General features: G+C 66.1%; 47 protein-coding genes, 2 tRNA genes and 2 pseudogenes (2 of these 51 only partly in view). 27 read left to right on the forward strand and 24 right to left on the reverse strand.

Features of this window, described 5'->3' with window-relative positions:
- Both ACZ6DT_RS21885 and ACZ6DT_RS21890 read left to right on the forward strand, forming a co-directional pair.
- Window positions 1-584, forward strand: the 3' portion of a protein-coding gene (locus ACZ6DT_RS21885) for an MMPL family transporter (RefSeq protein WP_465598133.1). Its footprint begins 1,597 nt before the window's first position; only the last 584 of its 2,181 coding nucleotides appear in the window; its start codon lies beyond the left edge, outside the window; its stop codon occupies window positions 582-584.
- Window positions 577-1,299 carry a class I SAM-dependent methyltransferase gene (locus ACZ6DT_RS21890; protein ID WP_465598136.1) on the forward strand — a complete coding sequence of 241 codons (723 nt, stop codon included), beginning with the start codon at window positions 577-579 and terminating at the stop codon, window positions 1,297-1,299. The genes ACZ6DT_RS21885 and ACZ6DT_RS21890 overlap by 8 nt, the downstream gene beginning before the upstream one ends.
- On the opposite strand, the gene ACZ6DT_RS21895 is transcribed toward ACZ6DT_RS21890, so the two are convergent.
- Entirely contained in the window at window positions 1,296-2,615 is a 1,320-nt protein-coding gene (locus ACZ6DT_RS21895; RefSeq protein ID WP_465598139.1) for a UTP--glucose-1-phosphate uridylyltransferase, read from the reverse strand. The two genes, ACZ6DT_RS21890 and ACZ6DT_RS21895, sit on opposite strands and share 4 nt — an antisense overlap.
- Before the next feature lie 82 nt (window positions 2,616-2,697).
- Window positions 2,698-3,270, reverse strand: a complete 573-nt coding sequence (locus ACZ6DT_RS21900; protein ID WP_465598142.1) for a 5-formyltetrahydrofolate cyclo-ligase — start codon at window positions 3,268-3,270, stop codon at window positions 2,698-2,700.
- A 218-nt stretch (window positions 3,271-3,488) separates the two neighbouring features.
- On the opposite strand from ACZ6DT_RS21900, the gene glp reads away from it, so the two are divergent.
- From glp to ACZ6DT_RS21920, 4 genes are all read left to right on the forward strand, one after another.
- Window positions 3,489-4,760, forward strand: a complete 1,272-nt coding sequence (gene glp, locus ACZ6DT_RS21905; protein ID WP_191255489.1) for a molybdotransferase-like divisome protein Glp — start codon at window positions 3,489-3,491, stop codon at window positions 4,758-4,760.
- Window positions 4,760-5,431: a GNAT family N-acetyltransferase gene (locus tag ACZ6DT_RS21910; protein ID WP_465598145.1), complete on the forward strand. Its 672-nt coding sequence runs from the start codon at window positions 4,760-4,762 to the stop codon at window positions 5,429-5,431. Before glp ends, ACZ6DT_RS21910 begins: the two co-directional genes overlap by 1 nt.
- 161 nt (window positions 5,432-5,592) lie before the next feature.
- Window positions 5,593-6,402, forward strand: coding sequence for a divisome protein SepX/GlpR (gene sepX / locus ACZ6DT_RS21915; protein ID WP_465598148.1), 810 nt, complete (start codon window positions 5,593-5,595; stop codon window positions 6,400-6,402).
- Window positions 6,403-6,472: 70 nt separating this feature from the next.
- Window positions 6,473-6,545: transfer RNA gene (locus ACZ6DT_RS21920), tRNA-Ala, on the forward strand.
- Between the two features lie 87 nt (window positions 6,546-6,632).
- Here the strand turns inward: ACZ6DT_RS21920 and ACZ6DT_RS21925 are convergent.
- Window positions 6,633-6,887: a helix-turn-helix transcriptional regulator gene (locus ACZ6DT_RS21925; protein ID WP_465598151.1), complete on the reverse strand. Its 255-nt coding sequence runs from the start codon at window positions 6,885-6,887 to the stop codon at window positions 6,633-6,635.
- Window positions 6,888-7,228: 341 nt separating this feature from the next.
- Here ACZ6DT_RS21925 and ACZ6DT_RS21930 point away from each other — a divergent pair, with 341 nt between their 5' ends.
- Both ACZ6DT_RS21930 and ACZ6DT_RS21935 read left to right on the forward strand, forming a co-directional pair.
- A complete protein-coding gene (locus tag ACZ6DT_RS21930) occupies window positions 7,229-7,870 on the forward strand; it encodes a hypothetical protein (RefSeq protein WP_465598154.1) in 642 nt (213 codons plus the stop codon).
- 109 nt (window positions 7,871-7,979) lie between these two features.
- The gene (locus tag ACZ6DT_RS21935; RefSeq protein WP_465598157.1) at window positions 7,980-8,531 is read left to right on the forward strand and encodes a hypothetical protein; all 552 of its coding nucleotides are present in this window, start codon (window positions 7,980-7,982) and stop codon (window positions 8,529-8,531) included.
- 33 nt (window positions 8,532-8,564) lie between these two features.
- On the opposite strand, the gene ACZ6DT_RS21940 is transcribed toward ACZ6DT_RS21935, so the two are convergent.
- Window positions 8,565-8,999, reverse strand: coding sequence for a hypothetical protein (locus tag ACZ6DT_RS21940; RefSeq protein WP_465598159.1), 435 nt, complete (start codon window positions 8,997-8,999; stop codon window positions 8,565-8,567).
- A gap of 219 nt (window positions 9,000-9,218) precedes the next feature.
- Window positions 9,219-10,379 carry an MFS transporter gene (locus ACZ6DT_RS21945; RefSeq protein ID WP_465598162.1) on the reverse strand — a complete coding sequence of 387 codons (1,161 nt, stop codon included), beginning with the start codon at window positions 10,377-10,379 and terminating at the stop codon, window positions 9,219-9,221.
- A gap of 77 nt (window positions 10,380-10,456) precedes the next feature.
- Here ACZ6DT_RS21945 and ACZ6DT_RS21950 point away from each other — a divergent pair, with 77 nt between their 5' ends.
- Window positions 10,457-11,014 carry a helix-turn-helix domain-containing protein gene (locus ACZ6DT_RS21950; RefSeq protein WP_465598165.1) on the forward strand — a complete coding sequence of 186 codons (558 nt, stop codon included), beginning with the start codon at window positions 10,457-10,459 and terminating at the stop codon, window positions 11,012-11,014.
- Between the two features lie 2 nt (window positions 11,015-11,016).
- On the opposite strand, the gene ACZ6DT_RS21955 is transcribed toward ACZ6DT_RS21950, so the two are convergent.
- The 5 genes from ACZ6DT_RS21955 to ACZ6DT_RS21975 all read right to left on the reverse strand — a co-directional run bounded on the left by ACZ6DT_RS21955 (window position 11,017) and on the right by ACZ6DT_RS21975 (window position 15,259).
- Window positions 11,017-11,424, reverse strand: coding sequence for a VOC family protein (locus tag ACZ6DT_RS21955; RefSeq protein WP_465598167.1), 408 nt, complete (start codon window positions 11,422-11,424; stop codon window positions 11,017-11,019).
- 10 nt (window positions 11,425-11,434) lie between these two features.
- Window positions 11,435-12,826, reverse strand: a complete 1,392-nt coding sequence (locus tag ACZ6DT_RS21960) for a pyridoxal phosphate-dependent decarboxylase family protein (RefSeq protein ID WP_465598170.1) — start codon at window positions 12,824-12,826, stop codon at window positions 11,435-11,437.
- A 29-nt stretch (window positions 12,827-12,855) separates the two neighbouring features.
- Window positions 12,856-13,296 carry a DUF6463 family protein gene (locus ACZ6DT_RS21965; protein ID WP_465598173.1) on the reverse strand — a complete coding sequence of 147 codons (441 nt, stop codon included), beginning with the start codon at window positions 13,294-13,296 and terminating at the stop codon, window positions 12,856-12,858.
- A gap of 80 nt (window positions 13,297-13,376) precedes the next feature.
- Complete coding sequence (locus ACZ6DT_RS21970; protein ID WP_465598176.1) at window positions 13,377-14,021, reverse strand: response regulator; 645 nt, start codon at window positions 14,019-14,021, stop codon at window positions 13,377-13,379.
- Entirely contained in the window at window positions 14,018-15,259 is a 1,242-nt protein-coding gene (locus ACZ6DT_RS21975) for a sensor histidine kinase (protein WP_465598179.1), read from the reverse strand. The genes ACZ6DT_RS21970 and ACZ6DT_RS21975 overlap by 4 nt, the downstream gene beginning before the upstream one ends.
- 169 nt (window positions 15,260-15,428) lie before the next feature.
- Between ACZ6DT_RS21975 and ACZ6DT_RS21980 the strand changes: the two genes are divergently transcribed.
- From ACZ6DT_RS21980 to mscL, 3 genes are all read left to right on the forward strand, one after another.
- The gene (locus tag ACZ6DT_RS21980) at window positions 15,429-15,740 is read left to right on the forward strand and encodes an FmdB family zinc ribbon protein (protein ID WP_465598182.1); all 312 of its coding nucleotides are present in this window, start codon (window positions 15,429-15,431) and stop codon (window positions 15,738-15,740) included.
- Between the two features lie 116 nt (window positions 15,741-15,856).
- Window positions 15,857-16,498, forward strand: a complete 642-nt coding sequence (locus ACZ6DT_RS21985; RefSeq protein WP_465598185.1) for an SAF domain-containing protein — start codon at window positions 15,857-15,859, stop codon at window positions 16,496-16,498.
- A gap of 93 nt (window positions 16,499-16,591) precedes the next feature.
- Window positions 16,592-16,996, forward strand: coding sequence for a large-conductance mechanosensitive channel protein MscL (mscL, locus tag ACZ6DT_RS21990; RefSeq protein WP_465598189.1), 405 nt, complete (start codon window positions 16,592-16,594; stop codon window positions 16,994-16,996).
- Between the two features lie 6 nt (window positions 16,997-17,002).
- Here the strand turns inward: mscL and ACZ6DT_RS21995 are convergent, their stop codons facing one another.
- Both ACZ6DT_RS21995 and ACZ6DT_RS22000 read right to left on the reverse strand, forming a co-directional pair.
- Window positions 17,003-17,191: a hypothetical protein gene (locus ACZ6DT_RS21995; RefSeq protein WP_465598192.1), complete on the reverse strand. Its 189-nt coding sequence runs from the start codon at window positions 17,189-17,191 to the stop codon at window positions 17,003-17,005.
- A gap of 87 nt (window positions 17,192-17,278) precedes the next feature.
- Window positions 17,279-17,779, reverse strand: coding sequence for a MogA/MoaB family molybdenum cofactor biosynthesis protein (locus ACZ6DT_RS22000; protein WP_005155592.1), 501 nt, complete (start codon window positions 17,777-17,779; stop codon window positions 17,279-17,281).
- A 128-nt stretch (window positions 17,780-17,907) separates the two neighbouring features.
- On the opposite strand from ACZ6DT_RS22000, the pseudogene ACZ6DT_RS22005 reads away from it, so the two are divergent.
- Window positions 17,908-18,857 (forward strand): annotated as a pseudogene (locus ACZ6DT_RS22005) (NAD-dependent epimerase/dehydratase family protein).
- Window positions 18,858-18,929: 72 nt separating this feature from the next.
- The gene (locus ACZ6DT_RS22010; RefSeq protein ID WP_465598195.1) at window positions 18,930-19,733 is read left to right on the forward strand and encodes an MBL fold metallo-hydrolase; all 804 of its coding nucleotides are present in this window, start codon (window positions 18,930-18,932) and stop codon (window positions 19,731-19,733) included.
- A gap of 142 nt (window positions 19,734-19,875) precedes the next feature.
- Here the strand turns inward: ACZ6DT_RS22010 and ACZ6DT_RS22015 are convergent, their stop codons facing one another.
- The 10 genes and pseudogenes from ACZ6DT_RS22015 to ACZ6DT_RS22060 form a co-directional block, all read right to left on the reverse strand.
- Entirely contained in the window at window positions 19,876-20,925 is a 1,050-nt protein-coding gene (locus ACZ6DT_RS22015) for a sensor histidine kinase (protein WP_465598198.1), read from the reverse strand.
- Window positions 20,922-21,620: a response regulator transcription factor gene (locus ACZ6DT_RS22020; RefSeq protein ID WP_465598201.1), complete on the reverse strand. Its 699-nt coding sequence runs from the start codon at window positions 21,618-21,620 to the stop codon at window positions 20,922-20,924. Before ACZ6DT_RS22020 ends, ACZ6DT_RS22015 begins: the two co-directional genes overlap by 4 nt.
- A gap of 186 nt (window positions 21,621-21,806) precedes the next feature.
- Window positions 21,807-22,263, reverse strand: a pseudogene (locus ACZ6DT_RS22025) (hypothetical protein); the annotation flags it as partial.
- Window positions 22,264-22,487: 224 nt separating this feature from the next.
- Window positions 22,488-23,906 carry a S1C family serine protease gene (locus ACZ6DT_RS22030; RefSeq protein ID WP_465598204.1) on the reverse strand — a complete coding sequence of 473 codons (1,419 nt, stop codon included), beginning with the start codon at window positions 23,904-23,906 and terminating at the stop codon, window positions 22,488-22,490.
- Window positions 23,907-24,022: 116 nt separating this feature from the next.
- A complete protein-coding gene (locus ACZ6DT_RS22035) occupies window positions 24,023-24,823 on the reverse strand; it encodes a DeoR/GlpR family DNA-binding transcription regulator (protein WP_465598650.1) in 801 nt (266 codons plus the stop codon).
- A 179-nt stretch (window positions 24,824-25,002) separates the two neighbouring features.
- Complete coding sequence (gene lspA, locus ACZ6DT_RS22040; RefSeq protein WP_465598207.1) at window positions 25,003-25,521, reverse strand: signal peptidase II; 519 nt, start codon at window positions 25,519-25,521, stop codon at window positions 25,003-25,005.
- 22 nt (window positions 25,522-25,543) lie between these two features.
- Window positions 25,544-26,968 carry a HAMP domain-containing sensor histidine kinase gene (locus tag ACZ6DT_RS22045; RefSeq protein ID WP_465598210.1) on the reverse strand — a complete coding sequence of 475 codons (1,425 nt, stop codon included), beginning with the start codon at window positions 26,966-26,968 and terminating at the stop codon, window positions 25,544-25,546.
- Window positions 26,965-27,657, reverse strand: a complete 693-nt coding sequence (locus tag ACZ6DT_RS22050; RefSeq protein WP_020631674.1) for a response regulator transcription factor — start codon at window positions 27,655-27,657, stop codon at window positions 26,965-26,967. Before ACZ6DT_RS22050 ends, ACZ6DT_RS22045 begins: the two co-directional genes overlap by 4 nt.
- An 85-nt stretch (window positions 27,658-27,742) precedes the next feature.
- On the reverse strand, window positions 27,743-28,357 hold the full coding sequence (locus tag ACZ6DT_RS22055) for a trimeric intracellular cation channel family protein (RefSeq protein WP_465598214.1): 615 nt from the start codon (window positions 28,355-28,357) through the stop codon (window positions 27,743-27,745).
- Entirely contained in the window at window positions 28,357-29,010 is a 654-nt protein-coding gene (locus ACZ6DT_RS22060; RefSeq protein ID WP_034305786.1) for a response regulator, read from the reverse strand. Before ACZ6DT_RS22060 ends, ACZ6DT_RS22055 begins: the two co-directional genes overlap by 1 nt.
- A gap of 367 nt (window positions 29,011-29,377) precedes the next feature.
- Between ACZ6DT_RS22060 and ACZ6DT_RS22065 the strand changes: the two genes are divergently transcribed.
- The 9 genes from ACZ6DT_RS22065 to ACZ6DT_RS22105 all read left to right on the forward strand — a co-directional run bounded on the left by ACZ6DT_RS22065 (window position 29,378) and on the right by ACZ6DT_RS22105 (window position 52,091).
- Window positions 29,378-29,450: transfer RNA gene (locus tag ACZ6DT_RS22065), tRNA-Arg, on the forward strand.
- A 321-nt stretch (window positions 29,451-29,771) separates the two neighbouring features.
- Window positions 29,772-34,130 (forward strand): BREX system serine/threonine kinase PglW, encoded by a 4,359-nt coding sequence (gene pglW / locus ACZ6DT_RS22070; RefSeq protein ID WP_465598217.1) that lies wholly within the window; start codon window positions 29,772-29,774, stop codon window positions 34,128-34,130.
- A gap of 113 nt (window positions 34,131-34,243) precedes the next feature.
- Window positions 34,244-35,248 carry an AAA family ATPase gene (locus ACZ6DT_RS22075; RefSeq protein ID WP_465598220.1) on the forward strand — a complete coding sequence of 335 codons (1,005 nt, stop codon included), beginning with the start codon at window positions 34,244-34,246 and terminating at the stop codon, window positions 35,246-35,248.
- Window positions 35,249-35,313: 65 nt separating this feature from the next.
- Window positions 35,314-37,701, forward strand: a complete 2,388-nt coding sequence (locus tag ACZ6DT_RS22080) for a S8 family peptidase (RefSeq protein WP_465598223.1) — start codon at window positions 35,314-35,316, stop codon at window positions 37,699-37,701.
- Between the two features lie 950 nt (window positions 37,702-38,651).
- Window positions 38,652-42,263: a BREX-2 system adenine-specific DNA-methyltransferase PglX gene (pglX, locus tag ACZ6DT_RS22085; RefSeq protein ID WP_465598225.1), complete on the forward strand. Its 3,612-nt coding sequence runs from the start codon at window positions 38,652-38,654 to the stop codon at window positions 42,261-42,263.
- 15 nt (window positions 42,264-42,278) lie between these two features.
- The gene (locus ACZ6DT_RS22090) at window positions 42,279-45,983 is read left to right on the forward strand and encodes a BREX-2 system ATPase PglY family protein (RefSeq protein ID WP_465598228.1); all 3,705 of its coding nucleotides are present in this window, start codon (window positions 42,279-42,281) and stop codon (window positions 45,981-45,983) included.
- Window positions 45,983-48,682: a BREX-2 system phosphatase PglZ gene (gene pglZ / locus ACZ6DT_RS22095; protein WP_465598230.1), complete on the forward strand. Its 2,700-nt coding sequence runs from the start codon at window positions 45,983-45,985 to the stop codon at window positions 48,680-48,682. The genes ACZ6DT_RS22090 and pglZ overlap by 1 nt, the downstream gene beginning before the upstream one ends.
- Complete coding sequence (gene brxD, locus ACZ6DT_RS22100; protein WP_465598233.1) at window positions 48,679-49,998, forward strand: BREX system ATP-binding protein BrxD; 1,320 nt, start codon at window positions 48,679-48,681, stop codon at window positions 49,996-49,998. The genes pglZ and brxD overlap by 4 nt, the downstream gene beginning before the upstream one ends.
- A complete protein-coding gene (locus tag ACZ6DT_RS22105) occupies window positions 49,995-52,091 on the forward strand; it encodes a DEAD/DEAH box helicase (RefSeq protein WP_465598236.1) in 2,097 nt (698 codons plus the stop codon). The genes brxD and ACZ6DT_RS22105 overlap by 4 nt, the downstream gene beginning before the upstream one ends.
- Window positions 52,092-52,272: 181 nt before the next feature.
- Here the strand turns inward: ACZ6DT_RS22105 and ACZ6DT_RS22110 are convergent, their stop codons facing one another.
- On the reverse strand, window positions 52,273-52,485 hold the full coding sequence (locus ACZ6DT_RS22110) for a hypothetical protein (protein ID WP_465598239.1): 213 nt from the start codon (window positions 52,483-52,485) through the stop codon (window positions 52,273-52,275).
- A gap of 129 nt (window positions 52,486-52,614) precedes the next feature.
- On the opposite strand from ACZ6DT_RS22110, the gene ACZ6DT_RS22115 reads away from it, so the two are divergent.
- Window positions 52,615-54,507: a DNA/RNA helicase domain-containing protein gene (locus tag ACZ6DT_RS22115; RefSeq protein ID WP_465598242.1), complete on the forward strand. Its 1,893-nt coding sequence runs from the start codon at window positions 52,615-52,617 to the stop codon at window positions 54,505-54,507.
- A 6-nt stretch (window positions 54,508-54,513) separates the two neighbouring features.
- Here ACZ6DT_RS22115 and ACZ6DT_RS22120 read toward each other — a convergent pair whose 3' ends face one another.
- Window positions 54,514-54,903: a cupin gene (locus tag ACZ6DT_RS22120; protein ID WP_465598244.1), complete on the reverse strand. Its 390-nt coding sequence runs from the start codon at window positions 54,901-54,903 to the stop codon at window positions 54,514-54,516.
- Window positions 54,904-54,981: 78 nt separating this feature from the next.
- Between ACZ6DT_RS22120 and ACZ6DT_RS22125 the strand changes: the two genes are divergently transcribed.
- The 3 genes in view from ACZ6DT_RS22125 to ACZ6DT_RS22135 are tightly spaced (at most 27 nt apart) and all read left to right on the forward strand, a layout consistent with a single transcriptional unit that may run on beyond the window.
- A complete protein-coding gene (locus tag ACZ6DT_RS22125) occupies window positions 54,982-55,569 on the forward strand; it encodes a TetR/AcrR family transcriptional regulator (protein WP_465598247.1) in 588 nt (195 codons plus the stop codon).
- Complete coding sequence (locus ACZ6DT_RS22130; RefSeq protein WP_465598250.1) at window positions 55,566-56,423, forward strand: hypothetical protein; 858 nt, start codon at window positions 55,566-55,568, stop codon at window positions 56,421-56,423. The genes ACZ6DT_RS22125 and ACZ6DT_RS22130 overlap by 4 nt, the downstream gene beginning before the upstream one ends.
- 27 nt (window positions 56,424-56,450) lie before the next feature.
- A protein-coding gene (locus ACZ6DT_RS22135) for a plasmid pRiA4b ORF-3 family protein (RefSeq protein ID WP_465598253.1) crosses the window boundary here: on the forward strand, window positions 56,451-57,671 show its 5' portion. The gene runs 21 nt beyond the window's last position; only the first 1,221 of its 1,242 coding nucleotides appear in the window; it begins with the start codon at window positions 56,451-56,453; its stop codon lies off the right edge, out of view.

The raw sequence follows: 57,671 nt of genomic DNA on the forward strand, positions 1-57,671 counted from the left end.
AGCGGATGCCGCTGGTGTTCGGGTTCGTCCTGCTGGCGGCGTTCGTGTTGCTGCTGCTGGCTTTCCGGTCCGTGGCGGTGGCACTCGGGTCGATCTTGCTGAACCTGCTGTCGATCGGCGCGGCGTACGGCCTGCTCACCTGGATCTTCCAGGACGGCCATTTCGCGTCCCTGCTGGGATTCACCCCGTACGGCGGGGTCGTCGGCTGGCTGCCGATGTTCATGTTCGTCCTGCTGTTCGGGCTGAGCATGGACTACCACATCTTCATCCTCAGCCGGATCCGCGAACGCCGGGCAGAAGGCGCCGTCACCGCGATCGTCCGCGGCACCGGCACCAGCGCGGGAGTGATCAGCGGCGCGGCGATGATCATGGTCGGCGTGTTCAGCGTCTTCATCACGCTGAGCGCGATCGAGTACAAGATGATGGGCGTCGGGATGGCGGTCGCCGTACTGATCGACGCCACCCTGGTCCGCGGCGTGCTGCTGCCCGCTTTCCTGGCGGCGCTGGGAGAACGGGCTTGGCGGCGCGACAGTAAATCCGTGGTTCTCGAACGCGTCCCGGAACTATCGTCACCGAATGCCTGACGCGCTCTTCACCCACGCCCGGCTCGCACCGATCTACGACGCCTTCGACGGCGCTCGCGACGACCTGGACCACTACCTCGCCATCATCGGCGAACTCGGGGCGAAGAGAGTGCTTGACGTCGGTTGTGGCACCGGCTGCCTGGCCGTCCTTTTGGCCGGGCGCGGGATCGAGGTCGTGGGGGTCGACCCGGCCGAGGCGTCGCTGGAGATCGCGAAGGCCAAGGACCCGGCAGGGAAGATCACCTGGGTCCACGGTGACGCGAAGGCCGTGGGCGCGGCGGGCGCCGATCTCGCGGTGATGACCGGGAACGTGGCCCAGGTCTTCCTGACCGACGACGAATGGCGCCGGACACTCGATGGCGTCCGCACCGCGTTGGTGCCCGGTGGTCACCTGGTGTTCGAGATCCGGCGTCCCGGCCGCCGCGTGTGGGAGGACTGGGCCGCGGACACCGCGCACGACATCATCGACGTCCCCGGTGTCGGCGAGGTCGAGCAATGGCGTGAGGTCACCGAGGTGGACCTCCCGTTCGTGTCGTTCCGGTACAGCTACCGGTTCCCCGACGGCGAGGTCGTCACCTCGGACTCGAAGCTGTGGTTCCGCGAACGCGAAGAACTCGAATCCTTGCTGGCCGAACACGGCTTTCGCGTCCTGGACGTCCGGGACGCCCCCGATCGTCCAGGACGCGAGTACGTGTTCATCACCCAGCGCGACTAGAGGATTTCGCCGTCCGGAACGGTTTTCGGCCCGGTGATCTTCACATCGCCCCGCACGACGACGTTCTTCCCGAAAGTGACGTCGCCGTCCACCGCGAGGCTCGTGCACTCCTTGAGCGAAGGCACCGAAGGGATACGCGCGTCGAAGTCCGGCAGGAGCTTGTAGAACTCCTTGCTCAGCGACACGACCGGCGGGGTGGTGAACTCCGGGATCATCTCCCCGCCCTCGTCGAGCACGTACGCGTCGGACCGGACGACAAGCAGGTCGTCGGTGGTTTTCACCGGCGCGAACCGGCTCCGCGGGATTTCGATGGCCCGCGCACCCTCGACCGAGCCGATCGCCGCGCCCATCGCGGTCTCGAGCTGGATCACCGGAGTACTGGCCGAATCGGCCGGATCGACGGTCTTGCGGTTCACGATCAGCGGCAGCCGCGGCGCGGCCGGGTCGGCGTCCTGCAGGGCTTTCAGCCGTTCGAGGTCGACCCAGATGTTGTTGGTGTTGTAGAAACGCCATTTGGCGACATCGCCGAACGAGTCGTCGCCGTCGGGGACCTGCGCGGATTCACGCAGGACGATCCGGCCCGCGCGCCGCGCGAGGTGCCCGCCCTTGCGGTCGGCCGCGGTGCCGAGCACGGTCTCCATCGCGAACGGGACGTTCTCGCTCGCGAGCCACGCGGCGATCCGCGCGTCCGGCAGCGCGCCGAGGTTGTCGGCGTTGGACACGAAACACCAGCGGATGCCCTCCGCCAGAAGCGTTTCGAGCATCCCGCTCACCGCCAACGCGATGTAGATGTCGCCGTGTCCCGGCGGGCACCATTCGAGTTCCGGGTTCGCGGGCCATTCGGCGGGCCGCCCGTCGGCGGTGATCTTCGGCTCGCGGCCCTGCAGGAAGTCGGCCGGGATGACGTCGTCGGCGAGATCGGGATACTTCTTCAGCAACTCCAGCGAGGGCTCGCGGGTGCCCGCGGAATTCATCAGGATCAGCGGAAGCCGCGCGTTGTACTTTTCGCGGGTCGAGAGCACCTGCATGGCGATGACGTCGAGGAACGTCTTCCCCGGCTTAATCTCCAGCAGCGACTTCGGACCGGTGAGCCCCATGCTCGTGCCCAGCCCGCCGTTGAGCTTCAGAACGGCGGTGCGGTCGAGCACCCGGCGCGCTTCTTCGGCGTCCGGCTCGGGCAGGTCGACGAGCCTGCTGATGTCCTCGAGAGGTTCGAGTTCGTTTCCGGGCAGTTGGCCGGCGCCGGGTTCGGACAGCTGCTCGAGACGCCGTCGCAGGGCCGCCAGCTCCATGGCGTGAGCTCCCGCGGAACGCATTTTCGACAGCGTTTCGGCGAATTGATCGGACAGGTGCGCGTCAGAGCTCATTGTGCCCTTTCTGAACCACTGCGTCGGGGCGTCAGTCTATTACCGGGCGCGGCGCCAGGCCGTGCTCCGGGGTCAGTACCCCGGTCATGCGGACGTCATGCGGTTCCGCGGGCAACTCACGCACGAGTTCGGCGTCCCGGACGACGGCGATCAGCGCGGCGCCGGGCGCGGCGAAGGCGAGCGACCGGTCGTAGTAGCCGGCGCCCCGGCCCAGCCGGACGCCTTCGTCGTCGACGGCGAGCGCGGGGATCAACACCAGATCGGCCGTCCCCAGCGTGTCGGGACCGAGACGGTGCCCCGTCGGTTCGAGCAGCCCCCGCAGCCGGCCGGGCCCGAGGCTCGACGGGCCTTCGTAGACGGCCCACTCCAGCGGCCCCGGCGCCTCGGGGACGATCGGCAGCAGCACACGTTTGCCCAGGTGGAGAAGTTGATCAAGCAGTGTCGTCGAGCCCGGTTCCGTACCGAACGGGACGTAGGCGCAGACGACTTCGCCCGGCAGCCGAGCGGCCGCGGCGGTGAGCGCCGCGGCCTCCCGGATCCGCTCTTCCGACACTTGCGAACGTCGTTCGGCGGTTATCCGGGAGCGCCACTCCGCTTTGCTCAAGTGTTCATTGCCGGGCTTGACCACGTGGTCAGGTTAGGCTTCACGCCTATGACAGGCGCAGCGACCACCCCGGCGGCACGGATCACGAGGAGCTTGCCCGATCGGGCGATTTCCGCGGCTTCGGACCGCATCACTCCTGGTAACGGTGGTGAACTTCAGTTCACCGACGGGCCTTTATCGCGTGCCTGGTCGAACGAACGGATCGAGATCTTCCAGTCATGACGGAGCCCATCGCCGAAGCGGCAGAGACCGAAGACGCGGGACAGTTCCGTTCCGTCGAGGATCAGATCGCGCTGACCCTGGACGCCGCGGTACGCCCGCGCCCGGTCCGTGTCGCCATCTCCGAGGCCCAAGGCCTCCTGTGCGCCGAAGAGGTCGTCGCCGAACACGCGTTGCCCGGTTTCGACCAGGCGGCCGTCGACGGCTACGCGGTACGAAGCGTCGATGTCCGCACCGCCGGTCAGGAGCCGGTGCAGCTGCCGGTGGTCGGCGAGATCGCGGCCGGTTCCCGCCAGCCGCGGCGGCTACAGCCGGGCCAGGCCGTGCGGGTCGACACCGGCGCGCCGCTGCCCACGCTCGCCGACGCCGTCGTCCCGACCGCCTACACCGACGGCCACCAGGCCAAGGTCACCGTGCACAAGTCCGTGCCGTCCGCGGGCTACGTCCGCCGCACCGGTGAAGACGTGCAGATCGGCGACGTCGCCGTACGCAAGGGCGACACCATCGGCTCGGCCCAGGTCGGCCTGCTCGCCGCCGTCGGCCGGGCGAAGGTCCTGGTCTACCCGCGACCGCGGGTTTCGATCGTGTCCGTCGGCGACGAACTGGTCGACATCGACCGCACCCCGTCGGTCGGACAGGTCTACGACGTCAACTCCTACGCGCTGTCCGCGGCCGCGCGCGACGCCGGCGCCGAGGTGAGCCGCGTCGGCATCGTCCCCGGCGATCCGAAACGGCTGCGCGAAATCGTCGAAGGCCGCCTGCTGATGTCGGAGATCGTCGTCGTCGCGGGCGGCGCCGGCGGAAGCGCGGGCGACGAGGTGCACGCGGCGCTCTCCGACCTCGGCCACATCGACCTGACGCGCGTCGCCATGCACCCCGGTTCGGTGCAGGGCTTCGGCAGGCTCGGCCCCGATTCGGTGCCGACGTTCCTGATCCCCGGCAACCCGATGAGCGCGCTGGTCGTGTTCGAGGTGCTGGTCCGCCCGCTGATCCGCGCCGCGCGCGGCACCCGCAACCCGCACCGCCGGATCGTCGGCGCGCGGCTGCTGTCCCCGATCACCTCGACCAAGGGCCGCAAGGGTTTCCTGCGCGGGCAACTCCTGCGCGACGAGGGCAACGGCGAGTACCTGGTGCAGCCGCTCGGCACCTCCGGCGCGCATCTGCTCGCGTCACTGGCCGAGGCGAACTGCCTGATCAACATCGACGAAGACCTCACCGAGGTCGCCGCGGGCGAGCAGGTCAAGGTGACCTTCCTGGCCCAGCGGGCGTAATGGGCGCACCGATTTCCGGCGTCGCCTATCCGATCGAGAGCAGGCATCCGGGCTGGCCCGCGAAGCTGGGTCCGCTCCGGGTGCCCGCCGGGGTCCTCGCCGTCCGGCCGATCCGGCTACGGGACGCCGGCGAGTGGAGCCGCGTCCGGCTGCGGGATCGCGGACACCTCGAAATGTGGGAACCGACCGGCGTCGGGCCATGGCCGGATCGCAACGCGTACTGGTCGTGGCCGTCGCAATGGCTGGCCCTGCGCGGGCTGGCCCGGCGCGGGCAATGTCTCCCGTTCACCATCACGGTGGATGGACGCTTCGCCGGACAGATCACTGTGGGTAACGTCATTCGGGCGTCGCTCCGGTCCGCGTGGATCGGCTACTGGGTGTCATCGGACATCGTTCGCGGCGGCGTCGCGACCGGCGCCGTCGCCCTCGTCACCGACCACGTCTTCGACTTCGGCGGGCTGCACCGGCTCGAAGCCACCGTCCGTCCCGAGAACGCCCCCAGCCTGCGGGTTCTCGCGAAAGCAGGGTACCGGCAAGAGGGCCTTTTCGAGCGGTATCTCGATGTCGCGGGCGGCTGGCGCGACCACTTTTGCTACGCCGTCACCAAGGAAGAAACCGGTGACGGACTGGTGTCGCGGCTCGTCGCGAAGGGTCTCGCGGAGCGCGTTTGACCCCGTCACCGGGTCGTTCCGGTGACCGCGTTACCACAAGCTGTGAGATTCACCTAATTTGGTGAGGCATTTTCCGAGATCGAAACCGGCGAGTCTGCGCGGCGTGTGTGACTGTTGTGGCTAGCGTGACTACAGCAGTGGATCGGGGGAGGTGACGGGAGATGCCCAGTTCGGTGATCATCGTCGCGCTCGCAGCGGCATGGCTCGTCGTTCTCGTGCCCATGGTCGCCCGCAAGCGCCAGCAGGTCGCACGGACGACGGACTCGGCCTTGGCGGCGCGAGTCGTGCGGAGTGGGAGCACACGCCACGAGGGACCGGAGGAGTTCGCGATGGCGGAGAACACGGAACCATCGGTAGAAGACGACCTGGCCGAACTCGAGGCGGAGCTCGACGCCGACCTCGAAGACGAGGAGCCGGAAGCCGAACCGCTTCCCCAGCCCTCGCACACGGCCCGTCCCGAAAGAGAACGCCAAAGCGCCGGCTACCGGCCCGGCCGGGGCGGATTCGACCCGGAAGCGGCGGACATGGCCGCGCGCGCCAAATACGTGTTCCGGCAACGGGTCGTCATCGCTTTGCTGGTGCTGGTCGTCACCACCGCGGCCGTCGCCGGTTTCCTGACTCCGACGGTCTGGTGGGCCAACGGTGTCGTCGACGCCGTCCTCATCGGCTACCTCGCCTACCTGCGCCGCCAGGTCCGCATCGAAAACGAGATCCGGCAGCGCCGCCTCGCCCGCTTCAACAACACCCGCGCCCCGCGCCGCCCGGCGATCGCCGACGACGAATCCCGCGAATCCCGCGAGGACGTCGAGGTCGCCACCGCCGAACGCCCGGCGGTCGTGGAGCGCAAACCGTCCCCGATGTCCCGCCTCCGGCGCCAAGCCGTCGTCGTCGACCTCGACGACGAGGACCCGGCTTTCCACGAGCTCGACGAGCCCGGAACCAGCCCTTTCCGCCGGGCCGCCGGAGAGTGACCCCCGGTTTTGGGGCTCCATGAGCCACTGATAGGCTCATGGAGCTTCAAATGAGGGGCAAGCTTCACCAGGGGCTGTAGCGCAGTTGGTAGCGCGTCTCGTTCGCATCGAGAAGGTCAGGGGTTCGATTCCCCTCAGCTCCACCGCAGCAAAAAGGCCCTTCCCAGGGAATCGGGAAGGGCCTTTTTGCTGTCCGTACAGCAGCAGAGCACAGCAGCAGCTCATCGCCATCATCGTCCCGCACGGCCTTCACGGACGGCGGGAACAGAGACTGCCGCATCGATCAGCGATTCGTGTTCGACCGGGTCCAAGGACAGCGCGTCGGCCACCCGGCGGACCGACATCAGCTGCGGGTTGCGGTGCCTGCCGGTTTCCCATCGGCGTATCGTCCGCTCCGACAACCCGGATTCGTCGGCCAATTCCTTCTGCGTCATCGTTCTTCGCTCACGATATCGTCGCACTATCTCACCGAATTTATTGATCACGATTCCGCGGCCCCTCCCGCGTTCGATTGCCTAGGCCCCCATCATCGACAATAGCGCAGATGCCGATCGTCCCCCGGCGGCCGGACATAGATGGCCGGTGTTGCCCACTGGCCACAACCACGAGGCCGAGGGCAGTATGGACGTTGCCGCTCGCGACTCGGGGGAAGGGTCCTGCGGTCGAAATCCAAGGGGCTCACCCTTCCCTCGCCGCGCATAGGGCAACAGAAATATGAGGTCCTGTTGCATCGAAGACGGCCGGCATTGTCTTCGATCATTTCGTCATGCGGTGAAGTATCGCATCGGGGATGTGCCGATTTCGCGACAACAAGAGATGGGGAGAAATGAAAGCAAAAGCCAAGCGGTTTGTTCAGGCGGCCGCGGCCGCTCTCGGTGCCGCCGGTGTCAGTGCGCTGACCCTCGTCGCTCCTGCCGGGGCCTCGACGACCGCAACCGGCGGCTCGACCGGTCAGACGCACGAGCTGCGGCGTGGCATGTATGTGGCGGGATTCAACGAAGAGGTCGCCAAGGCCAACGGCTACAAGATCGTCACTCATGCCGACGGCGACCGGCAGTCCGTCCCTGTCGACCCTGCTTCCCGGCTGCCCAAAAGCCCCATTCTGAGCCAGACTCCCACTGCGAACGCCAGCCCGGAGAACTCGGACTACGACAGAGTGCAGGGCAATTGCGGCGTCTCTTGGATCGCCGTCAGACAGACCGGGCCCAGCAACGTCCAGGTCGCGAGTGGCTTCGGGGTCTATACCGGGACCATCGGCCATAGCTGGACGGTGGCGCTGAGCGATGCCAACGGCACATCCCATCAGAGCGCACCGAGCAGACCGACCAATGGGAGCTTTGCCTGGACCTGGTCCAACCTGTACCAGCGTTCCTACACCTTCGATCACGTGAGCAGCGGCGTGGCACAGCTCGTCGACGGCACCGTCTGTTACTCCGGCCGTCCGTCCGTCTCGATCAGCGGACTGTAGGGCGCTCGAACCGATGACGACGGGCGGGAATCCGCGTCAACCGGATTGCCGCCCGTCCACGCCCCAAAATCCCCAGCTACCGACTCGGCTCCGAAGGTACCGTGACCATATGCACACTGCCGCCTGGCAGGGACCACCCAACGACATACTGGGCCATCCCGCACCGATCGAACAGTTCGTCGTCAGGACGGACGACACAGTCGTCGCACTACAGCACGCCCTTGCCTTTCGCGAAGGCTGCTGTTTCACCTTGCAGTTGGCCGTCCGGCGGGGTTCAGTGGATGAGACGGCCTGGAAAGGTTTGACTGACAGACATGCCACCAGAGGGTTCCCTCCGGAGCCGACCGATGCCGATCTGAAGTTCGGCGTCAGCTTTCCTGACGGCTCGAAGGCCACCACGGTCGGCAATACCTTCCACGGCTGGCCGAATCCCGCCGATCGACCGGAATCTCCCAGGCTCGTCGACGCGGGCGGCGGATTCAGCAGCGACGACCGGTATTACCGGAGCGACCACCATCTTTGGCTTTGGCCACTTCCACCGCCCGCCCCCTTCGACTTCGTCATCGAGTGGCAGAAAATGGGCATCGGCGCCACCGCTACGACAATCGATGGAACTGCCATCGTCCGCGCGGCGGAACAGGCCCGACCGTACTGGCCGTGACTCGTCGGCGACCGGTTCCAGCCCACGGACGGATCACCTCGCGGCGATCGCCAAGGCGGCCGCGAAAAGCGTGTACGAAGCCAGCAACCTGGTACCCGAAAAACTCAACGCGCCGCCGGCGGAACGCCCCAGCAACTGCCCGACGCATTCCGCGGTGATGACGGCGGTCGCCAGTTCCGCGGCGGTGAAACCGCTCGAGTCCGCAGTCGTGGCTCTGAGGTACAGGCCCGGATAGGCGAGTCCGACACCGATTCCGGCGACGGTCCAGGCGACGAGAGCTGCGGCGAACGAGCCGCCGACGGCAAGGGCGGCGGTGCCGGGGGCGGTCAGACTCAAGCCCACGACGGGAAAGCGCGCCGAGGTGAACTCGGCGGCCGCCAGGCTGGTCACCGCCCAGCCGAGCGGGGCGGCGCTCAGAACGATCGCCGCCTGCCCGAGGCTCACCTGGAATCCGCTCGTCAGGAGCACGGTGATCAGGCTGTCCGCGGTTCGTCGACTTCGAAGGCCAGTTCGCATCGGCCCACGTCGTCGCCGAACGACCGGCATCCCGCCCCCGGCGGGCATTTCGACCTATCCGCCCGGGTGCGACACCGGCCCGACCCGCAGGCCGAGTACCTCGTAGAACCGCGTCATGGCCCGACGTCCGAGCTGTACCGGGTTTGGCGACCTGGGCCATCCAGCAAGCAACTAGCAAGTGAGCATGCGGTCCTGCGAGCGATCGCGGAGCATTAGCGGGATCGTGGCCAGCGCCAGTGCGGCGCCGATCCACGGGATGGCGGTCAGCGAAGCCCCCAGGTTCAGCGCCCCGGCGGCGAAGGCCGGAGTGAGGCTGATGCCCAGCTGGAAAGCCGAGACCGTGGTCGCGCCGGCGAGGGTCGGGGCGGAAGAGGCGATGGTGAACACCCGCCCGTAGAGCGCCGGATTGAGCACGAAGGCCGCGACTCCCAGCAGGAACACCGTAGGCACGACAACCCAGGCTGAAGCAGCGAAGAGGGCGAGCAGCGCCGAAAAGACCGTGATGCCGACGGCGCCGCCGAGCAGCGCGTGGTGCGGGCGGCTGTCGGAGATCCGGCCGCCGAGGGACAGGCCGGCGAAGGCGCCGATCCCGAAGAGCGCGAGCACCGCGGGGATCCAGACCGCCGGAAGGACGTCCGCCAGCATCGCCGCCAGGTAGTTGAAGGACACCATGTACGCGGCGGTGCTCAGGATCGTGATCGCGTAGATGCCCCAGAGGCGTGGCGACCGCATGGCGAGCAGCTCTCCCGAAAGGCTCGGCGCGGCGGACGCGGTGGCGGGCAGGCCGACGGCGCACGCGACCACGCCCAGCACGGTGAGCAGCACGACGCCCCAAAAGCCGCCGGTCCAGTCCGTGAGGTTGCTCAGCAGGGTGCCCGTCGGCCCTCCGGCCACCATGGCGACGCTGAGTCCGGCGACGACGACGCCGGAGGCGCGGGCGTTGCGGTCGGGAGTCACCAGGCTGATCGCGGTCACGGCCGCGACGGCGAAGAAACCGGCGTAGGCGAGACCGGCGACGAACCTGGTGACCAGCAGGATCCAGTAGTCGCCGGCGAGCAGGCCGGTCGCGATGGCGGCGGCGAAGACGGCCTGCGTGGTCATCAATGCCGTTCGCCGCGGCCACTTCAAGCTCAGCACGGCGAACGGCGGACCGCCCAGCACGACGCCGAGGGCGAACGCGGTGATGAGCGCGCCCGCGGACGACAGGGAGACGCCGAGATCCGCGGCGGCCGAAGGCAGGACCCCGGCCATCAGGAACTCGGCGCTCCCCATCGCGAACAGACTGAAAGCAAGGAGATAGACCCCGAGGGGGAGGCGCTTGGTCTCGATCATGGCGCCAGCATCGGCGGCTTCTGGCTGTTTCGGCAAAGAACTTTGCCGGAACCGGGACAAGCTGCTGTGCTGGCGAGATGGAGAGCGACCCCACCGTCACCGCGGCGATCGAATCGATCGCGCCCCGGCTGCGCCGTGCCCGGGAAAAGAAGGGCACGACGCTGATGGAGCTCAGCCGCGCCACCGGCATCTCCACCAGCACCCTGTCCCGGCTCGAATCCGGACAACGCAAGCCGAGTCTCGAACTGCTGCTGCCGGTGATCGCCGCGCTGGGCCTGCGCGTCGACGAGATCGTCTCGTCACCGAGAGTGCTCGAACCGCCCTCGGACGGCCGCGTCCTCATCCCGCTCACGCGGCACGAGAACGGGCCCCGTGCCTACAAGATGACGATCCCGGCGGGCGACGACGAGCCCCGCCCGCGAACGCACGCCGGCCGCGAATGGCTTTACGTGCTGCGGGGCAGGCTCCGGCTCGTACTCGGCGACCAGGACGTCGTGCTCGGTCCCGGCGAGGCCGCCGAGTTCGACTGCCGGACGCCGCATTGGTTCGGCGCCACCGGCCGCGGGCGAGTCGAGGTGCTCAGCCTGTTCGGCAAGCAGGGTGAACGGGTCCACGTCCGCGCCCGCACCCGGTGATGTCAGTGCCTTTGCTGGATGCGGATCAGGTTCCCGGACGGGTCGCGGACGGCGCCGTCACGCAGGCCGTACGGCTGGTCGGTGGGTTCCTGGATGACCTCGGCGCCCGCCTCCTGGAGATGTTTGAAGAGGCCGTCGAGGTCGTCGGAGGAGAACAGGATGCTCGCGTAGGTGCCCTTGGCCATCATCTCGCCGATGACGCGGCGCTCGTCCTCGGTGATGCCCGGGTCGACGGCAGGCGGGTGCAGCACGATCGACACGGGCTGCCCCGGCGGGCCGACGGTGATCCAGCGCATGCCCTCGTAGCCGACGTCGTTGCGCACCTCGAAGCCGAGGGTGTCGCGGTAGAACGCCAGCGCGGCTTCGGGGTCGGTCTGCGGGAGGAAGCTCCCGTGAATGGCGATGTCCATGACGGTCACGCTAGGTGAGACCGGTTCGCGGCGCTTCTCGATTCCTGATCGCCTCTCTCGCCGCCAGGATCGCGGCGACACCGCGGTCGACGTCGGCTTCGGTGGTGCTCCAGTTGGACACGGAGATGCGCATCAGACGCCTCCCGTGCCAGGTGGTCGCGCCCATCCAGCACTCGCCGGACCGCTGGACGGCTTCGACGACCCTGTCCGTTTCGTCGCCGAAGCTGACGAGGACTTGGTTCAGCACCACGTCGTTCACCACGGTGATGCCTTCGCTCGCTTCGAGTTTCTCGGCGAACCTCCTGGCCAGCGCGCAGCATCGTTCGACCAGCTCGGCGATCCCCGTGCGGCCCAGTTCGCTGAGCGCCGCCCACGTGGCGAATCCTCGCGCCCGGCGGGAGGACTCCGGAACGAAGTCGCTCGGCGCTCTCACCCCGCCATCTCCCTGGCCTGTCAGGTAAGCGGCGGTGAGCGCCATCGCGGCCCGGTGTGATTCGGGATGGGCGCAGAAGGCGTAACCGCTGTCGTAGGGGACGTTGAGCCACTTGTGCCCGTCGACCGCCCACGAGTCGGCCGTTTCCAAGCCCGCGGTCAGCCGCCTGAGGGAGGGAGCGGCGGCCGCCCAGAGCCCGAACGCGCCGTCGACGTGGACCCAGGCTCCGTGCCGGTGGGCGATCTCCGCTGCGGCGGCGAAGTCGTCGAACGCGCCGGTGTTCACGTTTCCGGCTTGGAGGCAAACGATTGCGGGTCCGTCGAGCGTTCGCTCGAGATCGGCGATGTCGATGGCACCCTGGCCGTCCGCGCGGACCGGCCGGACCGCGTCGGTGCCCAGGCCGAGCAAGCGGAGGGACCGGTCGATCGTCGCGTGCCGCTCCTCACTGGCGACGACCGGCAGCGGCGGCGCCCCGTGCAACCCGCGGCGCTCGACGTCCCACCCGGCCCGCGCCAGGACGTGCTGCCGGGCGGCGGCGAGGCCGACCGTGTTCGCGCCCTGCCCGCCGGTCACGAAACCGTACGAGGCGCCGGACGGCAGACCGAGGACGTCCTTGAGCCATTCGCCCGCCACCTCCTCGACGATCGCGGCGGCGGGCGAGGTGATCTTGTTGAACGCGGGCTGGTCCCAGCCGGTCGCCAGCATGTCGGCCGCCGTCGCGGCGTCCAACGCGCCACCGGTGACGAAACCGAAGTACCGCGGCCCGGTGTTCGCCACCAGCGCCGGCTCGACCGCGTCGGCCAGCCGACGGATCACGTCGGCGGGCGCGGCGGGTTTCTCGGGCAGGTCACCGAGCTTCTCCCGGACGCCCGTCGTGTCGTCGGGGAAGACCGGGACGTCGGCGACGCTTTCGCGGTAACGGGTGACACGGGCGGCGACGTCGGCCAGCAGATCCCGCAACTCGATCATTCGTTCATGATTCCACGACCGCTGCCGTGCTAGTTCTTCCTGAGCCAGGCACCGGCCAGGAACAGAGCACCGATGAGCAACAGGATGATCGTTCCGCCGTCGAAACCGCCCAGCAGTCCGAGCAGGACCGCCCACGCGACGACGCCCGAGCCCAGCCAGCCGGGCACGCGTTCGCCGCGCCGGGTAAGCCGGACCACCAGCGCGCCGAGCAGAAGCAGCGGCACCCCGAAACTCCCCGGGCTGAACCAGAACGCCTCGGCCATGGGGAGCCGGTCGGGCGAAGGGTCCAGCGTGACCGTGTTGAAGAATCCTTCGTCGAAGATCCGCGCCCAGACTTCCTGGCGCATCAAAGCGGCGACGACGGTGTGGAAGACGCCACCGGACAGCGCGAGAATCCCGCCCCAGGTGGCCGGGTCGCGCCACCGGACACGGGTGGTGGTCGCTTCGGGGGTTGTGTCGATTGTCTGCATGCGGACCAGGCTGCTCGCCGGCTCGACGGGAAGCCTCGGCCTGAGGTCGTCGGCCACTCCACCGAAATGATGAGATCGGCTCAGCTCGGACGCACGAGTCCGTTCTCGTACGCGAAGATCACCGCCTGCACCCGGTCGCGGACCCCGAGCTTGGCGAGGACGTGACCGACGTGCGTTTTCACCGTGGCTTCGGAGAGGAAGAGCCGCTTCGCGGTCTCGGCGTTGGAGTATCCCTGCGCGATCTCCAGCAACACGTCGCGTTCGCGCGCGGTGAGCCGCTTCAGCAGCGGAGACGTTTCGCGTGCGACCGCGAGCTGGTCGAGCATGCGGCGGGTCGTGGAGCGCGCGATCACGGCGTCGCCGGCATGGACGGCGCGGATGGCGTGCAGCACTTCGTCGGCCGACGCGTCCTTGAGCAGGAACCCGCTCGCCCCGGCGCGCAGGCCGGCGATGGCGTATTCGTCGAGGTCGAACGTCGTCAGCAGGATCACTTTGGGCGCGTTCTCTCGGGCAGCGACCACTCCGGTGGCCTCGACCCCGTCCATCCGCGGCATCTGGACGTCCATCAGCACGACGTCGACCCGTGTCTCGGCGAGCTTCGCGACCGCCTCCACACCGTCGGCGGCCTGGACGACGATCCGGATGTCGTCGGTCGCGTCGACGACCATGGCCAAACCGGTCCGGACCAGTTCCTGGTCGTCGACAAGTGCGACGTCGATCGTCATCTCGAAGCTCCTTGTTCGCCGACGCGGAACTCCGCGCGCACCCTGAAACCGCCGTCGACGGGACCGGCCTCGAAAGTACCGCCCGCGGCTCGCACGCGTTCCCGGACACCGTTCAGGCCGGCACCCGTGCCGGGGAGCGGCGGCCGCTCGCCGGCGCCGGCTCCGTCGTCCTCCACGACGAACGCCGACGCGTGTGGGGTGTGCGTGATCGTGACGGTGACACCCGTGCGCGGGCCCGCGTGCTTGACGCTGTTGGTCAAGCCCTCCTGGACGAGCCGGTACGCCGCCACGGCCGCGCTCGCCGTCAGCGCGTCGGGCCGTCCCTGTTCGGCCAGCCGGACATCGACGCCCGTCGCGCGGACCCGCTCCACCAAGGCCGGGATTCCGGCGAGCGAAGGCCGCGCCTCTGGGGACTCGGCCTCCCGCAACACCCGCAGCGTGCCCCGCATATCGGCCAGTGCCTCGCGGGCGGTCCCGGCGATGACGGAGAGCGCCTGTGCCGCGCGGTCCGGTGATTTGGCGGCGATGGCGGAGCCCCCTTCGGCCTGACGCACGATGACCGCGAGTGAATGGGCGACGATGTCGTGCATGTCGCGGGCGATCCGCTGTCGTTCGCCTGCCGCGGCGCGCTCGGCGGTTTCCGCGGCCTCGTCGGCGAGGCGTCGCCGCCGGTCGAACCGGAAACGGCCGACGGCCCAGGTGCCTGCCACCGCCGCGACCAGGGCGAGAACGGCCAGCAGCAGCGTGAGCCACCCCGCGGGGAGCGCGCCGTAGGCCGTCGCCGTCCGAGCGGTGCACAGCAACGCTCCGAGCACGCTGACCCCGAGGGCGAGCAGGCTCTCCCGCAACGACCGGTGCGCGGCGACGGCGTACAGGAGCACCAGGTAGGCCGCCGACGCCGGGAGAAAGAACAGCGGGATCTCCATGCTGTCGCCCGCACTCGCCAGCCCCAGTGACGCGGGCCGGACCACCGTGTTCGGCAGCGCGACGATCACCGCCATCGCGAGTCCGGCGGAGAGGAACGCGGCTTCGGTGGCGATCCGCCGCGACGCGACGGCGGCGAGCACCGCGAACCCGCAAAGACCCGCCACCCACAGCACCCAGGCCGGGGAGTCGGCCACCAGGAGGATGTCGAGCGAAGGCGGCCCCAGCAGCGCGGCGACGGCCAGGGCGAAAAGGACGTCCACAACGCCCGGGTGTGTCCGCGTCCACCGGTCCACGCGGTCGGTCCACGTCACGGCCACGATCGTAGACATTGCTCCCGGCGCGGTACAGCCGCGGAACAGAGGGCGTGACCAGGCCATCATGTGACCTTGGGAAACCTTGTTTGACCTGCGCCGGAATGCCCCGGTACCGTGTTGTGTTAGCACTCTTGTCGGCTGAGTGCCAGTGCACGAAGGAGCAGCAGTGCCCACCTACCAGTACGCCTGCAAGGAATGCGACCACGCTTTCGAGGCCGTGCAGTCGTTCTCCGACGCGAGTTTGACCGTGTGCCCGCAGTGCTCGGGTTCGCTTCGCAAGGTCTTCAGCTCGGTCGGCGTGGTCTTCAAGGGCAGCGGTTTCTACCGCACCGATTCGCGCGATTCGAAGGCCGGCACGACCTCGGCCCCGGCCAAGGCCGAGACCAAGTCGGAGTCGAAGACCGAGTCGAAGTCGGAGACCAAGAGCGCGGCATCCTCCTCCACGAGTACGACGAAAACGGCCGCCGCCGCTTCCTGACGTCCCGAGTTGTCCACAGGCCCCCGGTTATCCACAGCCGGGGGTTTTCGTTCTTTCCAGGGCATCGCACCGGCCCCTAACGTCGAGATCATCACCGATCGACGAGGGGGAATCCCGTGTTCCACACGCTGCCCGTCCTGCGAAGACTCCACGGCAGGCCCGCGCGGTTGCTCCGCCGCTGGCTCGCCCTGTCCCTGCTGCTCAGTGGCCTGCTCGTGCTGGTCCTGCCCGCGTCCGCCCGCGGCACGCCCGGCACCGCGACCGTGGTCTCCGCTCGTGACCTCCCGGCCGGGACAGTGCTGCGCGCCGGGGATCTCAAGCTCGTCGACCTTCCGGACGACGTCCGTCCACAAGGCGCCATGGGCCGGCCCGACTCGGCGGAGGGGCGGATGCTCGTCGGCGCGGCACGGGCGGGTGAACCACTGACGGACGTCCGGCTGTTGGACGCGGCCATCCCCGGACCGGGTGATCCCGAGAGTTCGACCGTCCCGGTGAGGCTCGCCGACGCCGGGGTCGCGGAACTGCTCAGGCCGGGTCAGCGAGTCGACGTCGTCGCGGCCGCCGAAGCCGGGCGCGAAGCGTCTGTGCTGGCCGACATGGCTGTCGTGGCGGCGGTCGGCGAGCAGCGCGACCGCGATCCGAAGACCTCCGTCGCCGGGAGCAAGGGACCTTTGGTGCTGCTTTCCCTGCCCTCCGCGATCGCGACACGGGTCGCGGCCACCTCGCTGGAACGGTCCATAACGGTTACCCTCCGCTAGCTCGCGCCCTGCCTTGTGGAGGCGGGCGCCCGCGTCCCCCGGTATCGGAAAAGGGACGGTCGGCGAACCGTCCCAGGTAAAGAGGAGAGCGTCTTGATCAAGGGCTTCAAGGACTTCCTGATGCGCGGGAACGTCGTCGACCTCGCGGTCGCGGTGGTCATCGGCGCCGCGTTCACGGCGATCGTCACGGCCTTCACGAACGGCCTGGTCAAACCGCTGATCAACACCATCGGCGGGTCGGACGCCGCCAAGGGGCTGGGGTTCAACATCCTCGCCGAGAACGACGCCACGTTCCTCGACTTCGGCGGCGTGATCAACGCGGCGATCAACTTCCTGCTGGTCGCGGCCGTCGTCTACTTCGTGATCGTGCTGCCGGTCAAGCACGTCCAAGAGCGGCGCAAGCGCGGCGAAGAGGCGGGACCCTCGGAGCCGACCGACGTCGAACTGCTCACCGAGATCCGCGACCTGCTGCGCGCGCAGCAGAACCGCGCGAGCTGATCCGGATCACCGGTCGTGATGAGGCGGCCGGTTCTCCAGGAACCACGAGTCGGAGTCCGGGCGACGCTGCCCCGGCTCTCGCTCGTCGGAGGTCGTATCCGGCAGGACGTCGCCGAAGATCTCGTCGACCCGGCGCTGTTTCTCCGCGCGAGAGGCCGCCGCGGCGGGGCGCTTGTCCTCGTCTTCACCTGGCATGACGACCATTTTCGCACCGGTCGCGGGGTACGCCGGCCGGTGGGACGCGGGCGAAGTCCGCGAGAAGGCCGGGCCGCTGGCCGAGAACTAGGCCTCTTCGAGACCCGACAGCTCGTCGATCACGTACGGCACCAGCGACGAGAGCGTCGCCATGCCGTCGCGGACGGCCGCGCGTGAACCCGCGAGGTTGACCACCAGCGTGCTGCCGGAGACGCCGACGAGTCCGCGTGAGATGCCCGCGTCCACCGCGCCGGCGGCGAGACCGGACGCGCGCAGTGCCTCACCGATGCCCGGGATCGGGCGGTCGAGCACACCGGCCGTCGCGTCCGGCGTGCGGTCGCGCGGGGAGACCCCGGTGCCGCCGACGGTGATCACCAGGTCGGCGCCGCCGATCACCGCGGTGTTGAGCGCGTTGCGGATCGCGGCCGTCTCGGCTTCGACCACCACGACACCGTCGACGATGAACCCGGCCTCTTCGAGCAGCTCCGTGACCAGCGGTCCCGTGTTGTCCTCGTGTTCGCCGTGGGCGACCCTGTCGTCCACGATGACCACCAGTGCGCGGCCCAGCCGTTGTGCGCTCCGTTCCATAGGCACACCGTATCCGGTTTCGGCTGATCTTCGCTCCCGTGGTGCCGCGGGCCACGAGTTGTGACGATTCCCTGACGTGAGCCGGGGATCCGGCGCCGCGGTCGCGGATCGCCCCAAGCGTCGGGCAGGTGCGAACACTGGTAACCGGCGGGGCCGGGTTCATCGGCTCCCGCATCGCCGATCTGCTGTCCGATCAAGGTCATGAGGTCGTCGTCCTCGACAATCTCCTGCGCACCGCCCACGGTTCGTCGCGCCCGCCCGGGTACACCGGCCGCCACCGGTTCCTGCGGGGCGACGTCACCGACTCGGAACCGGTCGCCGAGTTGCTGGACGGCGTCGACGCGGTCTGTCACCAGGCGGCCGTCGTAGGGCACGGCGTCGATCCGTCCGACGCCCCGTCGTACGCGCTGAACAACGACTACGGGACAGCCGTGCTGCTGGCCGGGATGCACCGGGCCTGGGTCCGGAAACTGGTGCTCGCCTCGTCGATGGCCGTCTACGGCGAGGGTCGCTACGCCTGCCCCGGCCACGGGATCGTCCCGCCGTCGCCACGGAAACAGTCCGATGTGGACGCCGGCCGCTTCGAACCAACGTGCGCGGCATGCGGCGCGCAACTCGAGTGGCGGCTCGTCCCGGAGGACGCTCCCCTGCGGCCGCGAAGCACCTACGCCGCACCAAGCTCGCGCAGGAACATCTGGGGGCGGCGGGCCCGGCAAACCGGCGGGACGGTCTGGGCGATGCGCTACCACAACGTCTACGGGCCCCGGATGCCGCAGAACACCCCGTACGCGGGCGTCGCGTCGCTGTTCCGATCCTCGCTTCTACGCGGCGAGGCACCGATCGTGCTGGAGGACGGCGCGCAGTAGCGCGACTTCGTACACGTCCACGACGTGGCGAGGGCGAACGTCCTGGCGCTGCGCCGAAAATCGTCGGCGGCGCCCGTCCCGCCGACGTCCGGCACGTCGTCGCCGACCCCGCCCGCGCCGAACGGTTGCTCGGCTTCACCGCGCGGACCGGTTTCGCCGAGGGCATCGCCGGTTTCCCCACCACTGAGCTGCGGGAACCGGTCGGTCCCTGAAACCGGGAACAGACCCGGCCCCCGCCGGGTTGTCGTTCCCGGCAACGAGAATCGACTTATTTGGGGGCTTTGGTGAGCATCACCGTCGGAGACATCGAGATCGAAGCGCTCGGGGACGGCCTGATCAGGCTGCCGCTCCCGTTCTTTCCCGGTCTCGACCCCGAAGCCCACCCGGACGTCTTCGACGAGGACGGCACCGTGCACGTCCCCACCGGCGCGTACCTGATCCGCGGCAACGGCCGCACGATCCTCGTCGACACCGGCCTCGGCCCGCGCGAATTCGCCTTCCCGCCGGGGATGACGCCCGCCAAGGGCGACCCCACCCCGCCGATGGGCACGGGCGGCGACCTCGCGGCCGCGCTGGACAAGACAGGCTGCCCCATCGACGAGATCGACACCGTCTTCCTCACCCACCTGCACAACGACCACATCGGCTGGATCGCCCCCGAAGGCGACCTGACCTTCCCGGGCGCTCACGTCGTCTTCGGGCAACTGGACTGGGACGCCCTCATCGCGCCCGCCGGGACGGGCGAATGGAGCCGTGTCGGCATGGAGACCGCCCGCGGGGCGGGGCTGACCGAGGCGATCAGCGGCGACGACGTCGAGATCGCGCCCGGGATCGTGGCGCGGCACGCCCCCGGTCACACGCCCGGCCATTACGTCCTCGACATCACCGCGGACGACGAGCGCCTGCTGTTGCTCGGCGACGTCCTGCACACGCCCGCCCAGCTGACGGACACGCGGGTGAGCTTCCTCGGCGACGTCGACCCGGATCTCGCGCTCCGCACGCGGCAGCGTTTCCTCGCCGAAGCGAAAGAGACCGGCGCGATCATCGCGCCGGCCCATTTCCCGGACATGGGTTTCCTGCGGCTCTGAGCTACTTTCCGCAGAGCACCTTGTCGGTGAGCAGCTGATCCGCCTTGTAGTAGGCCTGCCCCCGGTCGGCCTCGGAGTCCCCGTAGGTCATGGACAGCTCGTAGGTCCTGCTGCCATCCGGGGTGACACGCCACTGACACGCTCAGGGCATGGCCAGCGGCAGCCGGACTTCGAACCGGCAGCCGGGCCCGTGGTTGCGGACGCCGATGCGGCCCCGATGGGCTTCGACGAGGCCTCTCGCGATCGCCAGCCCGAGTCCGCCGCCGCTCGCCAGCCCGCCGCGTTCGGGGGTGCGCGCCGTCGTCCCGCGGAACGCGACGTCGAAGACCCGGCCGATCTCGTCGTCGGGGATCCCGCCGCAGCCGTCGGAGACCGCCAGCAGCGCCTCACCGCCTTCGATGCCGATCTGGACCGCGACCGTTCCGTCCGGCGGGGTGTGCCGCACCGCGTTGGACACCAGGTTGCGCACGATCCGCGCCAGTTCCGGATCGCTGCCGGAGACGACCGGCCACACGTCGGCGTATTCGATCATCCGCACGCGTTTCTGCTCGGCGAGCGGCACCTGCGCGGCGACGGCGTCGCTCACGACGTCGCGCAGCGGCACGGCGGCCATGGTCAGCTGCAGCGCGCCCGCGGTGATCCGTGAGAGTTCGAACAGGTCGCCGACCATGCCGGACAGCCGCATGGTCTCGCCACTGATCCGCCGCGCGTAGCCGGTGATTTCGACCGGTTCGGCGACGACGCCGTCCGCGACCGCCTCGGCCATCGCCTGGATCCCGGCCAGCGGACTCCGCAGATCGTGGCTGATCCACGCGACCAGTTCGCGCCGCGACGCCTCGGCCGCGCGCTCCCGTTCCCGCGCTTCCCGTTCCCAGACGCTGCGGCGCGCGATCGCGCGGCCGAGCACGAGCGCCGCGGGCACGGTCACCAGCGCGACCAGCAGGCAGACCAGCGTCATCGTGGTCAGCGCGGGGGTGAACATGAACCCGCTGATCCCGAGAACCGCGATCAGTGTCGCGAGAACCGGGATCAGCACCAGGATCGTCATCGTGCTGGCCAGCGAACCGCGCCTGAGCAGGTACAGCGCCAAGCCGCCGAGCAGCACCACCGGCAACGCGAACATGAGCGCGAACGGCAGGATGTGCCAAACGTGCGCCAGCATCTCCCCGAACGACTCACCGGAGCCGATCATCGCCGCACCGGGTCATACCGGTAGCCGACACCCCAGACGGTGGCGACGCGGACGGGTTTCGCGGGGTTCTTCTCGATCTTCTCCCGCAACCGTCTCACGTGGACGGTCACTGTGGACTGATCACCGAAGTCCCACCCCCAGACCTTCTCCAGGAGATCGGCGCGGGAGAACGCCACCCCGGGATGGGTGAGGAAGAACGCGAGCAGGTCGAATTCCCGGCTCGTCAAGGGAAGTTCGGTGCCACCGAGGGCCGCCTGCCGGGCGCTCATCTGCAACGCGAGGTCGCCGTCGGTGAGCACGCGTGCCGCCGGTTCGGGCCGCGGCATCCGCGCCCGCCGCAGGACCGACGCCACGCGCAACGCGAGTTCCTTGGGGCTGAACGGTTTCGTGACGTAGTCGTCGGCGCCGAGCTGGAGCCCGGCGATGCGGTTCTCCTCCTCGCCGAGCGCGGTCAGCATCACCACCGGCACCTGGCTCACCTGCCGCAGGCGGCGGCACACCTCGAGTCCGTTGAGGCCCGGCATCATGACGTCGAGGACCACGAGATCCGGCCCGGTCGCGGAGAACAGCCGCAACCCCTCGGCGCCGTCCCCGGCGACGTCGACGTCGAAACCCGCGACCTCCAGATACCGCCGGACGACGTCCCGCACGGTCTCGTCGTCGTCGACCACGAGTACGCGGCCCTGCTCTGTCATACCGTCCACCTCATCGTCTGCCAGTGAACCCGCGGCCGCGATCGACGTCGGCAGGCCGCTGCCTGCTCGACCGACTCACGTCGGGTTGCAAGGGCGCCCTGCCACCGCGATAGCGAGGCCTTCGGCCGGGCGGGTTCACGCGTATCGTCACCTTTCCGAATTCGTCACAGCTCCGCCAACAGGTACTCACCAGCTCGTCAGCACCAGATGGTTCACCACCAGCGCCGTCGCCGCCGACGCGGCGAGCCACCACCGCCGTCCCTTCGACGGCAGCAATGCCACCGCTGGCAGCGGCCACACCTCGAACGGTAGCCAGATGCGTTCGACCTCCGCCTTCGACAGGCCGGACAGGTCGGCGAAAGCGATCGCCAGTACCGCGGCCGCCACGATCAGCGTGACCGACTCGCGGAACGACCATTTCGGCTCGGCGAGGAACTCCGCGCCCGCCCGCCGTGTCCCCGGCGAGCACGGCCGGGCCGATCGCGATCGGCAGGCCGCAGGAGAGAAAGAGCCCGAACCCGAGCAGCAAACCGCCAGGGAGCGCGAGGATCCGCCGCCGCGTGGTGAGCGCCGGCAGCGCGATCCCGGTCGCGGTGACACCCGCGAAGAGACCGTCGGCGGACACACCGATCCAGATCGCGCCCCTGGCCTGCACGACGCCGACACGCTGACCGGACTGCTTGTCAGCCTCGCGGTCGTCTGGCTCGGCGTGCTCGTGGCTGTGTTCTTCCGCCGGAAAGCGCGTAAAAAGGGCCACGCGCGACCGGGATTGGCAGCCGGTCGCGCGTGGCCTCTGGTTCCGGCCCGCTGGGGGTTCGAGCCGGGGTTTGGTCTCGGCCGCGCACGGCGGCCGAGCGTTGGGGAGTGCTAGTTCGGCGTGACCGGCTGGCCGCCGAGGGTCACCTCGATCACCTTGCCGTCGGCGAGAGCGAACTTGACCTTGTCGTTCGGTGCCCTGGTGCGGATCTCGGCGACGAGCGCGTCCGCGTTGGGGATCGACCGGTCGTCCAGCTTCGTCACGACGTCACCGGATTTGAGGCCCGCCTTCTCCGCGGGGCTGCCCGGCGAGATCTCACCGAGCTGAGCGCCGCCTGTCGGCGCGGTCTGCACCCGTGCGCCGATGAAGGTCTGCTTCGCCTGGCCGGTGTTGATGATGTCGTCGGCGGTGCGGCGTGCCTGGTCGATCGGGATCGCGAAGCCGATACCGACGTTGCCGCCGCTCTCGCCACCCTGGCCCTGCGCGGACTTCGGGCTGTAGATCGCCGAGTTGATGCCGATGACCTGGCCCGCCATGTTCGCGAGCGGGCCGCCGGAGTTACCCGGGTTGATCGCCGCGTCGGTCTGCACCGCCGACATCACCGTGGTCTGATCGCCGCCGCCTCCGGCGCTCACCGGCCGGTTCAGCGCGCTGACGATGCCCGAGGTGACCGTGCCCGTGAGTTCGAACGGCGAGCCGATGGCGACCACCGGCTGCCCGACCCGCAGGTCGTCGGACCGGCCGAGCTCCACCGGGGTCAGGCCGCCGACGCCGCTGACCTTCACCACGGCGATGTCCGTCGTGGGGTCGCGGCCGACGACGGTCGCCGTGCCCTTCTTGCCGTCCTGGAACACCGCCTGGATCTGCCCGCCACCGGCGGCGACCTCGACGACGTGGTTGTTGGTCAGCACGTAGCCGTCGGTGCTGAGCACGAAGCCGGAGCCCTCGCCCGCACCCGACCGTCCGGACACCTGGAGCTCGACCACACTCGGCGACAGCTTCTGCGCCACCGCCTCGACCGAACCGGCGGGCAGGTTGCCGGTCTGCTGGGCGGGCTTCGGCGCGTCGAGCGCGTTCACCGAGGAGCCGCCGGACGCGTCACCGGTCAGATAGCCGACCGTGCCGCCCGCGACCCCGCCGACGACCAGCGCGATCGCCGCGACACCGGCGAGCAGCTTGCCCGAAGTGGACTTCGAGGCCTGGCGCTGCTGCGGGACCGCGTACACCGACGGGCCCGGCTGGGTGTACGACGTCTGGTGGCCCGGGACCTGGTGGCCCTGGGTGTATTGGCCCTGTGTCTGGTGCTCCTGCTGCGCCTGAGCGTGCGGTGACCACGGGTTGTACTGCTGTTCCGGGGTGTAGGCCTGCTGCGCTCCGGTGTGCGGAGTGGCGTGGCCGCCGAGGCCGGTCGCGTCAGTCTGGCGCGGGGCGGGCTGCGCCGCCCAGCTCGCGCTCTGCTCCGCGTCCGGCTGAGCGCCGGCGGGCCGCGCCTTCTCGGCGTCCTGGCCGCTGGGGTCGTTCTCGGTCATGTCTTCACCTTGCGGGATGGTCCTGAGAAGATCCTGAGCCAAAGCTGTGCATCGCACATGAGTATGGCCCCGTCAGCGGTCGGCGCGCAGCTTGTCCGCGTGTCCCGGCGTCTTCTTCACGCTTCTTCGGCCTCAGCCGTCTCCGCCGTTTCGGCGATCATCACCTCACCCGCCTGGTCGGCGAGCGTTTCCCTTGCGCTGTCGGGCAAACCGTCGTCCGAGACGACGACGTCGGCCTCTTCGAGCCCGGCGATGGTGGAGATGCCGACGATGCCCCATTTCGTGTGGTCGGCTAGCACGACCAGCTTGCGGCCCGCTTCGACCAGCGCGCGGTCGGTCTCGGATTCGGTGAGGTTCGGCGTGGTGAAACCGGGGCCGTCGGCCATCCCGTGCACGCCGAGGAAGACGACGTCCAGGTGCAGCGACCGCAGGCTCTGCACGGCGACCGGCCCGACCAGCGCGTCCGACGGGGTGCGGACGCCGCCGGTGAGGACCACCGTGCGATCCGGCTGGTTCGCGCTACGCAGCACGTCGGCGACCCGGATGGAGTTCGTGACGATCGTCAGGCCGGGGACCTCGTCGAGTGCCCTGGCCAGCGTCCACGTGGTGGTGCCCGCGGAGACGCCGATCGCGGTGCCCGGCCGGACCAGCCCGGCGGCGAGGGCGGCGATGGCCTCCTTCTGCGCGCGCTGGCGCACCGATTTGGCCTCGAAACCGGGTTCGTCGGTGCTCTTGCCGACGACGGAGGTGGCGCCGCCGTAGACCTTCTCGACCAGCCCCCGGCTCGCGAGCACATCGAGGTCGCGGCGCACCGTCATATCCGAAACGCCGAGCTTCGCGACGAGATCGCTGACCCGGACCGCCCCGGTCCGGCGTGCCTCCTCGAGGATCACCGCCTGACGCTGCCGCGCGAGCACGAAGCCTCCCTGGATCAACTACACAAAATCCTACACGATCAAACATGGCGCGACGAGCCGATTCTCCTGCCACCATGAGGCCATGGCCAGGCTTCGCGACGTCGTCTTTTCCTTGCGCGTGCGTCCCGAAGACGGGCTTGTCGTGCTCGCGGATCCGGAAGGGAACGAGTTCTGCCTTATTACTCCTTCGCCGTCTCCTTGACGCCGTCGATCGGGACGCCGCGGAAACTCAGCACGAAAAGCGAGACGGCGCCGAAGAACAACGCGATGTCGGCGACGTTCCCGACGAACCAGCCGTTGTAGTCGATGAAGTCCACGACGTGACCGCGCGCGAAACCGGGTTCGCGGAACAGACGGTCTCCCAGATGCGTCGTCGCGCCGCCGAGCAACAGCCCGAGCGAGATCGCCCAGCCCGCCGAACGGACGTTGCGCGAGATCCACAGCAACGCGACCACCGCCGCCGCGGCCAGGATCGCGAAGATCCAGGTGGATCCGGCGCCCAGCGAAAACGCCGCGCCCGGGTTGTAGAGCAGCCGGAACCGGATGAAGTCACCGATCACCGGGATCGGCGCGCGATCGGTGAGGGCGTCGACGGCCCACCATTTGGTCAGCTGGTCGGCCATCAGCAGCACCGCGGCCACCAGCAGGGTCCACAGCAGACGGCGGGGCGGCGGCTCAGGCGCGTTCTCGGTGCTCATCACCCGTCAGAGTAATCACCCCTCAGGCAGGGGCTCCCGGGAGCCGCAGGGTCATCAGCGCGCCGCCCGCGGAAGCTCGTCCCGCGTAGACGTCGCCGCCGTGCCGCTGCGCCGCGTGCTGGACGATGGCAAGGCCGAGCCCCGAACCGGGCAGCGTCCGCGCCTCCGACGAGCGGTAGAAGCGGTCGAACACCTTCGGCAGGTCCTCGTCGGCGATCCCCGGCCCCGAGTCCTCGACTTCGAGCACCGCGGTGCCGTCGCCGACGGGGTACAGCCGGACCCCGACCGTCGAACCCTCCGGCGAGAACTTCACCGCGTTGTCCAGCAGGTTCAGCACCGCGCGTTCCAGCGCGCTGGAGTCGCCGGTCAGCACCCACGGCTGGAGCGAGACGTCGAACTCGATCTCACCCGCGCGGCGGCGCGCCCTGTCGAGCGCGCGCTCGACGACGTCGACCATCTCGACCCGTTCGTGCTCGATCCGCGGCTCGTCCTGGCGCGCGAGTTCGACGAGGTCGCCGATCAGCTGGGTCAGCTCGTCGAGCTGACCGCGGATGTCGGCCTCGATGTCACTGCGGTCCTCGTCGGACAGCGTCCGCGCCCCCGGCCTGCTCGCCGAAAGCAGCAGCTCCAGGTTCGTGCGGAGCGACGTCAGCGGGGTCCGGAGTTCGTGCCCGGCGTCGGCGACGAGCTGCCGCTGCCGTTCCTGCGATTCGGCGACCGTGCCCAGCATCGTGTTGAAACTCTGGGTGAGACGGGCGAGTTCGTCGTCGCCGCTGACCGGGATCGGCCGCAGGTCACCCGTGGTGGCGACGCGTTCCGCCGCCGACGTCAGCCTGTCGACCGGCCTCAAGCCGGCTCTCGCGACGGCCGTCCCCGCGGCCGCGGCGACCAGGATCCCGGCGCCGCCGATCAGGAACAGGACCACCGAAAGCTCGTTCAAGGTGCGCTTGGTCGGGCCGAGCGACTGGGCGAGCACCATCGCCTGCCCGGCCCCTTGCGGAAGGGCGACGACCCGGCTGTCGGTCTTCGGGTCGGTGCGCAGGGAGAACGCCTTGTCCCCGGTGGCCACCGCGATCTCGTCCTCGCCGTACGGCGGGCGGCTGCCGGACTGCGGATAGGTCAGCCGGACCTTCTCCCCGACCGTCAGCTGGCCGATCTGCAGGTCCGCGCTGGCGAGGAAGGCGCCGGGAACCTGCTGCAGTTCGGTCTGCACCTGTGGCGAGTCGACCGCGGCGTTCGCGCGGGCGAGCAGGTTGTCGTCCACCTGCTGGTAGAGGTTGTCGCGCACGACGAGGTACGCGCCGAGCGACACCAACGCCACCGCCCCCGCCACCGAAGCGGCCGCGAGCAACGTCACCCGGCCGCGGAGCGAGAAGCGCCGCGTGCTCCAGCGGTCGCCGCGCGGGTCCTTTTCGGACACGTCGACGACCGGCACCGCGTCCGTCACGGCGGGGTTTCCCTCAGCACGTAACCCACTCCCCGCACCGTGTGGATCAGCCTCGGTTCGTTCCCAGCCTCGGTCTTTCGGCGCAAGTAGCCGACGTAGACCTCCAGCGCGTTGCCCGACGTCGGGAAGTCGTATCCCCATACCTCCTCCAGGATCCGGCTGCGGGTCAGAACGTGCTTCGGATAGGAGAGGAACAGCTCCAGCAGCGCGAATTCGGTCCTGGTGAGACTGATCTCCCTGCCCGCCCGGCGCACTTCGCGCGTCCCCGGGTCCAAGGTGAGGTCCGCGAACGAGAGGATCTCGGCGTTCTGTCCGGCCTGCGGATCCGGGATGGCCCGGCGCAGAAGCGCGCGAAGGCGAGCGAGAAGCTCTTCGAGCGCGAAGGGTTTCGGCAGGTAATCGTCGGCGCCGGCGTCGAGGCCGGACACCCGGTCGGACACGGTGTCCCGCGCCGTCAGCACGAGAATGGGCAGGTCATCACCGGTGCTTCGCAAGCGTCGAGCGACCTCCAGGCCGTCGAGCCGCGGCATCATCACGTCGAGGACCATCGCGTCGGGTCTGTTGGCGATGATCGCTTCCAGGGCCTGCGCGCCGTCCCCGGCAAGTTCGACCTGGTAGCCGTTGAACTCAAGGGATCGCCTGAGTGATTCACGGACGGCCCTGTCGTCGTCCACTACGAGGATGCGCATGGCGACAGTCTTACGCAGAGTGCTGAGACTCGCCTAAGAACACACACAGAACCAACAAAGGAAATCCGGCGATCCAGAAGACGTTTCAGCCGGTCTCGGGCCCTTTCGCAACGGGCGCGTTCCATCTGCGCCACAAAGCGAGCATCCGGACCGCCACCACCGCCGCGGCTGCTACGGCCGTCACCGGCCCCGGCGGCAGTCGCAGAGCGTGACCGATCACGACGAGCACGGCCCCCGCCAGCGCGGCGACCGCGTAGATCTCCTTCCGCAGCACGAGCGGGATTTCCCGCAGGAGGAGATCACGCACCGCGCCACCACCGATACCCGTCGTCATCCCGATCAGGCACGCCGCGTAGGGAGTCGCGCCCGCGTTCAACGCGATCGTGGTCCCAGCCGTCGCGAACACGCCGAGCCCGAGCGCGTCGGCCAGCAGCACGGCGCGCCGCAACTTCGCGATCTGCGGGTGGAAGACGAACACGACCAGCGCCGTCCCGCCGCAGACCGCGAGATACGGCCAAGTCCGCAGGCTCGTGGGCGGCGTGATCCCGAGCAGGACGTCACGGATGATCCCGCCGCCGAGCGCGGTCGTGAGCCCGACGACGACCACCCCGAAGACGTCCAACCGGGACCGCACCGCCGCGAGCGCCCCCGAAGCCGCGAACGCGATCAAGCCGAGGAACTCGAGCGCGGTGAGGATCATTACTGGTCGAGCAGGCCACCGCGGTAGGCCAGCAGCGCGGCCTGCACCCGGTTCGCCGCGCCGATCTTGGACAGGACGGCCGAGACGTAACCCTTGACCGTGGCCTCGGACAGGTGAAGGCGTCCGCCGATCTCCGCGTTGGACAGCCCCTGCCCGATCAACCCGACCACCTCACGCTCCCGGTCGGACAGCGACGCGAGCAGCTTGCGCGCCGGCTGCGCGGCCCGCTGCTCGTCCCGATGCGACTGGACCATGCGCGCCGCGACCCCGGGATCCAGCACCGCGCCACCCCTGGCGAGATCCCTCACCGCCCGGAGGAGCGCCGCCGGATCGATGTCCTTGAGCAGGAAGCCGTTGGCCCCGAGCCTGAGCGCGAGACTGACGTAGTCGTCGATGTCGAACGTGGTCAACATGGCCACGGTCGGCGGATCCGGCAGGGCGAGAATGGCCCTCAGCGCGCGAATGCCGTCGTCAGGCGCCCGCATCTTGATGTCGAGCAACGCGACGTCAGGGTGGTACCGCCGGGCGACCTCGACCGCTGATCTCCCGTCGCTCGCCTCGCCCACGATCTCGATGTCGGCAGCGCCCGACATCATGGCACGCAGGCCCGAACGGACCAGTTCCTCGTCGTCGGCGAACATGAGCTTGATCAACGAAGCCCTCCGGCAGCCGGGGGAGCGGCGTCTCGCGTCCCGTTAACGAAGATTACCTACTGTTGTTCAGGGTTTCGAAACCAGACACGTACGAGTGACCCGCATGGGTCATCTGTGTCGATCTAGGTGTCGATTCAGACCCTGATTTGCTGGTGGAGAGTGTCGCCGCTCCTGGGCGGATCCGCAGGTCGAGTGTCACTAGACGGCCAGTGTCTCTCCTGGGCGCGACCCCACGCGGCTCATGTGCAACCGCCGTTCGGGCCATTCGGGGCCTTCACCGGGCTGGCGGCTTGGTCTGCTTGGGAGTGACTCCGCCCTCCCGTGCTCCTTCGCGTAGCTACGCGGTAGGCTGCGCGTGGCAGTACATGCCCTCGTAGCTCAGGGGATAGAGCACCGCTCTCCTAAAGCGGGTGTCGCAGGTTCGAATCCTGCCGGGGGCACACCGAGGACGGATACGGGTCAGATGTCGGGCATGGCATTCTCCTTGTTCTGGCGTGTTGCATTTTCGCGGTTCAAGCCGTTGTCACGATCAAGCGGCCACAGTCGTCGTGAGATGTTCAAGGAGCGAAGCACGGCGTTACGTCAGACGCATGCTCGCAAACCGAGCCTCATCGAACGACCAGGCAGGCCTCTGAGCTGCCGAGAAAATATGGCCGTGCAGACCACGGTTCGGCGAGCATCCTGACGGCACCGCTCTCTGTCGGTGGCTCCGACTACACTCCGTTCGGCCAGCGAGCACGGCAGGGATCGAGGGAGGCAGTGTGACACCGGGCGCCAATTCAGGCTCCTCCTCAGTACGTTGGTATCAGCGCAAGCAGTCGGACTATGCCTGGGAACAGGAGGGCCTCGACTTCATCAAGCGCCAGATGCCGGACGCCGAGCCTTACCGTGCCTGGGCAACGTTCTCGTTCACGGCGGCCTCCAGCCGCAGCAACGAGTGTGACCTGCTGATTGCAGTCCCCTCAGGCCTCTATCTACTCGAGCTCAAGGCGCATCCCGGCAGGGTGGTCAACCACGGCTCGACCTGGCGGTTCACCGACCGGCACAGCGGACGAGTCCGTACTCTGCCGAATCCGCTTGAGATGACCAACCTCAAAGCCAAGGAGCTGCGAGGACAGCTGACTCGCGCGGCACAGAAAGTCGGCTACACCGGCCGGGTTCCGTGGATCGAACCGATCGTGTTCCTGACCGATGCCGGACTTCGCAGCGAACTGGACGAGTTCCAAACGCCGAACGTCTACGCACGCCACGCGAACAGCGGCCTCCCCGCTGTCTGGGACGACCTCCTCGCACGCCCTCCGCACCGCGAGGCGGACAGGATCCGTCCGGAGTTCGCGTCACGCGTCTTGCCGCAGCTGATGACGGCCATCGGCATCCTGCCCGCCACCGCGCATCTGCGCTACGGCGACTTCTGGAAGCTCGACCCGAAAGCACTCGACGCCGGGCCATTCTGGGAAGATAGGCTGGTCAGGCGCGACGACGGCCAACTCGACGAGCAGGGCCGCCTCAGGATTTATCTGATCAGCTCGGGCACCAGCAAGGCCGACGCCGAAAAGGCCCACCGGGCCGCCAAACGTGAGTACCAGGTGCTGCAGGGCATCGACCACCGAGGCATCGCCCAAGCCCGCCAGTTCGGAGAACACCAGGGCCGGCCTGCGATTCTGTTCCGACACCACGAGTCGGACCTCAGGCTTGACGCATACCTGGCGACATTCAGCGACTCACTGACCTCGGAAACCCGCCTTGGTTTGGTCCGCCAGCTTGCTGAAGCCCTGAAATACGCCCATGACCGGATGCTGTATCACCGTGCTTTGTCACCCCGGTCGATCTACGTCTCCTGTCGGCCAGACGGCTCTAGCCCTGTACTCCGGCTGATCGACTGGCAAACAGCAGCAAGGGACTTCGAGACCACGTCACTGAGGTCCATTGGAGATTCATCGCTGGACGGTGCGTTCATCGAGGACACCGCCTTGCGGTATTTGGCCCCGGAGGCCGAACATCAGTATCCGGATCCAGTGGAGATGGACGTCTTCAGCCTCGGTTCGGTGTCCTACCTGGTGCTGACCAGTCGTCCGCCCGCCTCGAGTCGTTCCGAGCTAGTCGAGCGGGTAGGCACCGACGGAGGCCTTCAGGTCTCTGCCGTGGACGACACCTTGCCTCCCGAGATCGGCGACCTGATCTACGACGCTAGCCGCTCGGACGTCGTCCTCCGTCTCGACTCGGCGGCGGCTTTCCTCGACCGGCTTGACGACGCAGAAGAAGACGCCACGCCGATGCCTGCCGGAAGGTCCTTTGTGGACCCGCTTGAGGCGATCGCAGGGCAGGAGGTGGACGAGGAATGGTTCGTACGCCGCGTTCTCGGCACCGGGGCTACCGCGCGCGCCCTGCAGGTCGAGCGGCTCAGGGAAACTGACGACGGCGCCGTCGTCGATGAGCGAGTCTTCAAGGTCGCGCTGGATGAGGACAGCCGGGCCGCAAGACTGCATGACGAGGCGGAGGCCCTCCGCAAGGTCACGGGTGGCACGATTGTTCAGCTGCTGGACGGACCCCGCCTCATCGGCGGTCACACCGCGCTGGAGCTGGAACTCGCCGGTGAAGTTTCGCTGGCAAAGCATCTGCGCGAGGAGGGCAGGCTCAGCTACCACGACCTGGAAAACTTCGGCCGAGAGCTAATCCTGGCGATGTACCAGCTCGAAGCCGCCGAGATCCACCATCGCGACATCAAGCCGGACAACCTCGGCATCCACCGCCGGGCGAACCGGTCGCGACAGCTGAAGCTGTTCGACTTCTCTCTGGCCAAGGCATCTCCGACGGATACCGTAGGTACCCGCGGTTATCTCGACCCGTTCGTACACACCACGCGGCGACAATTCTACGACGACCACGCCGAGCGGTACGCGGCCGCCGTCACGCTGTACGAGATGGCCACCGGTGAGCGTCCACGGTGGGGTGAAGGCATTAATGCGCCGACAGTCACCCAGGACGAGACGCCCCAAATTGAAGGGCATTTGTTCGACGACCGACTTCGAGACGGTCTTACTGCGTTTTTCAAGCGGGCACTGCATCGAGACACCGCACACCGCTTCACATCGTTGCGCGAGATGGACGACCTTTGGCGCTCGGTCTTCACCGAAGCCGACAAAGCACGTCCTGCGACCACGCAGGAAACGGTACGGAACACCGCAGCCGACCGGTCTGACATCGAGGTGCTCGACCGCGCGGCAGAAGCCGCCAAGCTGACAACACCGCTTAGCGCGGCTGGCCTCAGCCCTCGGGCTGCTTCGGTGGCCGACGGCCTCGGCGCAACGACAGTTGGCGAGCTGCTGGACATCCCGGCCTCGACGATCACACGTGCCCGAGGGGCTGGCGCGCTCACACGTCGCGAATTGACCAGGCGACACCGGCAGTGGAGCGCGAAGCTTCGCACAGATACCGGAGTCGCGGACGGGCCGGATTCGGAGAAACTGGCTGTCCCGGTCGATGTCGAGCGCCAGTCTGTCGAGCTGCTGCTGGAACGTCTACTGACCAAGCCCAAGCTCAACAGTAAAGACAAAGGCCCCAACGTAGAGCGTCTAACACTAGGGCTGCCGAGAGTCGACGGGTCGGTCGCCGACATCGGTACTTGGCCTGTGCAACGCCTTGTCGCTGACGCAGTGGGACTCACACAACCCTCGGTGTCGACGAAGTACGTCAGTTCCCTCAGGAAGTGGCAGACCTTCGACTGGATGGACACAATCCGCCGCGAGGTCGTGGAGGTCCTCGGCGACCTTGGTCGAATCGCCACCGCGCCCGAGGTCGCGGCTGAGTTCCTCGCGAGGCATGGGTCGACCGAAAACGATCCGGTAGTCGCGCTGCGCAATGCTTCGGCGATCATCCGGGCAGCGGTGGACACCGAGCTGCTTCTACCGGGCAAGGACGATCTCGAGAGGTCCGAGCCGGCACTGGCGGTTCTCCGGCGCAACGAGCGCGTACTCCTGGCTGCCGAATCCCTCGATGGCTCCGACGACCCAAGCCCCAACGAATTGGGCGACTACGCGATCGCACTGGGCCAGGCGGCCGACGGGATCTCGAAACGCGATCCGCTGCCTAGCTCGGCGACAGCCCTGCGCGACCTTCATGCAGTCGAACGGCCGGAGGGGATGTCACCGCTGGCCGACACTCGCCTTCTTTCCCTGGCCGCTTCGATGTCCGCGCATTCAGCCGCCTCCCGCCGCCTGGAACTCTATCCGCTCGACCTCGGTCTGGTTCGCGGTTTGCGCATCTCGCAAGCCGCAGCTGGGGTAAGCGACGACGGAATCACTCTGGATGCGCTTCTCGCGAAGGTCAGGGTCCGCTTCCCGGAGATCTCGCTGGGAACCCCCTCACCGATCGACGTTGGCGAGGCCTTGCGTGACGCTGGCAGCAGCCTGACCTTCGATCCAGTCAAGAATCGCTTCTGCCCACCGAGGCCTGCGGAAAGTCAGCGACCGGCTCGATCATCTTCACGCACGTTGACCTCGATCGACCATGCCGCGCTCAACACTGGGCGCAGTTCCTCGGAGCTGATCACAGCAAGGCTTGTCGACGGACGCAGGCTGGGTGGATTCCTGGCTCTCAAGGTCAAGGCGAAGAACCTGCCCGGGGCAGCAACACTCGTCGCGTCTGAACATGATGTGGAGGCCGTCGACCTTGGTCGGCTATTCCTCACCGAGCTCCGGGCGCTGGTGAAGGAGCGCAACCAGGGGTGGGACCGAGTTCTGGTCGCCGACACCCGCGTTGGTCGCGACGGCACAGTGCCGCCAGGACTAGCGTCCTACGTGTCGGTGAGCTGGCAGCGCGTTCAGAACCGGCTCATGGCCACCATGGCTGAAGCTGGACCGCGAAGTGTGCTGTTCCTGCATAATGCCGGCCTGATCGGCCGGTATTTCGACGCCGGCGGCCACAGTTTCCTCACCGAGCTGCAGCGTGCAGCTCGTGACCCACAGGCAACACCGCATGGCCTGTGGCTGCTGTGCCCCATGGAGACCGCCGGAGAGGCACCCAGCCTGGCAAGCCAGATTGTCGGTACCGAAGGTGACCACGAGGTCCTGCTCCTGCGCAGCAAGTACCTCGACGAGCTCCACAAAGGCGAGGTCGCCTGAGCTGCACGTCTTCAACAACGCCCGTCCCGCCTACAGCAGACACAGACCCAAGAACGTAGGGTTGAGGCTCAGAAGTTCGGTAGTTCCGGGATCCGGATCTGGGAGGAACGGTCATGGCGCACAGCGACCTCATCCGTCGCCTGTTCGCTAGCCATATCCAGTCGGACGACGTCGGCTTCCGCCATGCCGCAAGTGAGCTGATCGCCGAGGAGCGACGTAAGAATCATCGGCTCCTTGCGGATGAGCTCGAACGTGAACTGAACTCACAGCAGCGACCTGGGCCCGGTCTGTCGTTGACCTTCAAGGCGATCCCGAAGAGCCGCGACGAACGTCCACTACTCCGTCTCACGAAGCCGCGGCATGAGCTGGATGAGCTGGTTCTGGCCTCGAACGTGCGAACGCTTGTGGATGAGATCGTCAGCGAGTTCCGGTCTCGCTCGATTCTGACTAGTCACGGTCTGAGGCCTCGCTCGCGCCTGATCATGCTCGGCGCACCGGGAACGGGGAAGAGCGCCACTGCGCATGCCATTGCCGCCGAACTGAGCCTGCCAGTTGCCACGGCGTCGCTAGCCGCCCTAACCTCGTCGTTCCTCGGCGACACCGCCCGAAACATCGAAGCGGTGGTCCACTTCGCCGAACAGACGCCCTGCGTCCTGCTCCTGGACGAGTTCGACATCCTAGGCCAGGAGCGTAGCCAGGCCGGTGACCATGGCGAGATGCGGCGGGTGGCCGCGACAGTCTTGCAACTCCTCGAAGACATGCAGGGTGAATCGGTGGTTGTCGCGACGTCCAATCACCCACAGCTGGTCGACACCGCAGTATGGCGTCGCTTCGACGAAGTGATCAGCTTCGGCAAACTAAGCCAGAAGCAGTCCAGTGATCTGATCAAGCTGAAGTTGCGTTCCCATCGGTCGGAAATCACGCCACTGGCCTGGGCAAAGAAGCTAGCCGACTGCACTCCCGCGGAAATCGAACTGGTGTGCTTCGACGCGCTGAGGCGGACTGTCCTCGCGGACAAGCCTGCGGTGGACAACGAAGCCATGACCTCGGCATGGCAGCGTCTACGCGAGCGCTTGGACACGCTCGCCGGGGTCATCACGAACGTGGGATCAGACTAGGCAATCCGGCTGATCTTCGATACCGAGCGTAGCCACGGGGTCTCTAAACAGGTATGCCGGAGGGTATGTCCCTGACGCCGCAGCTTGCGTTGGGCGTTGAGCGTCAGCACGCCCACCTGAAGATCGCGCGCGCTTTGGACCCGCTTCCACGGCGAAAGGGCACCGGGGGCGGGGGACGCGGCCCACGCCATGCGGACCACAAACGTCACGCGCGCGACCTTGCCCACCAGCTTGCTTCGCTTCGTGACCTGCACGCTCGACGAGAACCCATCCTGGGTATCGATCCGAATCTGATCATGGTGATCGAGTGCAACGACGCGGTCATCAACGTGGCCGACGCCCTCGAGGGCGCGGGCCTGCGTGTCCTCGAGGCTCGCGGGGATCAAGCCCTGGCCGCCTTCTCGTCTGACCCGGAAATGACCAAGTTCCTCGAACTGCGTACCCGATATGAGACAGAGTCCACTCCAGCGGGTAAACCCCGGTATCAAGGCCTTTTCGATGCCATCGAACGCATCCGGCCGCTGGAGCCGTCCGATGTTATCGACGAGGACCTCGCGGAGCGGCTTACATCTGCCAGTCCGGACGAAGTCCTGAGGATCGATCTCGCCTGCTGGTGTAGCGAGGACAGGGAAGACACGATCAAGCGCTACGAGGAAACGCGAGTCGCGCTCACCAATGCGGGAGCGGATGTCCTGGATCGCACATGCCGCCACGAAGTCGGCCTCTCCCTTATCCGAGCTGAAATCCCGGCAGGAGTCGTTCTGGACGTTGTCCGGACAGACCGAATCAGCCGAGCGTCCCTGCTCCCCCAGCCGATCTTCAACCAGAGCGAGATCGATACCTGGCCCGTAGCCAAGCTGCCTCTCATCCGGCCTCCTGCGCCGAACGCACCCCTCGTGGCAATCATCGACTCGGGCATTCAAGCAGGAAATCCACTGTTAGCTCCTGCTGTATACGAAACTCTCAGCGGCACGTACGAGCTACCAGACGGCGCAGACGAATCGGGACACGGAAGTTTCGTCGCCAGCCTCGCCATCTATGGCTCCCTTGAACAGAAACTCTCGTACCGCACTGAACTTCGTGCAGTCGGACGAATTCTGGGCATCAGAGTGCTCAATGGCGAGAATCTCTTCCCCACCGCCGAACTCTGGCAATCGGTGATAGAACACGCAATCGTCCTGGCCGCCGACCGCGGAGCCCGCGTCATCAACCTATCCGTCGGTGACCCCACGCATCCCTACCATCCGCCGGCGCCGTCGGGCATCGCCGCGGTTCTGGACAAGCTCGCGCGAGAACGAAACCTGGTGATCGTTGTCAGCTCAGGCAACGTCTCGCCCTTCGAATACTCCGGTCCTACTTACGCGAAAGGGTTGCTCGAGTCTGATCAGACTGGGCTGGCTCCTCCTGCCATGTCCGCACTGGCCTTGACAGTCGGCGCGTTGGTGCCACACAGCCATCAAGGTGTTCGAGCAGCACAGGAGTCGGTTGCGCTTCAGCAGATGGGAAAGCCCGGCGAACCGAGTCCGGTAAGCAGGACAGGCCCCGGCATCGAGAACGCCGTGAAGCCCGAGTTGTCCGCGCCCGGCGGAACATTCACGTACGACAGCGACAGAAAGCGTGTCGTCGCGGACACCAGGCTCGGAGGGGTCGTAGGCGCCGCAGGCGGGCGACCAGACGCTCTTCTTGCGCGAAGCATCGGTACCAGCTTCGCCGCCCCGCTCGTCACCCACGCAGCTCTCCGCGTGCTCGGACGCTACCCCCGGCTCCAGGCGACTGGCGTCCGCGCACTGCTACTGGCGTCCGCTCAGCAGGTAGCTAAGGTCATCGAAGGCGAGTCGGGGAAAGAAACAGAATACCATAGCCGACGTTTGTCCGGTTTCGGCAGAGTCGACACTGAAAGGGCCGAGGTTTCCAGTGACCATCGCGTAGTCCTGTTGAGCGAGGAGACATTGGCCGCTGACCAAGTTCATTTCTATACCATCCCAGTTCCGAAAGCCTTCTTCAGCCGAGGCGACAAGAGGATGGCCATCGGATTGGCCTTCGACCCGCCGACCCGTGCGACACGGCTCAGCTATTTGTCCAGCCGGATGTCCGTCTATGCCTATCGCGGGGTCGATGTCGATCAGGTGCGCGCGAAGTTCGCAGCCTCCGCAGAAGAGACCTCCAAAGATCTGAACAACATCGACCTGATGCCAGCAAACGGATCTCGTCTGCTCGGCGCCAATCAAGCGGCGCGGAAGGACTGGGTCGGCCCCTGGGACAAGGACGAGCACCCTGAGCTGGTCGTTGTGGTGCGAAATACGCAGCGATGGCCATATCCGGCCGACGAGCCGATTCGCTATGCCTTGGCGGTGGCGCTCGAGGTCTCGGAAGCCCTCCCGGAACTGTATTCGGAGCTCAGTGCCCAGCTCGATGTTCTCGCCGAGATCGAGTCCGAGATCGAACTCGGCTAGATCCGCGACTCAGAAGGTTCCGTACAGCCCCAGGCGACCAAGTGCCGGGGCTGGGCGCGCCCGAGTGCCATGTTGCAGTCAAGCAAAGATGACATACATTACATCGGCAACGGGAGCCGCTGGTCGACCACCATGCGGCGGCTGTACCGGGATCGTTTAGGTCAGCCACGCGAGAATGGTCTGCAAGGGCAGCGGAGATGTCCCGGATCAGGTCGATGTCGAGCACCTCGACGCGAACGTTATTCCGTGCAGCCCATCAGTGACCTCACAGAGCCGAAAACCCTGCTCGACCGTACGGGCGAGCGCATCGAGACGCGGGGCGAAGTCCTTCACTAGCGCTCGTCCGGGTTCGGGCCGGTCGGCGCTGAGGAGCGCCTTGTCGCGCAGCACCGCACGCACCCTGTCGACGTCCAGCCTTGGAACTCGACCCACGAGCCGTCGTCGACCAGCAGGCAAACCCGGCCGCGGTGAGCACACGCCCGTAGCGCTCGCCGCCGTCTCCTCGCAGCTCGATGTCGGTTTCGCCTGCGTATCGGAACCCTGCGAGCTTGAATGGACCAGCTTCCGTAGCTAGTCAAGCCAAGGTAGCTCTGGACTACCTACGCAACACAGTCGTCTTGTCGGGTGACAAAGAGTCACAAGGCAACTTTGCTGCAGCAGGATCGGCACGTTACCGAAAGTGACTAATCCAAGCCACGCCGCCGCAAGATGGACACTGAGCTGCGACGGCTCCGTGCACGCGCGGGCTACACGACGATCTCGGCAGCTGCTTCGCTGGACGACTTCTCCCAGAGCAAGGCCAGCATGATGTCCAGGCACTCGCCGAGCTCTACGTAAGTTAGGCGCGCTACCCACTCATGCTCACGTAACGGATTGGTACGTTGAGTAGCGCTCAGTGGCTCCGCAGCGATCACGCCACGGTGAGCACGAGGGACAGGGAGTACACACGCGTGGCGAACGGGATCGATCAGAAGGCTCTGCTGACAGACCTGCGGAAGCAGCTTAAGACTCTGGAAGACGACCTGCGCGAGCGCAGCGCCGAACCAGAGTTCAACGGTCCCCTGCGCGACGAGTACCGGAAGGCCGTCGCCGCGGACCGCACAGCCTCGACCTACGAAACCTGGCGTGACGATCGAGTCACGCAGGCCGCAGTGGCCTGGCTGCTCGGTTGCGTCTACGTGCGGTTCTGTGAAGACAACGGCCTGATCCCAGAGCCGTTCCTGTCCGGTCCAGGCGATGCGCTGGCCATGGCCGAGGAGCGGCAAGAAGCGTTCTTCCGAGCCGACCCGCACCTCAACGACCGCGACTGGCTTGAGGCTGCCTTCACTCACCTAGCGGAAGCTCACCCGACCGCCGCCGGCCTGTTCGACCGCCAGTACAACCCACTTTGGGAGCTGACACCCTCATTCGAGGCGGCGACCGCCCTCCTCACGTTCTGGCGCCGCCGCGGCCCAGACGGCGTGGTTGTCCATAAATTCACAGACGAGTCCTGGAACACTCGCTTTCTTGGTGACATCTACCAGGACCTATCAGACCACGCGAAGAAGACCTACGCGCTGCTCCAGACCCCCGATTTTGTTGAGGAGTTCATCCTCGACCTGACTATTACACCTGCGCTCGAGACGTTCGGCCTCGATCCCGTGGTAGAGATCCACCGTCTCGGCGGCGGCGTCGAGAGGACTCGCGAGGGCTTGCGCACGATCGACCCAGCCTGCGGCTCCGGCCATTTCCTGCTGGGCATCTTCCACCGCCTCCTCGACGAATGGCGTCGTACGTCTCCGGGTGTCGACGACTGGATCCTGATCCGACGCTCCCTTGAGTCGGTACACGGCTGCGACAAGAACCCCTTTGCAGCCTCGATCGCCCGCTTTCGCCTCCTGGTCGCCGCGCTCAAAGCCTCCGGGACCGGCACACTCGCCGCTGCCGGCGAATTCCCCATCAACGTCGCTGTCGGCGATTCTCTGCTGCACGGTGTAGGTGTCAAGGGCAAGCAACTTGAAACGGATTCCATCGAAGAGCCTGAGTTCACCTATCGCACTGAGGATGTAAAAAAGTACATCAACTCATGTGACCTACTCACGCAAGCCTCATACCACATCGTCGTCGGAAATCCGCCATACATCACAGTTAAGGACAGCAACGAGAACAAGAACTACCGCGAAAGATGGAAGGCTTGTTCGGGGACATATGCGATGTCGATTCCATTCGCTGAGCGCCTGTTCCACCTTGCCACACGAACGTCCGGCGGCGGTTATGTAGGCCAGATCACCGCAAACTCATTCATGAAGCGCGAATTCGGCAAGAAGCTGATCGAACAGTTCTTCCCGACAGTTGACCTGACTCACGTTATCGATACATCTGGCGTGTACATTCCTGGCCACGGCACGCCAACAGTAATACTGATCGGCCGTAAGCAAATGCCAGCGCCTTCTAAAACGATCCGCGCCGTTCTAAGTATCCGCGGCGAGCCGGCGGCCCCTTCAGATACCGCCCGCGGCTTCGTCTGGAAAGCAATCACTGAGCAGATCAACATCCCCGGAACCGAGTCCGAGTGGATCTCCGTCTCGGACATCAACCGGTCAGCATTGGCCTCGCACCCTTGGTCGCTGAGCGGCGGCGGCGCAGGCCCTCTCACAAAAGCAATTGAAGCCAAAACCACCCCTCTGGAAAAGAGCATCAAGAAACCAATTGGTCGCGCCATCCGTGCCGGAGCCGATGAAGCCTACGTGCGCCCCATTCGCACGCCCGAAAGTTCAGCACTGCGACCACTCATGGTCGGCGATATCGTTCGAGACTGGCATGCTGCCCCGACCGAAAAAATCTGGTATCCCTACAATACTAATTTCACCCAAGAACTGCAAACTGAACTATGGCCTTGGCGAACACCTCTAGCTGCACGCCGAACCTTTCAGGGTAACATGGAGGACGCAGGTCTCGACTGGTGGGATTACATGCAACACACTTCATCTGCATACTCCACGCCGCTTTCAATCGCATTTGCAGAAGTACAAACACATAATCACTTTGTACTAGATCGTGGCGGAAACGTCTTCAAGCAGACCGCGCCCGTAATCAAACTACCTGCAGAGGCGAACGAGGACGACCACTTGGCACTGATCGCCGTTCTCAACTCGTCAACAGCGTGCTTCTGGCTTAAGCAGGTATGCCACGACAAAGGCATTCGCGGCGAAGGTGGCGGCTTCACCAGCAACGACTGGGAAAGGTTTTTCCAGTTCAACTCAACGAAATTACAGAATTTTCCAATCCCTGAAAATATTTCGGCCGAAAAAGGGAGGGAAATCGACTCGCTAGCACACCAGCTGGCACGGGAAGAACCCTTGTCGATCATCAATCAGACTGTGCCGACTCGAAAAAATTTGAACTACTCAAAAGTTGAGTATGAGAATCTCCGAAGTAAGCTGATCGCGAAACAGGAAGAGTTGGACTGGAACGTCTATCGGCTTTACGAGCTAATCTCCGACAGCGAGGCGAACCAGTTGTGCGCTAATGAGGATGAAGTGCCGGGCGTCAGTCTTGGCGAGCGCGCGTTTGAGATCGCCCTGGCTCGTCGCGCGGCGATGGACGAATCAGTCGACCTCGAATGGTTCGAAAGGCACGGGTCCAAGCCGATCACCGAGCTGCCCAAGCATTGGCCCGAGGCCTACAAGCGGGTCGTCGAGAAGCGGATCGAAACGATCACCAACCGTCGAGACATCGCGCTCATCGAGCGCCCCGAGTGCAAGCGCCGCTGGGCAACCGAGCCGTGGGAGAAGAAAGAACGCAAGGCCCTCGAAACCTGGCTGCTCGACAAGTGCGAAGACAAGAACCTCTGGTTCGCCCTCCGCGATGGCTTGACCGGCCCGCGCACACTGACCGTCAGCCAGCTCGCCGACCTCCTCCGCACCAACGAGGACGTCAACTCTGTCGCTGCCCTGTACGCAGCCGACCACCTCGGCAAGCGGGATCTGCGACTCGCCGATGTGCTGGAGCACGTCATCGCCACCGAGCACGTCCCCTACCTCGCCGCGATGCGCTACAAGGAGACCGGCCTGCGCAAACGCGCCCAGTGGGAATCCGTCTGGGAGGAGCAGCGCGAGGAGGACCGCACCGGCAAGCGGCTCGACATCAAGGTACCGCCGAAGTACACCTCTTCGGACTTCGCCAAGACGTCCTACTGGTCACACCGCGGCAAGCTCGACGTGCCGAAGGAACGGTTCATCTCCTACCCCGGAGCTGGCCCAGAAGCTGACCCGACCTTGCTGCTCGGCTGGGCAGGTTGGGATCATAAGGACCAGGCGCTCGCGCTGGTCAACGTGATCAATGACCGGCTCGAGCAGGAAGGATGGGAGACCGACAAGATCGCGCCGCTGCTCGCAGGGCTGGCCGAGCTCATGCCCTGGGTCAAGCAGTGGCACGCTGGCTACGACGCAGAGTGGGGCGGGAACCCCGCGGAGGAGTTCCAGACCGTGCTCGAGCAGCAGCAGACCAAGCATGGGCTGACCGACGAGGCGTTGAGCAAGTGGCGGCCGGAGCAGACGCGGCGCGGCCGCAGGAAGAGCTAGAGGGAGGGGACGAGAATGGCCGAGGAGGTGTACCTCCGGGATGTGATCCACATGCCGGAGGAGGTCAACCGGGGCGACTTCAAGATTGACCTGACCAAGGGATTCACGGCGACGGACGAGCTGGTCGACAATTATGTCGTCACTGATCAGCTGCGCGGCGCCTTCACCCAGGCCCTCGCGCTGATCCGGGCTGCAGTCCGCGACGGCAACTCTCATGCCGCTTACCTGCACGGCTCGTACGGTTCCGGTAAGAGCCACTTCCTGACCGTTCTGCACGCCGTTCTGAACGGAAACAAGACCGCACGCGACAAGCCCGAGCTGCGGAAGGTCGTCGCCGAACACGATGAGTGGCTGTCCGGTCGCAACTTCCTCATGGTGCCGTTTCACCTGATCGGGTCGGTTGACCTGGACGCGGCAATCCTCGGCGGCTACGTCAAGCATGTGCAGGACACCATGCCGGGCAAGCCGGTTCCTGCGGTCTTCCGTGACGACGCGATGCTTCTGGACGCCAAAAATCTGCGTGCCGCGGTGGGCGACGTCAAGTTCGCGGAGATGCTCGGGACCGAGGATGCCAAGCCTTCAGACCTGGACGACCTGGAACCAATCGAGGGAGCGGCTCCCAGCGTTTGGACCAGTCTAGAACTTGATAAGGCATTCGGTGCGCAGCCTGGAGACCCACGGCGGGACGCTCTGGTTTCAGCGCTCCTGTCCGGTCCAATGGCCTCCTATGCCCGCGGAGCGTTAGGGGACAAGGACGCCTACATCCCACTGGAGAACGGCCTTTCCGTCATCAGCCGGCACGCGCAGCAACTTGGTTACGACGGCGTTGTGCTGTTCCTCGACGAGCTGATCCTTTGGCTGCAGGGCTACTTGTCCCGCCGCGACTTCGTAAACGTCCAGGTGAACAAGCTGGTCAAGCTGATCGAGTCGGGGGACAGCGATCGGCCGGTGCCGATCATTTCGTTCGTCTCCCGTCAGCGGGATCTCGGCACCCTCATCGGCTCGGACATCATGGGCTCCGAGGTCAGCAACCTCGAACAGCAGGTCCAGTATCTCGCCGGGCGATTCGACACGATCAGCCTCGAAGACCGCAACCTTCCAGCGATCGTCAAGGAGCGCGTTCTCAAGCCGCTCCCCGGCAAGGCCCATCTGCTTGACGCGGCCTTCAAGAACATCGAGTCGACCAAATCCAACGTCAAGGAAGCGCTGCTCGACGCGAACGGGGCCACCCACGCGGACTGGTCCGACTTTCGCGACGTCTACCCGATCTCACCGGCTCTGCTCAACGTGCTGGTGGCGCTCTCCGGGGCATTGCAGCGTGAGCGCACTGGCCTCAAGCTGTTGCAGGACATGCTTCATCGGCGGCGCGCGGACATGAAGCTGGGCGATCTCATTCCCCTCGGAGACCTGTGGGACGTCATCGCCGAAGATGCAACGGCAGCCTTCACCGACAAGCTGCGTACGGACGCCGAAGCAGGCCAGCGTTTCCACCGGAGGGTTCGCCGCTACCTGGAGGGTAAGTACGGCTCGACCACCGATGCCCGGTTCATCGCAGACGAACGTCTGGTCAAGACGCTGCTGCTGGCATCCCTCGCTCCAGACGTGCCCGCGTTGACCCGGCTCACCGGGCAGCGGCTGGCCGCATTGAACTACGGCTCGATCACCTCACGCACTGCTCAGCCGGGCGATCTAGCGACCACCAGGCTGGGTGACCTCAAGACCGAGTTCGGCGAGCTGCGCAGTGACGGTGACGAAAACCCGGTGTTCAGCCTGCACCTGTCCGACCTCGACATCGAACCGCTACTGGACAACGCGAACGACGAAGACAACACCGCCAACCGGCGAAAGTGGCTACGCAGCCAGCTTTGGGAGGCGATGGGTGTCAAGGACACCGGTGTCTTCGTGAGCGAGCGTGAGATCGTCTGGCGAGGCACCAAGCGGACCGCCGAGTTCGTATTCGAGAACGTCCGCGACCCACAGTCGATGCCGGACTTCCAGTTCCGGCCCAGCCTTGACGGCGTAATCCGGTTCGTCATCGACTATCCCTTCGACGAACCCGGACGTTCACCCCGGCAAGACGCCGAGCGCGTGGAGGAATTGAAACAGCATGGCCACGCCTACCCCACCCTGGTGTGGCTGCCGGCCTTCTGGTCTGAGCAGCGGTTTAACCAGCTCGGTCGCCTGCTGAAGATCAACCACCTGCTCGAGCGAGGTAGGCTCGAAGCGGTCGCAGCAAACCGATCGGCCGAGGACCGGATCCGCCTACGCACCCAGCTCGAGGTGCACAAGGAAAACCTCACGTCGAGCCTTCGAGGCGTGCTGACTCAGCTCTACGGCCTCTCCCGCGGTGACGAGTCGAACCTCATCGACCCGGAGGGCGAACCCGGGCGAGTGCTCAGCATGTTCCCGCAGCACACTCCCCGGCTCCATGTCGGCGCTCCGTTCGAATACAACATGTTCGAACTGGCCGACAGCCTCCTGGGCGCGAAGTACCCGAATCACCCGGACTTCGATCCGAAGAAGGAACGCAAAGCTGTCACCGTCGGTGAGCTTCGTACGGCGCTGAACTGGATCACCAAAGCAGCTGAACAAGGCGGCCGCGTTGAACTGGAGAAGAGCAACCTTGCCCTGATGCGCAAGATCGTGCACCCGCTCGGCTTGGGTGAGGTCCACGACGGCCCGCTCACACTGAGCAACGAGTGGCGACAGCGTATCGAACAGCACGCGGCAAGGATGCAAGTCGCAGGTGACTACTCGGTCGACGACATTCGACGGTGGCTGGAAGAGCTTGACTACAAGGGGCTCGACAAGCCAGTCGAGAACCTGATCATCTCCGTATACGCCCTGCTCGCCGATCGAGCTTGGGTCCGCGAGACCATCCCGCAAGACGCCCCAGACGTCGGCAACATCGGTCCAGGTTGGGCTCTGCGCGCACAAGAACTGCCTACCGAGGACGAATTCGAGGCAGCCCGCAACCGAGCGGGAGCGATTCTGGGGGTGTCGGCCCCGGCAGCCCGATTCACGCGCAACATCACCAAGCTGACCAATAGTGTGCTCGAACAGGTCCGTGAACACGAGAACGTCGTCCACCGCCTGCACGAGGCGTTGCATAAGCATGCATCCGAACTCGGGATCGAGACTTCATCACCACGAGTAGTGGCGACCCGCGCCGCAGCGGACCTGTTGGCCAAGCTGTTCGGCATTAGCGACTCGACAAAGCTGATCAGGACGCTCGCACAGCTGCCGGACCCAGACAACGACGGTGTGCTGGCGAGGACGATCTCATCGGCCCAGTCCGTCCTGAGTGCACTCGACGCAGCAGACTTCGAACTCCTGCGAACGATCCAGCCGTATCTTGACCGTTCTGACGGCATTCGAGACCGCACCGAACGCCTGATGGCCGACATAGCGGAGACGGCCCAAGCCGACGAGCAAACCCGGCAGCTGGGCCCCATGCTGCACGGATTCCGGGCAATCGCTCTCAAGATCATCCAGGATGCCACGGCAGCAGCAGGAGCCCCGCCGGCGCCACCGCCGCCAGCACCCACGCCCATGCCCACGCCAATGGCCCAGCAGACACGCCGGGTGACCGCTGACGCGACTCCCGCAAAGTTGACTGAGACGATGGCAGCCGTGCAGCAATCGGTCAGTGAGTTCGCCAAGGAACACCCGGGTCAGGAGATAGAGATCTCGTGGCGTGTTGTCGACGGGAAGGCTTGATGGCCCAGGTTCCGCCTATCACGCGAGCAGGGATCGAGTCGCTGCTCATGCAACACAGACACGCGCTGGACAAGCAGCCAGGCCGATGCCTGGTGCTTGTCCATGGCAGGTATGAGCCTGGTGAACGCACCGAGTTCCGGCTGAAGCCGATCGAAGGTGACCAAGGCGAGCGGGCAGTGCGCGTCACCGACCAACCCTCCATACTGGGGATCACTGCCGAATGGCTGGACTACCAGCACACTGGAGCGGCCTCTGGTGTGCTGGTAGTCACCACCGGTGTAGAGCCTGCCGAGCTCGACTGGGACTTGCGGGGACACGCTCTCGACACCAGCCTGCTGCGAATCGACCCGGTCGAGAACCTGAAGTTTCGGTTCGGCGCAAATCGCTTGGACCCCCGAGTCTGGCAGTCCACCTGGCTCGTCCAGGCAGTCCTCGACGCAGAACCCACCAGTGGCTGGCCCCGCCGTGGTGGCGTGCTGACCTATGACGACGCCTTGCTGGCTCTCGTCGGACAGCGGCTTGGCGTCGACGCCGCAACTCTCGACCTCGACCGCCTGCTCGAGTGGTCCCGGAGCACCGCAACGACCAGCTGGGCTGAACTGGACAACGCTGAACGTGACGGCATCCGCAGCTGGCTCGTCGAGCGTCTCGGCCTGGCGGCGGAGGCTGTTCTCACGTTGGTCGCGGCTGGTCGAGGCCGCGACGCTCTGGCGCTGGGGGTCGTCGGCGCGGCATTAAGCGATCAATCGCTGTCGCGCGACGCCTTGGTGTCGGTCGGTGGGCTCTTCCCCGGTATCCGCTCAGATGCCGTCGAAGCGTTCGCCCTGGCGGTCGACGGCACGCTGAGCCGGTGGATCACTGCCGCCGGACCTGCCGATTCCCCTGCCCGCCATGACGTCCTCACCGTGCTTGAACGGGCCGACGAGCTGGCCAAGCAAACCGGCCTTACCGAGGCCTTGTCTAGCAACCCTCTACTGCCCTCCGCATGGCGAGCACGTCTTCGTTCGGTGGGCGCGGCGCTCCCCGATCCGGAGGCTGCGAACCGCGCGCTCGGCGAACTCCGCGAACATCGCCTCGCCGAATTGTTCAGTTCTCAGAAGACCACAGCGACCATGGCCGTCCGGCTCGCACGGTGGCTCGCAACACCGGAATCCGGAGTCCCGTCCGTGTCGGCAGGTGTGCAACAGCAAGTGGCCCAATGGGGCTGGGTCGACTACGCCCTTGCTGTTCTTTGGGCAGGCGACGTGGCAGGCGAACCGGTGAGCGCCAAGGCTTACCGCGATCTCTGTGAGCAGGTGACGGCTCGACGCACCGCGTCGGACGAAGAATTCGCGCTCCGCCTGGCCTCCTGGGTTCCGCATGCTCGCGCACAGCTGTCCGAAGGCGCGTTGCTGATCGAAGACATCCTGACGACAGCCGCGGTTCCGCTGGCCGGTGACTCAGCTCCCCTGATCATCGTGCTCGATGGAATGAGCGCTTCTGTCGCGGCGCAGCTCGGCGACGAACTGAGCCGTCGGCCCAACTGGCTGGAGGCCAGCCCAGTATCCGGCACTCGTCTGGCTGCAGTGTCAGTGTTTCCGTCGATCACGACGGTGAGCAGGCCGTCCCTCTTGTGCGGGAAACCCATCGCAGGAGGCCAGTCGACAGAAAAAGACGGCTTTGCCGCGTTCTGGAAGAAGCACCACAAGCAAGCGCGACTTTTCCACGAGAACGAAGTCGGCGGCGGCGCCGGCCAGAGTCTCAATCCCGAGCTCGTTGCGGCGTTGGCAGGCGTCGAAGTCGTCGGTGTCGTACTCAACACGATCGATGACACGCTCGGCCCCGGTCGCGAGGGCGATGGGACGACCTGGCGCCTCCAGGACATCCGGTACCTGACCAGCCTGCTTACTCAGGCACGCAGCTACGGACGGCCGGTCGTAGTGACTTCGGACCACGGGCACGTTCTCGAGCGTGGCCTCGCTAGCGGCCCATCCCCCGCAACTGCCGAATACGGTGGACGGTGGCGGACAGGAGCACCGGCTGAGGGCGAAGCCGCGCTGCACGGTCCGCGAGTCCTCGAAGGGAACGGAAAGGTGGTTCTCCCGTGGCGCGAGGATATCCGATACACGCAAAAGCGTGCGGGGTACCACGGCGGTGCCGCTTTGGCCGAGGTAAGTATTCCCGTCTTGGTCCTGCTGCCGTCTGTCGACGTATTACCGGACGGTTGGGCGGGATTGCCCGCTGAACAGACAACGCCTTCGTGGTGGCGGGGCAGCCCAGAGCAGGTAATTGTGGAGCCCGCTCCGGCACCCAAGGCGCCGCGTAAGAAACAAAAGGCTATCCCCGACGGGCCAGGGCTGTTCGATCATGTGCTGCCGGAGCCCATACCACCTGCGCCGGCCGTGCAGAAGACTCTTGGCCAGCAGGTAACCGCTTCGAAGATCTTCGCCACGCAAGAGAAATTCATCCGTCGTGGACCCAATAGCGACGTCGTGGCCGCCGTAATTGACAGCCTTGCCGCCGCAGGCGGCAAGCTCTCGCTTGCCGCAGTTGCCTCCACCGCAGGCAAAGCAGCCAGAAACATCGATGGATTCCTCGCCACCGTTCAGCGTTTGCTCAACGTGGAGAGCTACCCGGTGCTCGAACTCATCGATGGTGGCCGAACGGTGGAACTCAACCTTGAACTCCTTCGAACACAATTCGACTTGGACAAGCCGTGAGTCCGGTCAGTTCAGTTCGTCGTCGCGAGGTGGTGGATGCGTTGCGCCGCGGCACAGTTCCACAGTTCGGGCTCGACCTGTTCGCCGTGGGCCTCGATCGGTTCACCGGAGCGCTCGACGACGACCTGAGCACGATCAAGCGCGGCGGCGCGGCCTTTCACGCAATCCGCGGGGAATATGGCTCAGGTAAGACGTTCTTCGCACGCTGGCTGGCCGAACGAGCGAAGCGAGCCGGGTTGGCGACGAGTGAGATTCAGATCTCGGAGACAGAAACCCCGTTACATCGCCTCGAAACCGTGTACCGGCGGCTGACCGAACGACTGTCTACGGCGACCCACCAACCGAGTGCGTTGCGATCAGTGATCGATTCCTGGTTCTACACGCTCGAAGAGGAGGTTCTCGACACTGGCGAAGTCGACGAGGAGGACGAAGACGCCATCGCCGAAGCCGTGGACACTCTCATGGAGCGTCGCCTAGGTGATGTCGCCAGGACAACCCCCGCGTTCGCTTCGGCTCTCCGCGGATACCGGCATGCGAAGCGTGCCGATGACGCGGCGACCGCAGAAGCGGTAATCGCTTGGCTGGGCGGGCAAAAGTCAGTGGCGGCCTCCGCGAAGCGAGCCGCCGGAGTGCGCGGAGACCTCGACCATTTCGGGGCGCTCGGCTTTCTCCAAGGCCTGCTGACCGTGCTGAAGGATTGCGGTCACCCGGGCCTTTTGGTCGTGCTCGACGAGATCGAGACCCTCCAGCGCGTTCGGGGTGATGTGCGTGAGAAGGGCCTCAACGCTCTCCGCCAGTTGCTGGACGAAATCGACACCGGCCGCTTTCCAGGACTCTTCCTGGTGATCACCGGCACTCCTGCGTTTTTCGATGGGCAACAAGGCGTCCAACGCCTACCGCCGCTCGCTCAGCGACTTGCGACCGACTTCACCACCGACGCCCGCTTCGACAACCCACGTGCGGTTCAGCTCCGGCTTCCCGGATTCGACCTGAACCGGCTTGGGGAGCTTGGTCGGAACGTCCGCGATCTCTATGTCGGCGATGCCAAGGAGCCCGAACGGATCGCCGCTCGCGTGGACGACGCCTATGTCGATGAACTAGCTCGGGCTGTCACCGGCGGGATGGGTGGCAAGGTAGGTGTCGCACCCCGCGTCTTCCTCCGGAAACTCGTTCAGGACGTGCTCGACCGGGTCGACGAACACGAGGAGTTCGACCCGAGGGTGCACTATCCGGTAACCGTCAAGAGCTCTGAGCTCTCCGAGGAAGAACGTAACACCGTCGCCGATGTCGACGACATCGATCTGGATCTCCCGTGAGTTCCGGATCCGACCGGCTGCTTCCCGCGCTGGTGCACCACATCGTCAACACGCTGGGCTGGCCGGGGCTGCGCCCGCTCCAGGCCGAAGCGATCGACCCGCTTCTTGACGGATCCGATGCGATCCTGTTGGCGCCAACAGCAGGCGGTAAGACCGAAGCTGCAATGTTTCCCCTGCTCAGCTCCATGGAAGAACAGTCATGGACGGGCCTGTCGGTGTTGTATGTCTGTCCGCTTCGGGCCCTCCTGAATAACCTTCAACCCAGACTGGCGAGCTATGCGGGCTGGCTCGGTCGCACTGCCGACCTATGGCACGGAGATGTCAGCTCCGGCGCCCGCAAACGAATACTCCAGGAACCGCCGGATATCCTGCTGACCACGCCAGAGTCGCTCGAGGCGATGCTGGTGTCGGCAAACATTGATTCCCGGCGCTTGTTCTCGAGCCTTCGAGCGGTCGTAGTGGACGAGGTCCATGCTTTCGCCGGCGACGACCGCGGCTGGCACTTGCTCGCGGTCCTCGAACGACTCTCTCGGATCGCAGGCCGCCCGCTTCAGCGAATTGGCTTGTCAGCCACAGTAGGCAACCCGGACGAACTGCTGAGGTGGCTTCAGGGCTCGCAACACTCCAGACCACGATCGGTAGTTGCGCCCAGCGGTGGCACGACGACCACGCCGGACATCACCGTCGATCATGTCGGTTCAATTGACAACGCGGCCACCGTCATCGCAACACTGCACCGAGGCGAGAAGCGACTGGTGTTTGTCGACAGCCGCCGACGCGCTGAAGAACTCGGAGCAGCACTACGCGCCCGCGAAATCACCACGTTCCTGTCGCACTCATCGCTCTCCGCAGACGAACGCCGCAGATCAGAGCAGGCCTTTGCAGAAGCTCGCGACTGCGTGATCGTTGCGACTTCCACTCTGGAATTGGGAATCGATGTCGGAGATCTCGATCGTGTGATCCAGATCGACGCTCCCCGGACGGTGGCTTCGTTTCTCCAGCGTCTGGGCCGGACAGGACGTCGTGCAGGGGGCACCAGAAACTGCCTCTTTCTGTGTCTCGAAGAATCAGCCGTACTCAGCACAGCCGGTCTGCTCGAACGGTGGGGAGCAGGCTGGGTGGAACCGATCGTGGCCCCGCCACACCCTCGACACATCGCCGCGCAGCAGATGCTCGCCCTCGCCCTGCAAGAGAACAAAATTGGGACGCACACCTGGCGAGAGTGGTGGGGCGACCTGCCGTTGTTCGATGAGCACCAAACCGAGATCTTTGATCATCTACTGGCCGAAGGCTACCTCGAGCGGGACGGCCCGATGGCGTTCATCGGGCTCGAGGCGGAGAAGAAGTTCGGCCGACGGCATTTCATGGACCTTCTCGCCGTGTTCAGCGCGCCACCGGAGTTCACAGTCCTGACCGGCCGAGAGGAGATCGGCCGAGTGGGGGACGATGTTCTGCTGGCCGATAGCCACGACGGACCACGTGTCCTGCTTCTCGCTGGACGTGGCTGGAAGGTCGGGCACATTGACTGGAAACGGAGGCGCTGTTTCGTCGAGCCAAGCGACCTCCCCGGCCGCGCCAAGTGGGGCGGGAGCGAAGGTGGGCTGTCTTTCGCCCTTACCCGCAGCCAGCGATCGGTCCTGCTGGGCACCAATCCCGCAGGGGTCCGGTTCACCCGCAGAGCAGCATCGGTACTCGCCGAGCTCCGCGAGAAGCACTCCGGAGACGTTGCCGACAACGCGACTGTGTTCCGGCGTTCGTCTGGCGAGCTCAGATGGTGGACTTGGGCTGGTATCGCAGCCAACCGGACGTTGCAAGCCAGCTTCCCGCGAGTCGTGGATCCTCGGCAGCGGACTACCGATCAATCCTTACGCTTGCAACCAGATCTGTCGAATAACGAATTGCTGCGCACGCTGTCAGTAAGCGCAGCGCTTTCCCATCCACACGTCAATAAGTCCGCCCTTCATGGACTCAAGTTCTCTTCCACTCTCCCAAGCGAGCTAGCCTCTGAAACCATTTCCGAACGCCTTGCGGATCAGAAAAACGCACAGTTCGTCTTATTCGAGAAACGACTATTTTCCCAAGCAGAGAACTAGGCCAGTCGCTATATATTCAGATTTCACCTAGCAGACATAGTGCTTGCAGGAAAAGGCGAGCCGACGCTCTCTTGAGAGTGAACTCTAAGCGTTCTGCGAGCAGACTTTGCCGCCCGCACCCAGGGCATTGCAAGGTCAGTTTGTGGCCTCAGTCTACGTTTACACATCTCCGGGCCACATACTACTTATCACCCACTCGCGTCAGGAGCTCATGACCCGGCCCGGCGGAGCACAACGTGTTGGCAAGTACCGGAAGACTGCGCTTCCAAGAACCGATTTCACCACGCTCTTCGGACGCCGTGTAGGTAACGCCCACGTGCTTCGCCAACTCGATGAGAATACGTTCGTGCTGAAGTTCTTCGCGCAGGTCGTACGCGGTCTTGATGACCGGCAAGCCACCCTCCCCAGGGCCGTTCCCGTCTCTTGGCCGTTCGCGCTATTGCGTGAAGGCAAGGATCACTCTAGCGGGTTATGATCGCCAGCTGGGGAGCAGTGGAGCGACCCACGCCCAGGGGAGGGACGAGTGGCTCTTGCACGCGGCCGTGCGGCCGATCTGTTGATCGAAGCCCGTGCGGGACACCTGCACAGCCGGTTGAAGGAACAGGCCGGATTCGCCTTCGGCGGCAGGATCGGGACCAGTGAGGTGACCTCCTGGCAACGGAGCCTGCCCATCGTGTTGACGGATCTCGTGGACGCGGGTCTCGGCGACGTCGAAGTCCTCCTCGAACATCAACTACCGCACAGCAAGCAGCGCATCGACATCGTGCTTTGCGGCGTCCACCCTCGCGACGGGCAGAGTTCGTTCGTCTTCCTCGAGGTCAAGCAGTGGTCCAAGGCCGAGTCTTACCTGTCCGAGGTGATCAACATTCCCGGCCTCCCGGGGAAACACCTCCATCCTGCCGAACAGGTGCACGGATATCGCCAGTACTTCGTGGACCACACCCCAGCGCTGGTGGAGCGGCCGCAGGCCGTGCACGCGGTGGCGTACCTGCACAACGCACGGCGGACGGACGTGTCCGGTCTCCTCCAGGACAACCCTCGCCCCACCAGCCGGCTGTTCACCATGGACGACAAGGCGGCGATGGGCGAGCATCTCAACTCCGTGCTCGACGCCGCGGCCACCAGGCAGTCCAATATCGCGATCGGAGATGAACTAAGCGGTTTCGCGCACCGTCCCACCAAGCCGTTGCTCGATCTGGCCGCGGCCGAGATCAAGGACCGCGAGCAGTTCGTCCTCCTGGACGAACAGAAGGTCGCCTACGAACTCGTACTGCAGGCTGTCGAGCGCTCTCGGGCGGCGCAGACGCGTACGGTCGTCGTCGTCGAAGGCGGGCCGGGATCGGGCAAGAGCGTCATCGCGTTGAGTCTTCTCGGTGAACTGGCCCGCCGTGGTCGAGCCGTTCACCACGCGACCGGCTCGAAGTCGTTCACCTCGACCATGCGCAAGTACGCGGGTCGCGGCAACACGCGGGTCCAGGGATTGTTCAAGTACTTCAACGCCTACGTGGGCTGTGAGCCTCGCGAGCTGGACGTCCTGATCTGCGACGAAGCACATCGCATCCGGGAGAAGGGCGTCGACAGGTTCACGAAGAAGGAGAAGCGCGAACGCGCCGATCGCCAAGTCAACGAGCTCATCAACGTGGCGACCGTGCCCGTGTTCCTCCTCGACGAACACCAGGTCGTGCGGCCGGGGGAGATGGGCTCCCTCAAGGAGATCACCACGGCCGCCCGCGCTCTCGGCTGTGAAGTCGAGATCGTCCGCCTGCACGACCAGTTGCGGTGCGGTGGCTCGGTTTCCTACGACACCTGGGTCGCCAGGCTGCTGGGGCTCGGTTCCGCCGAGCCACCCATTCCCTGGAGCAAGCTCGCGGGGCCTCTCGACGAAGGCATAACCTTGACCACCGCCGCGTCACCCGAGGCCCTCGAATCATGGGTGCTGCGGCAACGGTCCCAGCACGGCGGGGTCGCCCGGCTGGCGGCCGGTTTCTGCTGGCCGTGGAGCGATCCCGTCAAGACTTCGGACGGTCTCCGTCTCGTGGACGACGTCCAACTCGGCGCGTGGAAACGGCCTTGGAACGCGAAGGGTGAGAAGTCCGTGCCCGACGTTCCCGGATCCAGTTACTGGGCGACGGATGAACGCGGATTCGGCCAGGTCGGCTGCATCTACACCGCTCAGGGCTTCGAATACGACTGGTCGGGCGTGATCTTCGGCAAGGATCTGGTCCGTCGCGACGGCATGTGGTGCGCGGTTCGCGCGAACTCCAAGGACTCCGAGGTCAAGAAGGCGGACGAGCTGCATTTCAGCGCGCTGGTCAAGAACACTTACAAGGTCCTGCTCACTCGCGGGATGAGGGGGACGGCCATCTTCTCGGAAGACCCCGAAACCCAGGGATTCCTCGAAGAGATGACCGGGTAGCCCCTTCTACCCGGCCTCGTGGAAATCGTTGAGCCGATGCGCCTCTGCTGACGACTCCGTGGCGGCCAGCCAATGCGGATACGTGACGTAGACCAGTTCCGTGTCCTCATCGGCCACGTAGACGAGCTCGGTACCCGCCCGCAGGTAGATCACCTCACCCGCCCGAGCCGTCACCGAGCCCGAGGGACCCTCGACGGTGAAGGTGCCGGAAGTGATGACGAGCGCCTCGTCGTAGGTCATCTTCCACGGGTTCTTCTCACCCTTCCCGTAGCGGGCGAAGCCGACGGACATCGCCGCGCCGCTGTCTTTCGAGAGGACGTCGGCCAAGAAGATCTGCTGGTCGAGGCGTTGGAACCAGGTCGAAGCGTGATCGCTCGTGAGGTGTTCGACGGACATCCGAGTCTCCTTAAGTGGAACTTTCTCCACTTAGTTAACTGGAGAAAGTTCCACTTGTCCACCGGTTAGGCTCATAGGGTGCTTCCCATCGCAGGAGCCGGGGCTCCAGAGCGGGCGGACGCGGCTCGCAACCGGCAGAAGATCATCCAGGCGGCGGCCAGGCTTGTCGCGGCCAAAGGGATCGACGGGCTCGCGTTGGACGAGGTCGCGGCAGAGGCGGGCGTCGGGATCGGGACCGTGTATCGGCGGTTCCCGGACAAGGGCGCGTTGGCGCAAGCGTTGCTCGACGAGAACGAGCGCGAGTTCCAGGAGGCGTTCATCAGCGGGCCGCCACCGCTCGGGCCGGGAGTGCCGGCAGCCCAGAGGCTCAAGGCGTTCATGGACGCGTACGTCGACAGGCTCGAGACCCACGGCGAACTGCTGATGGTCGCGGAGACGGCGACGCCGATGGCGCGGTTCGTGACCGGCGCGTACCGGCTGCACCACAGTCACCTGGTCGCGTTGATCAGCGAGATCGAGCCGGACGCCGACGCGCACTTCCGGGCAGATGCGATCTTGGCGCCGCTCGCCGCGGCGCAGTACGTCGACCAGCGGCGAAACGGTATGACGGCGGAGCGGATCAAAGCTGGGCTTGGCGACCTGTACCTGGCTCGAGGCACGCGATGAGCGAGTACCAGTACTACGAATTCCTCGCGATCGACCAGCCGCTGGACGAACGTCAGCAGGCCGCCGTGCGTTCCCTCTCCACCCGCGCGAGGATCTCCGCCACCAGCTTCGTCAACGAGTACCACTGGGGCGACTTCAGCGGCGACCCGAACCGGCTGATGGAGCGTTACTACGACGCGCACGTGTATGTGGCCAACTGGGGAACGCGCAGGCTCATGTTCCGCCTGCCCCGTCACCTCCTGGACCTCGACGCGGTCAGGGATTACTGCGTCGGCCACTATTTGTCAGCCTGGACGGCGGACGAGTTCCTCGTGCTCTCCCTGACGAGCGAGGACGACCCCGACGAATTCGACTACGCGGCCGAAGCGAGGCTGGCAGCTACCGTCGGAGTCCGCGCCGAACTCGCGGCGGGTGACCTCCGGCCTCTCTATCTCGCCTGGTTGGCGGGCTATGGCGGCTGGGAGCGTGACGAATGCGCCTTCGAACCCCACGACGATGCCAACCTCGAGCCGCCCGTGCCACCCGGTCTCTCGACGCTCACCGCACCGCAACGAGCACTTGCCGATTTCCTCCGCCTCGACGACGAACTGCTCGCGAGCGCGGCCCGGACAAGCCCACCACTCGCGGATGACCTCGGCCAGGTCGCGGCCTGGCTGACGAATCTGCCACTCGCCGACAAGAACGAGCTTCTGCAGCGGGTCGTTCAAGAGGACGGCATGGCCGTGCGGAGGGAACTGCTTCGCCGATTCCGCGACGAGCACACCACGACCATCACCGATCCACCACGACGAACCGTTGCCGACCTTCTCGACAACGCCGCGCGGTTGCGAGCCAACGGTCATTCGCGAACCTAGACTCCGGGAAAGCCTGAAAGGGGTGGCATGGATCTCGCGGTGAAGGCCGAACTGGTCGAGCAGGCGCGCGCGTTCACCGAATGGGTGGGCACGGGGCGCAAACTCACCCAGACCGGGCGGCTTACCTTGGCTGATGCCAGGACACTGGTCCCGTTGCTGGGCACCGGCGACGTGCTCGACCGGGCCATCGGCGACCGCGTGTACAAAACCAGGTCGAGCGAGGAGCTGCTCGACCTGGCGCTCGTCGTGGAGTGCGCCAAGGTGGCGGGGCTGGTCCGCAAGACGGGCCAACGACTGGTGCGGGTGAAGAAGAACCAGGCGCTCCTCGGGGACCCGCACAAGCTGTGGCTCGCGCTGTTCACCGGGTTCGACAAGCTGGGCGAGGCGTTCCTGCACTCGGGATTCGGCGAGTCACTACTGCGCCCGGAGTTCGCACACGGCAGCCGCGCCGCGTTGGCGGCGTTGTACAACACCGACGGTGGCGTCGACATCGGGAGGTTGCGCGCGATCGTCTGGGATGTCGTCAACGCGCCTTACATCCTGGACGATCTCACCGAACTGCAGTTTGAGATGTTGCGGCGCACGAATGACCGTGACACCAAGCAGACGCTCGATGTGCTGCAACGCTTGGGAGCGGTGACCCTCCGGGGCGAATCGGCCGAGCTGACCGAACTCGGCCGGTTCGGCATGCGGCGGATCTTGGGCGAGCCGGAGGCCGGTGATCCGGTCTACCAGGTGAAGATCACTTTGCTGGAGATCGAAGGCCTTCCGGTGTGGCGCCGGGTGCTGATTCCGGCGACCATCCCGCTCGACCGGATGCACATCGTCATCCAGGCCGCGATGGGCTGGGAGAACTACCACCTGCACTACTTCCTCGATGGGAAGACCTACTACGGCGGGGCCGAACCTGAGCTGCAGTACCACGACGAACGGAAAGTGCGGCTGGAAGACTTGGTGAAACCAGGTGACCGCCTCGAGTACAACTACGACTTCGGCGACAGCTGGGACCACGAGATTCTCGTCGAGGAAGCCACGGTCGCCACGTCCGACGGGCGTTATCCGCGGTGTATCGCGGGCCAAGGGGCTTGCCCGCCGGAGGACGTCGGCGGTACCGGCGGTTACGCGAGGTTGATCCAAATCCTCGGCGATCCCGGCCACGAGGAACACCAGGACATAGTCGGCTGGCTCGGCCTCGATGACCCTGGCCAGTTCGACGCCGCGCGCTTTGACCTCGACGAAGCCAACCAG

This window comes from Amycolatopsis sp. NPDC041971, assembly GCF_055588925.1.

What these genes read in the sequence shown, in the direction of transcription:
- ACZ6DT_RS21890 (WP_465598136.1), top strand. Translation starts at nt 577, where the DNA reads ATGCCTGACGCGCTCTTCACCCACGCCCGGCTCGCACCGATCTACGAC.
- ACZ6DT_RS21895 (WP_465598139.1), bottom strand. Translation starts at nt 2,615, where the DNA reads ATGCGTTCCGCGGGAGCTCACGCCATGGAGCTGGCGGCCCTGCGACGG.
- glp (WP_191255489.1), top strand. Translation starts at nt 3,489, where the DNA reads ATGACGGAGCCCATCGCCGAAGCGGCAGAGACCGAAGACGCGGGACAG.
- ACZ6DT_RS21910 (WP_465598145.1), top strand. Translation starts at nt 4,760, where the DNA reads ATGGGCGCACCGATTTCCGGCGTCGCCTATCCGATCGAGAGCAGGCAT.
- sepX (WP_465598148.1), top strand. Translation starts at nt 5,593, where the DNA reads ATGCCCAGTTCGGTGATCATCGTCGCGCTCGCAGCGGCATGGCTCGTC.
- ACZ6DT_RS21930 (WP_465598154.1), top strand. Translation starts at nt 7,229, where the DNA reads ATGAAAGCAAAAGCCAAGCGGTTTGTTCAGGCGGCCGCGGCCGCTCTC.
- ACZ6DT_RS21935 (WP_465598157.1), top strand. Translation starts at nt 7,980, where the DNA reads ATGCACACTGCCGCCTGGCAGGGACCACCCAACGACATACTGGGCCAT.
- ACZ6DT_RS21945 (WP_465598162.1), bottom strand. Translation starts at nt 10,379, where the DNA reads ATGATCGAGACCAAGCGCCTCCCCCTCGGGGTCTATCTCCTTGCTTTC.
- ACZ6DT_RS21950 (WP_465598165.1), top strand. Translation starts at nt 10,457, where the DNA reads ATGGAGAGCGACCCCACCGTCACCGCGGCGATCGAATCGATCGCGCCC.
- ACZ6DT_RS21955 (WP_465598167.1), bottom strand. Translation starts at nt 11,424, where the DNA reads ATGGACATCGCCATTCACGGGAGCTTCCTCCCGCAGACCGACCCCGAA.
- ACZ6DT_RS21960 (WP_465598170.1), bottom strand. Translation starts at nt 12,826, where the DNA reads ATGATCGAGTTGCGGGATCTGCTGGCCGACGTCGCCGCCCGTGTCACC.
- ACZ6DT_RS21965 (WP_465598173.1), bottom strand. Translation starts at nt 13,296, where the DNA reads ATGCAGACAATCGACACAACCCCCGAAGCGACCACCACCCGTGTCCGG.
- ACZ6DT_RS21970 (WP_465598176.1), bottom strand. Translation starts at nt 14,021, where the DNA reads ATGACGATCGACGTCGCACTTGTCGACGACCAGGAACTGGTCCGGACC.
- ACZ6DT_RS21995 (WP_465598192.1), bottom strand. Translation starts at nt 17,191, where the DNA reads ATGCCAGGTGAAGACGAGGACAAGCGCCCCGCCGCGGCGGCCTCTCGC.
- ACZ6DT_RS22000 (WP_005155592.1), bottom strand. Translation starts at nt 17,779, where the DNA reads ATGGAACGGAGCGCACAACGGCTGGGCCGCGCACTGGTGGTCATCGTG.
- ACZ6DT_RS22015 (WP_465598198.1), bottom strand. Translation starts at nt 20,925, where the DNA reads ATGATCGGCTCCGGTGAGTCGTTCGGGGAGATGCTGGCGCACGTTTGG.
- ACZ6DT_RS22020 (WP_465598201.1), bottom strand. Translation starts at nt 21,620, where the DNA reads ATGACAGAGCAGGGCCGCGTACTCGTGGTCGACGACGACGAGACCGTG.
- ACZ6DT_RS22030 (WP_465598204.1), bottom strand. Translation starts at nt 23,906, where the DNA reads ATGACCGAGAACGACCCCAGCGGCCAGGACGCCGAGAAGGCGCGGCCC.
- lspA (WP_465598207.1), bottom strand. Translation starts at nt 25,521, where the DNA reads ATGAGCACCGAGAACGCGCCTGAGCCGCCGCCCCGCCGTCTGCTGTGG.
- ACZ6DT_RS22050 (WP_020631674.1), bottom strand. Translation starts at nt 27,657, where the DNA reads ATGCGCATCCTCGTAGTGGACGACGACAGGGCCGTCCGTGAATCACTC.
- ACZ6DT_RS22055 (WP_465598214.1), bottom strand. Translation starts at nt 28,357, where the DNA reads ATGATCCTCACCGCGCTCGAGTTCCTCGGCTTGATCGCGTTCGCGGCT.
- ACZ6DT_RS22075 (WP_465598220.1), top strand. Translation starts at nt 34,244, where the DNA reads ATGGCGCACAGCGACCTCATCCGTCGCCTGTTCGCTAGCCATATCCAG.
- ACZ6DT_RS22080 (WP_465598223.1), top strand. Translation starts at nt 35,314, where the DNA reads ATGTCCCTGACGCCGCAGCTTGCGTTGGGCGTTGAGCGTCAGCACGCC.
- ACZ6DT_RS22090 (WP_465598228.1), top strand. Translation starts at nt 42,279, where the DNA reads ATGGCCGAGGAGGTGTACCTCCGGGATGTGATCCACATGCCGGAGGAG.
- pglZ (WP_465598230.1), top strand. Translation starts at nt 45,983, where the DNA reads ATGGCCCAGGTTCCGCCTATCACGCGAGCAGGGATCGAGTCGCTGCTC.
- ACZ6DT_RS22120 (WP_465598244.1), bottom strand. Translation starts at nt 54,903, where the DNA reads ATGTCCGTCGAACACCTCACGAGCGATCACGCTTCGACCTGGTTCCAA.
- ACZ6DT_RS22130 (WP_465598250.1), top strand. Translation starts at nt 55,566, where the DNA reads ATGAGCGAGTACCAGTACTACGAATTCCTCGCGATCGACCAGCCGCTG.